Source organism: Arcicella aurantiaca (assembly GCF_003148625.1).
In the GTDB taxonomy this organism is placed as follows: domain Bacteria; phylum Bacteroidota; class Bacteroidia; order Cytophagales; family Spirosomataceae; genus Arcicella; species Arcicella aurantiaca.
The window spans coordinates 230,687-288,357 of record NZ_QGGO01000001.1 but is presented as its reverse complement, the minus strand read 5'-3'; the positions used below and the strand labels follow the sequence as shown (position 1 = coordinate 288,357).

Here is a 57,671-nt window from a genome sequence, read left to right as displayed (position 1 = left end):
GTATATGTAGGCATCCCCGCAAAAGGAGCAAGTACCTCAAGCATTGGCGTTGTAACCAATGATGCTGGTGAATTTATCTTAAAATATCCTATTTTATTACAAGCAACTGGAAGCTTAATGATTACCAAAATTAATTTCAAAGACATTAGAAAAAATTTAGCAGAATATAAAGACAAAAAAGACTCGTTAATTATTGAATTACAAGCTGTTAGTAAAAAATCATTTGAGACTGCTGATGGTAGAAAAACGATTGATTATGCCATTGCTCGATTAGAAAAAAACTATAATAACAATCCTTATTTTATGTATGGTTTTTATCAAGAAAATCTCTTTTGGGATTCTACTCATGTCAAAATAGCTGAGGGAGTTTTAAAAACTGAAAAATATCCATTTCCAGAAAAAGGCAATTTAGGGGAAGTTTCAAAACTACTGAAAGGCAGAAGCTATGAAAAAAATGAACGCAAAGACGAATGGGGAAATTTAGAATTTAGTAACGGGGCAGATTTGGTCACTCGAACTATTGAAACTAAAATTCCCGATTTTTTAGAAAAACAAAACTTGAAAAATTATAAGTTTCAGGTAGAATCAGAACTTGAAGAATACGACGGGATGCCCGTTTTTAATATTGCCTTCTCTCCTATCGACAAAAAAGTAAAAGGTGGAAAAATTGGCAAAATCCAGATTGATACGCTCACAATGGGGATTTTAGGTTATCAATACGAATTTACGGCTGAAGGTTTGAAAGATATTATGGGTGGTTCTTCTTTCGGAGGTAATAGAGATGCTAAAGTTAAATCGTTTAAAATTGCTCAATCTTATCATGCAGCTTTAAACAACTATTATTTACATCATTCTACCTTTAAAATAGAGGCTGAAATTACTCAAAACAAAGTTAAATTTCCTGCTTCTTTGCACTTGTCTTTCACTGCTACTGAAGCCAATACAAGGATGGGTATAACGATAAAAGATACTGAGATTTTGGAAGATACTAATTTTCCGAGCGGTGGAAAAAAGTATGAAGAAAGCTTTTGGGGAAACTTCAATTACGTAAAACCAACTGAAGAATTCAAGAAGATAATTCGTTAGTAGAAACATAAAATTCAATACATTCATCTAATTTTAAGATGAAAAAATCAGTCACAAATTAAACCAATCGTCAATAACAAATGATTACTAAAGCCCAATTAGAAGATGTTACTGCATTAAACAAATTAGTAAATTCGGCATACAGAGGAGAATCCTCAAAAAAAGGATGGACATCTGAAGCTGATTTATTAGGAGGAATAAGAACAAATGAAGAGGGTATCAATGAGCTAATAAATAAGCCCGATACCACCATTTTAAAATACACTGAAAATAATGAGGTTTTGGGCTGTATGATGCTTGAAAAGCAAGGGAATTCTCTTTATTTAGGAATGTTGACGGTATCTCCTGATTTACAAGGCAAAGGTATCGGAAAGGAATTTTTGGCTGCGGCAGAGGTGTTTGCTACTGAAAATCAAATAGAGAAAATTGTTATGACTGTCATTTCAATTCGTGCAGAATTGATTGCTTGGTATGAAAGACATGGCTATGTAAAAACTGGAGAAACTAAACCTTTTCCAATGAATGACCCTAATTTTGGAATTCCTAAACAACCTTTAGAGTTTATTGTTTTGGATAAAATAGTTTAAGGGAAGAGTTAAAGGTTAAAGTTTAAAGGTGACTCAACTCACGCCATAACTTTTAACTCTTAATTTTTAACTTTTAACTCCTAATACCCCACCGCAGTATCATCTGCACGGACATCTGCTCCGCCTTCATACGTACCGTCTGGCAAAACTAAAATACAGTCCATTCTACCAATTGTATTTTTCTGAGAATCAATCTTATACCCTTTTTCACGCATTCTTTTTAAGGTTTGTTCAGTAAATCCTCCTTCTTCAAAAGTCGTGCGGTCGGGCAACCATTGGTGGTGAAAACGCAAAGCATCAACGGCTTGTTGCATTGTCATTCCGTGTTCGGCAACATTTAGAAAAACCTGAAAAACTGATGTAATAATGGTTGAACCACCCGGAGTACCTAAAACCATTTTCAATTTACCATTTTCTTCAACAATTGTTGGCGTCATCGACGACAACATTCTTTTATTAGGAACAATAGCATTTGCTTCATTTCCAATCAATCCGTAGGAGTTTGGCACACCGGGTTTTATTGAAAAATCATCCATTTCGTCGTTCATTAAAAAACCTGCACCATCAACCACAACTTTACTTCCATAAGAATTATTTAGAGTTGTGGTAATAGAAACGGCATTGCCTTCTTTATCCACAAAAGATGAGTGCGTAGTTTCTACGCTTTCATAACCTGCAATTGTACCTGCTTTCACTTTCTTGCTATCAGTTGCTTGGTCAAATTGAAAATCTTCCCAACGTTTTTTCAAGTAATTTGTTTCAAGTAATTCTTTTTGAGGCACTTTCACAAAATCGGGGTCGCCCAACCATGTGGCACGGTCAGCAAAAACACGGCGTTCAGCTTCAATCATTACTTGCGTGGTAGAATCTGTATGCCAGCCCCAACGTTGTAAAGGATAAGGTTCAACATATTTCAAAAGTTGAGCTAAGGCAATACCTCCGCTTGATGGTGGTGGCATTGAGATTATTTTCATATTCTTATAATTCTCAACAATCGGTTCACGCCAAGTAGCTTTATAATTATCTAAATCTTTTTGAGTGATAATTCCTCCGCCACGTTTCATTTCAGCTAATAGTAATTGAGCTGTTTCACCCTCATAAAAGCCCTTTCTTCCTTGTTCTTGAATTCGTCTGAGTGCTTTTGCTAAATCCTTCTGAATCAACAACTCACCTTCCTTCCAGTCGGTTGTGTCGGGTTTCATGAAATATTTTTTGGTTGGATTATATTTGAGAAACTCAACTTTTGTTCTGTTCAATCCTCTGGCTTCACGCATGGTTAATTTTACCCCATTTTCAGCCAAATCAATAGCGGGTTGTAAAATTTGTTGCCAAGTTAATTTTCCAAAACGTTTATGAGCTTGTTCTAAGCCATCAACTGACCCCGGTGTACCGCTTGCTGTGTGTCCGTACCAACTTGGCTGTCCAGCTTTTACATTCTTATTTTCATCTAAATACATATCACGACTTGCCTTTTCTGGTGCTTTTTCACGATAGTCTAATGTATATGATTTTCCTTTTTTATCACGATAAACCAAAAAGCCTCCGCCTCCGATATTTCCTGCGGCTGGATGTACAACTGCCAAAGCAAATTGTGTTGCTACGGCTGCATCAATGGCATTTCCACCCATTTTCAAAATATCCACTCCAACTTGCGAAGCAGCAGGATGTGTTGCGGCAATCATGCCGTTTTTACCATAAACAGAGGCTTTTTTTGCCACAAAAGGCGACGCATTAGCGTCTTCATTGGAAAACTGATAAAAACCAAGATTCTCAGAAGGTTTTTGAGAAGAATTTGTTTGACTTGTAGGTTGTACTGTTTTGCAAGAAACGATAATAAAACAAGTTCCAACGACGGAAAGTAAAGCATTTTTTGATATTTGTATTTTCATTTGATGAAGTTTTTCTTTTGAAGATACGAAAATTATTAGTTCTGTACAAAATTAGCATCCAGACTCATTAAGTTAAGAAGAACAAATTCATTGATAATATAAATATTGTCATCATGACGTAGGGGCGTATCGCCTAAGCCCAAAAGGTCGAGATGTGGGCGTATGTGATACGCCTCTATATTTACGGAAATATATACTTATTACACTGTTTAATAAGTTTTCTAAATAATTTTTATCCTAAAATCTTTGATTGTGGGAACTTCCCAAAAGTTTTTTACCCGCAATGGATATTGTTTCGGGAAGTTGAAATAACTTATTAAACAGTGTACTTAATGTCGAAAGTTAAATTTGAGTCGAAAAACCTCACCCGTGCGACATTAAGTACATACTTCCGTTTATTTATTCCAAATACTTAGCCCCAATAAAACACCAACACTATTTTTTTTTGAAAAACGTTAAAACTAAAGAATTTAATCCTTTCAAATTTCCTACTTATGAAATGCAAAGGATTAATTATATTCGTAAAAATTATCAGTATGTCGCCCCTAAAAATCAGTTTTAGCGTTTTTATTACATATTTATTGTTTCTTACCTTTCAGACAAAGGCACAAATCGGTGGAACAAACAGTTTTACCTTCTTAAATATTCCCTCAAACCCAATTACCTCAGGTTTAGGAGGCATCAATATTTCAAAAGCTAATAATGACCCAAATGGATTTTTACAGAATCCAGCTCTTTTAGATTCTTCTCAAAATAATCTTTTGTCTATTAATTACTTACCATATTTCTCAGGCATAAAATACTCTTCCGTTACTTATGTTTCAAAAATAAAGAAGCAAACTTTTGGTTTAGGTATTCAATATGTAGGCTATGGAGACTTTCAGCAGACAGACGCCGCAGGAAATATTTTAGGGAAATTTTCTGCAAATGATTTCGCCATCACGCTTTCACACGCTCATAGGCAAGGCAACATCACTTTTGGAGGAAATTTAAAATACGTTGGTTCTGTCATTGAAAGTTATTCAGCCTCCGCACTTTTATTAGATTTTGGAGGAGTTTTCAAACACCCGAAACAAGATTTAACGTATGCTATCACTGTAAAAAATTTCGGAATTCGTCTTAAAAACTTCACCCCTTTCGATAACCCCGACTTACCTTTGGATGTGCAAATGGGTGTTTCTTTCAAGCCACAATATATGCCAGTTCGTTTTTCAATTACGGCTCATCATTTGTATAAATATGATATTACCTATTTAGATAAATCAATTGTGAAAAAAGATTTAAGTGGCAATGTTATTGAAACAAAAGTAAATCCAATTGATAACCTTGCAAGGCATTTCATCTTCGGTGCTGAACTTTTATTTAGCAAGAACTTTAACGTTCTCGTAGGCTATAATCATCTACGTAGCAAAGAACTTAGCCAACAAAATATTAGTGGATTTTCTGGTTTTTCGATAGGTTTTTTATTCAAAACTAAGAAGATTAATTTTTCATACTCATACGCAGGCTATAACTCAGCAGGAAATCTCAATAGTTTTGGTTTAGTTTGTGATTTAGGAAAATTTATACAGTAATTTTGCTTTCATTATTTGTCAATAAGTAGCGGTTGGGATTTAGGTGTTAGCGTTTAGTGTTGGAACTTGCTATTAATCAAGCTGTTACAACACAATCAAACACCACCCGATTTTATACATCTGACAACATTTATACAATTTAAAATGCTAACAGCTATTCGCAAAAGCTGTAAAAAACATGACCATAAACTTAGATTCTTTAACCCCTAAGCAGATTGTTGCTGAACTCGACAAATACATCATCGGACAAAATGATGCTAAGAAAAATGTAGCTATTGCCCTTCGTAACCGTTGGAGACGTATGAATGCTCCAATAGTAATGCAAAAGGAAATTACGCCCAACAATATTCTCATGATAGGTTCAACGGGAGTCGGTAAAACTGAAATTGCTCGTCGTTTAGCCAAATTAGCTGACGCTCCATTCACCAAGGTGGAAGCTTCTAAATTTACAGAAGTTGGTTACGTTGGGCGTGACGTAGAATCAATGGTGCGTGATTTGGTAGAATCGTCTGTCCATTTGGTTCAATCTACCAAGAAAGAAGCCGTGAAAGAAAGAGCATTAGAAATAGTCGAAGAAATTATTGTTGAAGCTCTTGTGCCTGCAATGGGTAAAACTGGCAAGAAAAAGAAAGGTGATAAAAATGAAAATCAATCCGAAGTAATAGAATCTGACGAAGAGTTGAATCATAAAACTCGTGAATTGTTCAGAGAAAAATTACGCAGAGGAGAGCTTGAAAATCGTAAAATTGATATTGAGGTTCGTTCGTCAAATTCTCCAAACATTGGGGTTATGGGCGGTCCAATTGATGAAATGTCAATGATGAATATTCAAGAAATGATTGGCGGAATGTTGCCAAAGCGTGAGAAAAAACGAAAAATTACCATCGCCGATGCTCGCAAAATTCTTTTGGAAGAAGAATCTGCCAAATTGATTGATATGGACGAAGTAAAGGAGGAAGCTATCAGAAAAGCCGAAAACTTAGGAATTATCTTTATCGACGAAATTGACAAAATTGCTAATTCACGTAGTGGAAATGGCGGAGGTGCAGACGTAAGTCGTGAAGGTGTTCAGCGTGATTTATTGCCAATTGTAGAAGGTTCAAGTGTTAATACAAAATATGGCGTTATCAATACAGACCACGTTTTGTTTATCGCTGCGGGTGCTTTTCACGTATCAAAACCAAGTGATTTAATTCCAGAATTACAAGGACGTTTTCCAATTCGTGTGGAACTTCAAAGTTTAAAAGAAGAAGATTTTTATAGAATTTTGAAAGAGCCAAAAAGTGCTTTAACAAGACAATACGAAGCTTTATTGAGTGCCGAAGGTGTTGAACTTTCTTTTACTGATGAAGCTTTAGCAGAAATTGCACGTATAGCTTTTGCCGTGAATGCCGAAGTTGAAAATATTGGAGCAAGACGTTTACAAACCGTAATGTCTCATTTATTGAACGACATTATGTTTGATATTCCAGATGTAATTATGCCAAATGAAAAGGTGATAATTTCGAAAGAATTGGTAACAGAGAGACTCGGAGGAATGGTGAAGAATAGAGATTTAAGCCAATATATTCTTTAAACAGTAAACAGTTATCAGTAAACAGCTACTCTTACATAAACTGTTTACTGATAACTGTTCACTGATAAAACTACTTACCTCTTTCGTTATAGATTTTTTGCAATTTTACACCTACAAATCCAGATGCTGTAAACAATGCAATATAAAAAGCCCAAGCAAGGTATGTTCCGAAAACTGTATCAGTCATGATTTTATGTTTTTGATTGTGAAATTTTCTAAATAATAATATGACAAAGATAAATCATAGAAAAATAAAGTTTAAAAAAATGAAGGTTAAAAATTCATTATCCTTCAAATTCTTTCAATAAAATCTACAAAACACCCTTTGTTGAAGGTAAAATATCTAAATCTTTAATTTCTCTCTTCGTTGCCATTTTAATAGCTTTGGCAAATGCCTTGAAAATTGCCTCTATTTTATGGTGTTCATTATCAGCATCGGCTTTGATGTTCAAATTACATTTTGCCGTATCTGTAAATGATTTAAAGAAGTGAAAGAACATTTCGGTTGGCATTTCTCCAATTTTTTCACGAGAGAATTTAGCATCCCAAACCATCCAATTTCTTCCAGAAAAATCAATCGCTGCATGAACCAGAGCTTCGTCCATTGGCAATAAATAAAATCCGTAACGAGTAATTCCTTTTTTATCTCCTAATGCCTTCAAATACGCTTCACCCAAAGCTAAAGCAGTATCTTCAATGGTGTGATGTTCGTCGATGTGTAAATCTCCGTCAACTTTTACTGTCAAATCAGCCCCTGAATGTTTCGCTAATTGGTCGAGCATGTGGTCAAAGAAACCTAAACCTGTTTCGATATTAGATTTTCCTTTTCCGTCAAGATTTAAGTCAATCCAAATTTTTGTTTCCTTCGTAATTCTTTCAACAGAAGCCTTACGCTCAGGTAAACGCAAGAATTGATAGATTTCGTCCCAATCTTTTGACGATAAAGCAGTTGCCGTTTCTTGCTCAGCATTATCAAAAGATTTATCTCCTAAATAAATAGCTTTTGCTCCAAGATTAATCGCCAATTGCACATCAGTAAGTCTGTCTCCTAAAACAAAAGAATTTTTCAAATCATATTCTGATTCATCAAAATATTTATCCAACATTCCCGTTCTTGGTTTACGTGTCGGAGCATTTTCATGTTCAAAAGTACGGTCAATGTGTATTGCCGAAAAATGGATATTTTCTCCTTCGAGAATTTCCATCATTTTATTTTGTGGCAACCAAAACGTATCTTCTGGAAAAGAGTCTGTTCCCAATCCATCCTGATTCGTTACCATAACTAATTCGTAGTCAGATTCTTCCGCAATTTTTCTAAGATTTGAAATAGCTTTAGGAAGAAAAGCTAATTTCTCAAGCGAGTCAACTTGAAAGTCGATAGGAGGTTCAACGATAATAGTACCATCACGGTCAATAAATAATATTTTTTTCATAAAATAATCTTAGCTGCTTTTTGGCAGAAATGGACTACAAAATTAGTGCTTGCAACGTAGATAATTACGTTTTTATTAAAATTTTAAAGGATTGCTTTAATATAGAGGTATAAAATTGAATGGATTTTATAGAATTGATTGTAATTTTGAATAATGATTAAGAATTTAAAAAATTGAGTATGAACTTATTTGGAGAGTTAAAAGAACTATTATTAGGGGATGTTGCCAACAAAGCCTCAAATCTACTTGGAGAGAAAGAAGATAAAGTAAAAACTGCAATTGAAGGTTTGATTCCAACTTTTGTTGGGGGATTAATGAAAAGAGCCTCAAATGAAGCAGGTGCAACTACGCTCATGAATGTAGTAAAGAAAGGAAATCATGACGGAAGTATCATTGAGCAAATCGGAAATTTAGTAAATAATAAAGATAATTTTGCTCAAGTTGTAGAAAAAGGAAATGGCTTAGTGAGTATGCTTTTGCCTGATAAAAAGAGTTCTATCGCTACCATGATTTCACAATTTGCGGGCGTAAGAAATTCATCAGCTACCTCACTTTTATCAATTGTTGCTCCTATCGTTGTGGGCAAATTGGGTAAAATGGTTGCCACTCAAAATTTAGATAAAGCAGGGCTTGCCAATACTTTGTTAGACCAAAGAAGTATTCTTTTGGATGAAACACCAGAGAATCTACAAACTAAAATGATTGACGTATTAGGCTTAAGTACTTTCTTGAGTGAAGAAATTAAACCTGTACAATTTGCTCCAGGAGGAATTAAATCTAATGGTATTCCAACACCACCTGTAAACAAACCAACAGAACACAGAGAAGTAACATATTCTAACAAAGATTATGACAGTGAAGAAGGAAGTGGAATGTCAATACCTAAATGGTTACTGCCAACTATTTTAATTGCAGCAGTATTAGGAGGTATTGGTTATTTTGCAGCAAATTACGATTGGAGTAGTTTAAGTTCGTCAAAGGTAGAACCAGATTCTGCACAATTAGAGCAAGTTACAAATGCCAAAATTGATACCACCAATTTAACGAAAGACTCCGCAGCAGTTAAAGTTGATTCAAGTGCTGCCGCAGTTACTGTTCCTACTACAACTGCCGTTGGTATTAGCTTACCAAATGGACAAAAAGTGGATTTAACGGAAGGTTCTTTCAACTTTAAGTTTGCTAAATATTTAACAGATAGCAGTGCAAAAGCAAATCAATCGTTTACTTTTGACAACCTTAATTTTGAATCTAACACCAATACTTTGGTTGCAGGTTCAGAAAAAACGGTTCAAGATTTAGCCAAAATTATGTCTGCCTATCCACGTGTACAAGTTAAACTGATTGGCTACACGGACAATACTGGAGATTCTTTGCAAAACCGTAAATTATCGTTCAAACGTGCATTTGCCGTTAAAAATTTATTGGTAGCAAACGGAGTTCAAGATTTAAGAATTGATTTTGCGGGAAAAGGTGCTTTAAATCCAATTGCATCAAATGCAACTGAAGAAGGAAAAGCTAAAAACCGTAGAATTGAAATGAAAGTTGTTAAGAAATAGGCTGTTATTTCTTAACAACTTTCATTTCAACTTCCCGAAAGTTTTAGAACTTTCGGGAAGTTCCACCAAATCTGTTAATTTTTCTTCTCTTTTTCTCTGACAATTTCTACTTTAAAAGGAGGATTATCAGAAGCATCAAAAATCATATTCACTACACTTTTCAGTTTCCCAAAAAATCCCTTCGGTTTATTAGTAGTATCAGACGATTTATCTTCATTACGTACAAAACGTATTTTCAATTTGCCTTTCGGATTATCAACCATCCATTCGTAATTATCCATTTGTATTTGCCGCATTGGGTCAATGCTTTTCATTCCAATAGCTTTAGACTGAGTTATGACAAACAACAGCATTATCAAAAGCAATAGTGTTTTTTTTCTCATAGAACTTTGTTGATTTAAAGATTTATTTAGCGTTACTAAGATAAAAAAAATCCGTAAGATTGAATCAAAAAAATGAAACAACCTTACGGGAAAGCAAAGATTATAGTTCAGAATTATTAAAAAGTAATTTATGAAAACCAAAACTGAACAAATCTATAAAATCAGGTCAGTAAAAAATCAGAGGCTTTGACGGATTACCCAATTATTAGGCTTTAACTCGTACTCTGTTAAAGTATTTGTATAATTTCTGCATTGTTTTTTCAACGTCTTTATCCGTTTCAAGCATATCACTGATGGTTTGAACTGCATGGATTACGGTACTGTGGTCACGTCCGCCAAAATGATAACCAATTGATTTTAATGGCAAATTTGTAAATTCTTTCATTAAATACATGGCAACTTGTCTTGGGAAAACGGTTTCTTTTTTACGACTTTTACTTTTCAAGTCGCTCATATTTACTTCAAAATGTTGAGTAACGGCATCCAAAATTGTATCAACTGTTACTTCTTTTTCATTATCAACAACGATATTTTTCAGCGTAGCACGAGCCAAATCCATATCAATTTCCTTTCTATTCAAAGAAGCATGAGCCATTAAAGAAACAATTACTCCTTCCATTTCACGGACGTTGGTATCAATGCTATGAGCTAAATATTCTATTACTTTATCTTCAATATAAATTCCATCGGCTTGCAATTTCTTTTGAATAATAGCGATACGAGTCTCAAAATCAGGTTGTTGTACATCGGCTGTTAATCCCCACTTAAATCTTGAAAGTAATCTATCTTGCATTCCTGCCAATTCTCTTGGAGGTCTGTCAGACGACATAATGATTTGCTTTCCAGATTGATGCAAATGATTAAAAATATGGAAAAAAGATTCCTGTGTTTTTTCTTTACCTGCCAAAAACTGAACATCGTCAATAATCAACACATCAACTTGCATATAAAAATTGGTAAATGCTTGAAGTGTATTGTTTTTAATGGCATTAATAAATTGATTACAGAATTTTTCGGAAGTTACATACAACACAAACTTGTTAGCGTGTGTGTTTTTAATATAATTTCCAATCGCCTGAATCAAGTGAGTTTTACCCAATCCAACGCTACCATAAATCATCAAAGGGTTAAATGAAGTAACTCCCGGACGTTGAGCAACGGCTAAACCCGCCGAACGTCCCAAACGGTTACAATCTCCTTCTACGAAATTGTCAAAAGTATAATGCGGATTTAGGTATGAATCTAAATCTAATGAATCTAAATCTTTTAATTGAAATGGACTTTCATAAACCGTTGGTTCAGGTCTTTTTTGGGCTTGAACAGGAACAGTAGGTTTTTGATTCGGAACATTATAAGCAATGGGTGGATTTTTTTTATCGCCTTTATCCACAATTATCGAATATTCCAACATTCCATTTCTACCCATTGCATAGTCAATCGCCTTACGTAATACATGAATATAGTTTTCCTCAAGCCACTCATAGAAGAATTGGCTTGGCACTTGAATAGATAAAGTTTGATTCGTTACTTTTAAAGGAACGATGGGTTCGAACCAAGTTTTAAAACTTTGTTCGTTTATCTCTTTATGTATAACTTCAAGACATTTAATCCAGATTTGTCTTGCATCTGGTTGGTAAGTAGGGTACATGGTATTTTCTAAAAATAGCGGCACTGGACAAGCGAGAGATTCAAATATCTGATTTTCAATTAATTGGCGACTAAAGAGAAAAAATACAAATATTTACTTTCCAGCAGAGGACAAAAATAGCACTTTTTTTGGTCGTGATGAACCTATTTTTTTCATTTTTTTCTAAAACTGGAAAGTTGAAATACAACTTTTACAATACTTCTTAGAATAATACAACAGTAAGGACGTAAATAGTAACTTTAGGGGATTCTTTGTTTAAAATAATCTAAAATGGTAATTTTAATTAACTTTGAAAAATTAAAAAACAATTTTATAAAATTTTATGAAAAATCAACTCTTCCAAAATTTTGTAAACCATGCTCAAGAGCAATGGAAACAACAAGTTATTAAAGACTTGAAAGGTAAAGATTTTGATAAAACAATAACATGGCAAATTGATATAAAAAACAAAGTTTCGAGCTATGCAGATAGTCAAAATATCAATAAATTGCCTTTAAAAATTGTACAACAATCTCAATTTCAAGGTTTTACAAAAATTTGGAATAATCGGGAAATAATTAAGTTCAAGTCTGGAAAAGAAACTAATCAACTGATTATCAACTCTTTATATGCGGGAGCAAATTCTTTTCTGATTGATTTTAGTGGCGTGTCGATTTCGGAGATTGAAATTAAGAAATTGTTAAGTAATATCAAACTATCTGATACACCATTTTTTTTTAAAGTTGAAAATAACTACTTAAAATTAGTAAATGAGTTACAAATCATCGCTCCTTATTTATGGAAAGGTGGAATCATAAACGATATACTTGAAAGATATTTCACACAGGGTATTCTGACAAGCGAAGATTGGAAAAACCAAGCAAATATTCTTGGAAAAATACAAAATCATCCGTACTTCAAAGGTATTACAATTAGTAGTCATTCCTTCCATAATGCAGGGGCAAATATTGCACAGGAAATAGCCTATACACTTGGCTCTGCTATTGAGGTTATTGACAAACTTTCGGAGCAAAATATTGACTTACAAGAAATTGTACAAAAAATAGAATTCTCTATTTCAGTTGGAACAAACTATTTTGGAGAAATTGCTAAAATCAGAGCCTTGAAATTCCTTTGGAAGAAAATTTTAACCGAAGGCTACGGACTAACCGATGAAAAATATTTGGGCATTTCTATTCACTGTATCACTTCATCTTTTTATAATTCTTCTATCACACCCAATACCAATATGTTACGAGCAACCACCGAAGCGATGTCGGCAATTATTGGTGGTTGTGATGCTTTGAGCGTGCGTGCGTATGATGACACTTATCAAGAATCTGACGATTTTAGCCGTAGAATTGCTCGCAATATTTCTACAATTTTGAAAGAAGAAAGCTATCTCGATAAAGTCATTGACCCCTCGGCAGGAAGTTATTTTATTGAAAGTTTGACATTTCAATTAGCCGAAGAAGCCTTCAATATTTTAACAGAAATTGAAAATGAAGGTGGTATAATTGAAGCGTTCCAGAAAAACATTATTCAAAACAGTATCAAGGAAAATTTTGAATATTTACAAAACTCGTTGACCGAAAATCAGTCGGTGATGGTGGGCGTAAATAAATTTAGATTCGACGAAAAACCTTTTGAACAAAACGAATCTAAAACAGTAAAAAATACCAATTTGAGTTTTGAACTTTTGCCAACTCACAGACTTTCTGAAATCTTTGAAAAATAATCATTTCCTCTCAAAATTATGAAACCGAATTTATCAAATATAGATTTTAAGAAACAAAATGAAACTTCAAAAGAGTTTCCAGCCATCAAACCTTGGCGTTCGGCAGAAGGAATTCCTGTGAAAAATTATTTTACAGAAGAAGACTTAGCCGATGCTGAACATTTAAAATTTGCGGCAGGACTTCCTCCCTATCTTCGTGGGCCATATTCAACCATGTATGTGCAAAGTCCTTGGACAGTGCGTCAATATGCAGGTTTTTCTACTGCCGAAGAGTCAAACGCTTTTTATCGTAAAAACTTAGCGGGAGGACAAAAGGGTCTTTCTGTTGCTTTTGATTTGGCAACGCACCGAGGATATGATTCAGACCACCCAAGAGTGACAGGTGATGTTGGAAAAGCAGGGGTTGCCATAGATTCGGTAGAAGATATGAAGATTTTGTTCGACCAAATTCCATTGGACGAAATGTCGGTATCTATGACCATGAACGGAGCCGTTTTACCCATCATGGCATTTTATATTGTAGCAGCAGAAGAACAAGGCGTTTCTCCCGAAAAACTATCAGGGACAATACAGAATGATATTTTGAAGGAATTTATGGTACGAAATACCTACATTTATCCACCTTTGCCTTCAATGCGAATCATTGCGGATATTTTTGCGTACACCGCTCAAAATATGCCTAAATTCAATTCCATTTCTATTTCGGGCTACCACATGCAGGAAGCAGGAGCAACGGCAGATATTGAGTTGGCTTATACTTTAGCAGATGGACTGGAATACCTCCGCACAGGCGTAAATGCAGGTTTGGATATTGATAATTTTGCTCCAAGACTTTCATTTTTCTGGGCAATTGGCATGAATCATTTTATGGAAATTGCCAAAATGAGAGCAGGTAGAATGTTATGGGCAAAAATTGTAAAAGAATTTAATCCGAAGAACGATAAGTCTCTGATGCTCAGAACACACTGCCAAACTTCTGGTTGGTCATTGACAGAGCAAGACCCATTTAATAACGTTGCCAGAACAACCATTGAAGCCATGGCAGCGGCGTTGGGACACACACAAAGTTTACACACAAACTCATTGGATGAAGCCATTGCCTTACCAACTGATTTCTCCGCTCGAATCGCTCGAAATACACAATTATATTTGCAACACGAAACAGGAATTACCAAGGCAATTGACCCGTGGGGTGGTTCGTACTATGTCGAATATTTGACGATGGAACTCGCCAAAAAAGCTTGGGCATTGATTGAAGAAGTAGAACAATTGGGCGGAATGGCAAAGGCAATCGAAACGGGGCTTCCCAAAATGAGAATTGAAGAAGCCGCAGCCCGAAAACAAGCCAGAATTGACTCAGGAAAAGACGTAATTGTTGGCGTAAATAAATTCAAATTAGCCGTTGAAACTGAAATTGAAGTTAGAGACGTTGATAATCAAGCCGTTAGAATTTCTCAAATTGAAAGATTAGATAAAATTAAAGCAGAAAGAAATTCGGAAGCAGTTACTGAAATATTAGCAAAAATTACAAAATCTGCCGAAACTGGTGAAGGAAATTTATTAGCTTTAGCAGTTGAAGCGGCTCGTTTAAGAGCAAGTTTAGGCGAGATTTCATTCGCCTTAGAAAAAGTGTATGGCAGACATAAAGCAATAATCCGTTCAATATCAGGCGTTTATTCAGCAGAAGTGACAGACGACGAAAATTTTAGAATTGCCAGAGAAATGGCAGACGAGTTTGCGAAACAGGAAGGTCGCAGACCAAGAATTATGGTGGCAAAAATGGGACAAGACGGACACGACCGTGGAGCGAAAGTTATCGCTACCAGCTTTGCAGATTTGGGTTTTGACGTGGACATTACGCCACTATTCCAAACGCCTGAAGAGGTGGCAAAACAAGCCGTTGAAAACGACGTTCACGTAGTGGGTGCATCAAGTTTGGCGGCGGGACATAAAACCCTTGTTCCTCAATTAATTGAAGAACTCAAAAAACAAGGACGTGAAGATATTATGGTCATTGCAGGAGGTGTTATTCCTGCCCAAGATTATCAGTATTTGTACGACGCAGGTGTTTCTGGCGTTTTTGGTCCGGGAACGGTAATTTCGATTGCCGCTCAGAAGATTTTAAAGGATTTGATGGAAGGATAAATCGAGAGATATTATGATTTTAAGCATATAATTTCGTTTTATTAATTAAATTTGCAAAAATTACAACAGACTGATTATGAGAAAATTATTATTAAGTGCGATGCTAATTGGAGCGTCATTCATCGCAAAATCACAAAGTTTTCACGGTGAACAAATCACTGAAAAAGGGGCAATTTCTGCTACTGAATTAGAATCTAAATTGGCGAGTAAAGAAGAAATGCCTGCTAAAGTTACAGGCGTGGTTGAATCGGTATGTAAAGCCGCAGGTTGTTGGATGAAAGTAAAAACCACAGACGGTAAAACCATGCGTGTAACTTTCAAAGACTATGGTTTCTTTGTTCCAAAAGATATTGCAGGAAAAACCGTTGTTTTTGAAGGTATTGCCAAAGTTAAAACTACTTCGGTGGCAATGTTGAAACACTACGCCGAAGATGGAGGAAAAAGTAAAGAAGAAATTGCCAAAATCACTGAACCAGAAAAAGCTATTGGTTTTGTAGCTACGGGTGTAATTGTGAAGTAATTATGTCAGAGCTAAGATTTATAAGACCAATAAATAATTTTAGGATTTAAAATTTGAAAATGCTCAGAGTTAAGTTTATCAAACCTTAGCTCCAAACATTTTAAATCTTAAAACTTTAGAATCTTATAAATCTTAGTGCCGACAATTCAAAATCGAAGTACAAAATCTTGCTTTGGCTGATTTTTTCTAAAAAAGACTAATCCTACAAAAAACAAATCTATCGAAATCATTACTTCTGGATGATTTCTGATATACTGCCAAGCCTCGTGCATTTCATCTGACCAATGAATGTCGTCAAATACAAAAACACTTTCTTCTGTCGCTTTTTGCAAACACATTTCAAAGTAATTTACCGTTGGTTGGTAGCGATGATTTGCATCAAAAAAAGCAAAATCTAATTGCTGAATTTGGCTTAATGTTTTCGGTAAAGTTTCATCAATATTGCCAATAACAATTTCTATATTTTGACAATTTGATGCTTCAAAATTCTTTTGAGCTATAGACGCTGTGGCTGGACAACCTTCAAATGTCAAAACTTTAGCTTCCGAATAAGCCTTTGATTCATAAATAGTTGTAATTCCGAGTGATGTTCCTAAATCAAAAACAGTTGTGGGTTTAAACCATTGAATTAGTCTAAAAAGCAGACGTCCAAATTTTGGTTTTTTCTCTGCACTTTTAGCAATTTGTCTAATTTCTCGTTGATTGGTTTTATAAACCCTTGAACCAGCTCCAAAATCTGTAATTTCAATAACCGTTTTATTTCTAAAAAGCTTTTTCCTTAAATTTTCAATTTCGGTAAAAATCGGATTCTTGGTTTTGGCAATAATAACCTTTGTGTAAAGTTCAAAAACAAATGGAGAATGAAGTGAGTGTTCGTTTTTTGAAGAAAGAAGAAATTTGACGAAGTATTTTAGCATTAAGTGTTGTTATGCGTTTAGTATTTGTTTGGTGATTAGTTATTGGTGATTGGAAAACGGGAAAAGGGCTAATTACCAATTTAATATTTTACTGGAATTGTCTAATATTTTCAAGAATTATATAATTGAGTCAACCAATAACTAATTTCCAGTAACCAATTCCCATAACCCCAATCTAATTCATTCTAAAGGGAGCAATTAGATTAAAATCTGGGATAATTACGTTGAAATATTTTCCATCAAAAACTCTTTCCATCTGATATGTTCCTGCCATTTTTCCAATAGAAGTATTTAGGTTACAACCAGAAGTGTATTCATAGCTTTGTCCCGGTTCTAATGTTGGTTGTTGCCCAACAACGCCCTCTCCTTCTACCTCACGAATTTGTCCGTTGGCATCATAAATATACCAATGACGACGTAATAATTTCACGGTAAAATCACTTTCATTCTGAATTCTTACATGATAAGAAAACACAAAATGAGCTTGAAAAGGGTTTGAATATTCAGGTTGAAACTCCGTCTGAACACTTATTTTTACGCCATTAGTGATGGATGAAACCATATATAAAAATTGGTATTTTAACCTTAATAATTTATTTAACGAAATTTACATGATTACTAATACAAAATCAATTTATCACAAAAAAAATTGGTTTTTAATCGGTAAGGAATACTTAAAATCTGCTTTTACTTAGAAAGAATTTAATTTTAAAATCTGCTAACAAATAAATATAAAATATAAATATATAAATAATTATTTGAACTATAAAAATAAAATTCTTTAAAATATCCAACTAAAATCTCTTTCCGTTGAACTTTGTCACGAAATCAAAACCTCAATCATTCCAACAAAAATTAATACAATGACTGTAAACGAGATAGAAAAATTATTCCCAACCGAAGAGCAAATTCCAGCGGAATATAACCTAACAGAACCCATTGAACAACGTGAATATTTAGTCAATGGTGAAATGAGACCGTGGGCAAGAAAAACCCAAGATGTTTGGTCGCCGATTTATGTGCAAACCGAAAATGGTTTAGAACAAAAACGCATTGGTTCGTATCCAATTACTGAGCCTTCAGATGCGATGGAAGTATTAGAATCAGCGGTGAAAGCCTACGATTTTGGTCGTGGAGAATGGCCTTCAATGTCTGTTTCAAAAAGAATTGAAGCAGTAGAGAAATTCACACAGAAAATGATTACCAAACGTGACGAAGTGGTAAAACTTTTGATGTGGGAAATTGGTAAATCATTGGGCGATTCTCAGAAAGAATTTGACCGTACTGTTCAATATATTTATGACACTATCGGAGCGTTGAAAGACATCGACCGTACTTCATCAAGATTTATGATTGAGGAAGGAATTATCGGACAAGTTCGTCGTTCGCCACTTGGGGTTGTGTTGTGTATGGGACCTTTCAATTATCCATTGAATGAAACATTTACTACTTTGATTCCTGCTTTGATTATGGGTAACGTGGTGTGTTTCAAACCACCGAAACACGGTACATTATTGCATTATCCATTGTTGGAAGCCTTCCGTACTTCATTTCCTGCGGGTGTAATCAACACCGTTTATGGTCGTGGAAATTCAGTAATTCCACAAATGATGGAATCGGGTAAAATTGACGTTTTAACATTAATTGGTTCGTCAAAAGTAGCTGACCAATTGAAAAAACTTCACCCGAAAGTAAACCGTTTACGTGCTATTTTGGGTCTTGACGCTAAAAATGCGGCAATCGTTACTCAAAGTGCAGATTTAGAATTAGCCGTTAAAGAATGTATGTTAGGTTCGTTATCTTTCAACGGACAAAGATGTACTGCTTTGAAAATCATGTGGGTGCATAAATCTTTAGTTGACCAATTCAATGCAAGAATGGCGGAAGAAATTGGCAAATTAAAGTTAGGTTTAATGTGGGATAAAGGCGTAAATATTACTCCACTTCCAGAACCAAACAAACCTGCTTATTTGAAAGAATTGATTGACGACGCAAAAACACACGGAGCAAGTGTTATCAATGAAAATGGTGGCGAAACGGTAAAATCTTTTGTTTATCCAGCCTTGCTTTATCCAGTGACGAAAGAAATGAAAATTTGGCACGAAGAGCAATTTGGACCAGTTGTTCCAGTTGTTCCGTTCTCAAATATTCAGCAGCCAATTGATTATTTACTTGAATCGTCGCACGGACAACAAGTGTCTATTTTTGGTAAAGATATTTCTCAAATCACTAAATTGATGGACGTTGCCGTGAACCAAGTGTCAAGAGTAAATATTAATTCACAATGTCAACGTGGACCAGATTCATTCCCATTCACGGGTCGTAAAGATTCGGCAGAAGGAACACTTTCGGTTACGGCGGCATTACGTTCATTCTCAATCAGAACGGTAGTAGCTACGAAAGACACGGCTGAAAACAAAGCGATTATTAATCAAATTGTTGAAAACCACGAATCAAACTTCCTTTCAACGAAGTTTATTTTCTAATATTTTCAGATTTACATCAGTAGAGACGTTGCCTGCAACGTCTCTTTTTTTGTTGTAGTTGTTTGTGGAGACAATACTCCATTTCAGACGTTGCAGGCAACGTCTCTACCGAAGGTGAAACGCCTGTCGGTAGGTCAAAAACAATCCTTCTGAATGTTCAAAGGCATGATTGTTCAAATCAAAATAGGGTTCAAATCTGAAGGTTAGCCAAAGATTTTCCATCATTTCCCAATCTTTCATTACTCTAAAAATCAACAAATTACGATTCTTTTCTATCACATTTCCATAATTATAAGTTCGTCCAACCGATTGGTACAAATCGCCTCCTGCATCAGACAAATAACCCGAAGAATTCCAATAACTGACCATTAAATTTATCAGTTTGGTTTCGGCAGTAAGATTTAAGTAAATACCCGAACCATCAGGAAAATAAGGATGATAATTTGCCGTTTGGCGATAACCAACCCAATAGTTTTGCGTTTTGAGTTTTTGTAGAAAACCTCTAAAACGCCATTCCGCATCAATTCCGATGGCGGTATTGATATTGGTAATTACCTGAGCGGTGTCTTTTGTATTTTGTCCTCCTCGGTGCTGAAACGTCATTTGCCAAGGAATCGAAAAACTAAAATTTGGTCGATTTATCAGTTTTTTATTCCACGAAAAACCCGCAAAGATTTCTTCTTGAAAATTAGAACCTTTATAAATCATTTTTTGCCAGTCAATCCAAGCATCAAAAAAGACTTTTTGCTTACGTCGAGTATATTGCAAACCGTTCTCTTGTCGGTTGAGAATTACTCGCTCAAAATTCAACATAGGTTCAATCAAACGGTGATTTAATTGTCCTTCTAAATTTCCAAATAAAAATTGTGAAGAATCTTTTTGAATTTTCACCGTAAAAATGGGTTGAACAGCCGTGAAAGCTGAATTTCCAAAATCTTTCCAAGCGTAAACGCCCGCCTCAATACGCACATGAGGGGCAGGTTGATACGTGAATTTGGGCGAAAATTGATTGCCAAAAAGCGTGTATCCATCTGCAACTTTTAGGAAGTATTCGTTGTTCTTTAAGAAGCTAAAACTTTCAAATTGGAAAGTAAATTGCCCCGATTTTGTGGAATCAAGATGTTGGAAAGTCTCCAACTTGGTGTTGTTCAATTGTGCCTTTACTCCGAAAGACATCAAGACAAACAACACAAAAGGTATTTGTATATTTCGATTTAACATTTCACGGCAAAATACTTTTATTTGCTGAAATTATAGTAAATTCACCCTTAGAAAATTTAGAAAACTGTAAAAAAAACATGGCAAAACAACAAGCAGAAGCAGCTAATCCTGCTAATGAAAAATTAAAAGCATTACAAACTACGCTTGAAAAATTAGACAAGGCTTATGGTAAAGGAACAGTGATGCGTTTGTCGGACGCTAAGGTTATGGATGTTCCTGTTATTTCAACAGGTTCATTGGGGCTTGACTTAGCTTTAGGCGTTGGAGGTGTACCTCGTGGTCGTGTTGTTGAAATTTATGGGCCAGAATCTTCTGGTAAAACTACACTTACCATGCACTGTATTGCCGAAGCTCAAAAATCAGGTGGCTTGGCGGCATTTATTGATGCTGAACACGCTTTTGATAAAGGCTATGCCGAAAAATTAGGTATTGATACAAGTCAATTATTAATTGCTCAGCCTGATAATGGAGAACAAGCTTTGGAGATTGCAGAACAGTTGATTTCTTCTGGTGCAATTGATATTTGTGTGATTGACTCAGTGGCGGCTCTTGTTCCAAAAGCTGAATTGGAAGGGGATATGGGAGATTCTAAAATGGGTTTACAGGCTCGTTTGATGTCTCAAGCTTTACGTAAATTAACAGGGGTTATCAACAAAACGGGTTGTTGTTGTATTTTCATTAACCAATTACGTGATAAAATTGGAGTAATGTTTGGTTCGCCAGAAACAACTACGGGTGGTAATGCCTTGAAATTCTATTCGTCAGTTCGTTTGGATATTCGTCGTATTGGTCAAATTAAAGATGCGGATAACGTAATCGGTAACCGTACACGTGTGAAGGTGGTTAAGAACAAAGTAGCCCCTCCTTTCAAAGTAGTTGAATTTGACATTATGTATGGCGAAGGTATTTCTAAAGCAGGTGAAGTTTTAGATTTAGCCGTTGACATGGAAATCGTGAAAAAATCAGGTTCATGGTTTAGCTTTGAAACCAATCGTCTGGGTCAAGGTCGTGATGCCGTAAAAGATATGTTGAAAGACAATCACGAATTACTTGAGATTTTAGAAGGAAGAATCAAAGACAAAATCAAAAACGATGAAAACGCTCTTTTAGATACCACTGAGCCAAACATCGAAGATGATGGAACTCCAGAATAGATTTATTTATTATTCCCCCAAAGGAGAAAATCGAAAGGTTTTCTCCTTTTTTTTGTATTTTTAGATTCATAATTATCAAACGTGTAAGTATTCGTTAGAATTAGGCAGTTTTACGACAGTACAAACACCTAATGACAGAACTCCGACTTAACTCTTAATTATTCTCTATTAACTATTCAATCACAATATGTCTGTCCACAAAAAGCGTCGTAAAGTAGAAATTTGCCACAATTGCCACACCATTCTTAAAATAGAAGACAATTTTTGTCCAAACTGTGGGCAAGAAAATCACGATTTAAAAGTTCCCCTCGGACATTTAGCGTTTGAAGTATTTGAAGGTTTTACACACTTCGATACTAAGTTTTACAATACCATGGTTTCGATTTTTCTATATCCCGGAAAAATCACAAAAGATTTTCTCGAAGGTCGTCGTGGGCGTTATGTACCTCCTATTCGTCTGTATTTTTTAGTTTCATTTATATTTTTCTTGGGTTTAGGCTACATGGTAGATTTAGTATTAAAAGGCAGTAGCGACTTTTTAACGGACAATATCACTGTAAAAGACCAAGCAGGAAATGTTAAAAATAAAGCTAAACAGAACCTTGAAGAAGAGGTGGAAGATGCCAAAGATAAATTAGAAGAAATCAAAACTTCAAAAGATACAAACGGCTTAGCAAATGCTCAAGATAACGTCAAAGCAGCCGAATTAGCACTAAAAATGTATGGAAAACTTGACAAAAAAACCAAAAAAGCACAAAGCAAATTCAATAAATGGGTAGATTTTACCTCTGTTTCATTAGGTGAAATCTTGGATGAAATGAATCTTGATTCGGAAGATACTTTACGAAAACTTATCTCAAATTTACCCGAAGACAAACAAAGAGAAAGATTGATAGAGATTCAAAAACAAATTATTGCAGATACTACCAATACCGAAGAAATTGCCGAAGTAAGTAAAGATTTAAGAGATTATTTTACGGAGACAATTGGCAAGAAAAAGCTATTGGAATATTCGTTAAATCTTCATGCTTTAAAAAATAATGCTTCTTTAAAAATTCATTATGATACCGACACAATACTTACCATAAAAGGAAGTGATGGAAGTCTGGAAAACACTACCTATTTGAAAAAAGTTTTGAAAATGTCTGACGAACAATTAGACAGTTTAAACAGAAAAAAAGGCAACGAAACGATGGCTTTTTTACGCCCTTTTCAAAGAGGAATTTTACGAAATTTAACCTATTATCAATTAGCTTTTAGCGAAGATGCCGAAAAGGCTTTTTCAGAAATTGCTCATTTGGGCATTGGAGCATTTTCATTGATGATGTTTATTTTAATGCCTATTGTGGCATTTTTACTGAAAATAATTTATAGCAAAAGAACGCATAGTATTATTTCGTATCCTTTCAGATTATGGAAATATTTATGGGATTGGACTATGTATTTAATCCGTTTTAGAAAAATTAGAAAGTACCGACACGTTCCACATTTAATGGCGGGACACACCCGTTATTACTACGAACATTTGATTTTCTCAATTCATATTCACAGTGTGTTTTTCTTGATGCTTATCATATTTGTAGGTGGAGGAGTTTTATTAGGCTACTGGAAAATTGCCTTAATAATGACCATGTTAGGTTTCTTTCTTTATTTTATCATTTCTCTCAAAACGGTTTATCGTCAAGGAATTGTGAAAACCTTATTCAAATCGGTCATTTTGTTCTATTTGTATCTCATATCTTTCATTATGATTTTGAGTATTACAAGTGCCTTTAAGTTTGCAACGTCATAAGTAGCACAGGTTTTAACCTGTCCGATTAAATTTTGACAGGTTAAAACCTGTGCTACTTTGAACGAATCGCAATTACTGGGTCTAAACGTGCCGCAATCCATGCGGGAACAATTCCAGAAATTACCCCAATAACGGTTGCCGTTATAATTCCTTTTATCATATTTGAATAACTCAATACTAATTTTAGTGAACCAAAATCTATGAAAGACAGTAGCCAGACTAATAAAATACCAACCAAACCACCAATCAAACTCAAGAAAACGGCTTCAAATAAAAATTGAAAAAGAATAAAATAATTCTTCGCTCCCAACGACTTCTGAATACCGATAATATTGGTTCTTTCCTTTACCGAAACAAACATAATATTGGCAATTCCGAAACCGCCAACTAATAATGAGAAAAGAGCAATAATACCTCCTCCAACGTTTAAACTTGAGAAAATTGAATCAAAAAACTTCACGGCTCCATCCAATCTATTAATCGAAAAATTATCGTCTTGCGTTGGCTTCAAACCTCTTCTACTTCTCATCAAACCCGTAATTTCACCCTCCAAAGTTTCTTGTCCATTATCCCAATCGTATGCTTTTATGGCAATATCTGGCTCAGGTTCATCTTTTTGGAAAAGACTTGCGTAAGTCGTGTACGGAATATACGCACGGTCATCGGGCGAACCTCCAAGGCTAATTAAATCTTCCCCTTTCTTTCGCATCGTGGCAATTACCTTAAACTTAATTCCATTGATTTTTATCGTTTCACCAACGGCATCCGCAATATTTGGGAAAAGAGCTTCTTTAATATCAGCCCCAAGAATTACAGCAAAAGCAGAATTGTCCGTTTCATTTGTCAAGAAATAACGACCATTTTCTACGGGTACATCTGAAATTTTATTGTAATCATAACTCACTCCCAACAATCGAGATTCAATACTATTATTTCCATTTTTCAAAGTCGTTTGGCGACCATCTAAAATAGAAATTGCTTGTGCATTTTCGAGATTATCACTCAAATAACGATATTCATTATATTTCATCGTTGGGCGATTGATATATTTCCACCAAGGATAATTATTTCCCATCACCCAAGGCCATTTTCCTACATAAACCACGCCTTTCCCGAAAGAATCAATTTGTTCACGAATACCCGAATTCATAGAATCGACAAAAGTATAAACTGCCACAATTGAAAAAATACCGATAGTAACACCCAAAAGTGAAAGTGTAGTCCGTAGAAGATTACTACGAAGGGCTTGCCAAGCAAATCTGATACTTTCTAAAAGTTGTCGAAGAAATTTCATAATTATACGATTTTTGAAGTTTAAATTTAGAAATATCATATTCCAAATACAACAAGGAAATGACCAATGGACGCTATCAAAGGGCTGAAAGGTAGAATATCGGTAAGATTGGAAATAAAGTTTTTCGCTATTTGCTGTTTTAGTATTCAATGTGATAATTTTACACGTAGAAACAAGTAATGAGCTATTAAGTAGTCGGTAAAATTTGGTTGCCATCTAAAACCAAAACTTAAAACTCATTACTTATCTCTCATCACTAAATGGTAAATATGGCTGCTAAAATTACTATCACAGACTTCAATATCTTGCAAGAGTCTTTTGCAGGAGAGCTTTTTTTTGACAATTCAACCACGCACAACGCTCAGAAAATTCTTTATTCAACTGATGCCTCTGTTTATCAAGAAAAACCTTTGGCAGTTGCCATTCCCAAAGACATTGCCGATTTAAAAGCATTGATAAAATTTGCGAATCAGTACCGAGTTACGCTTATTCCACGCTCGGCAGGCACGTCGTTGGCAGGGCAAGTAGTGGGCAAAGGAATTGTGGTTGATATTTCAAAACATTTTACGGAAGTCATTGAAATAAACCAAGAAGAACGTTGGGTAAGAGTACAACCTGGGGTAATTCGGGACGATTTGAATGTCATTTTGAAACCTTATGGTTTGATGTTTGGTCCAGAAACATCTACCTCAAACCGAGCCATGATTGGTGGTATGATTGGCAATAATTCATGCGGTTTACACTCAATTGTTTGGGGCGATACTCGCAGTAATTTATTGTCGGCAAATGTACTTTTGAGTGATGGTTCTGAAGCTGTTTTTTCAGAAGTTTCCAAAGAAGATTTTTTCAAAAAAGCTACGCAGAAGAACTTAGAAAGCCATATTTACGGACAAGTTTTCAAAATTTTGAATAATCCAACTATTCAAGAAACCATTGAGAAACGTTATCCTAAAAAAACGCTTCAACGTAGAAATACAGGGTATGCTCTTGATATGTTGAGCGATAATCAATTGTTTCACCCAACGTCAGAAAAACCTTTCAATTTCTGTAAACTTTTGGCAGGTTCAGAAGGCACTTTGGCATTTGTAACGGAAGCAAAATTGAATCTCATTCCACTTCCTCCGCAAGAGGTTGCCTTAGTTTGTATTCATAGCCATACCATTCAAGATTCTCTGCAAGCCAATTTAATCGCTCTGAAACACAGCCCAATCGCTTCTGAATTGGTTGATAAATACATTTTAGATTTCACAAAAGGACACCCTGTTTATCATCAAAATCGCTTTTTTATTGAAGGAGACCCTGCGGCTATTTTGATGGTTGAGTTCATGGCAGAAACCGACACCGAACTCAATACGAAAACGAATGCTTTAATTTCCGACTTTCAAAAAGCGGGAATTGGTTATGCCTACCCAGTGGTAAAAGGCGAAGAAACCAAACCTGCTTGGGACGTCAGAAAAGCAGGTTTAGGACTAATTCGGAATTTGAAAGGAGACATTCAGCCCGTTAATTTAATTGAAGATTGTGCCGTTGCTCCCGAAGATTTACCTGCATATATCGCTGATTTGCAAGAACTTTTGGCAAGTCATAATATCAACGCTTCGTATTATGCTCATGCGGGTGCGGGAGAATTGCACGTTGAGCCAATGATAAATCTGAAAACGGTTGAGGGCAAAGAATTATTCAGAACGATACTGAAAGAGACAACAGAATTAGTCAAGAAATATAATGGTTCATTAAGTGGCGAACACGGCGACGGACGTTTGAGAGGTGAATTTATTGAAAGTGTTTTGGGTAAAGATATTTATGAATTATTGAAAGAAGTAAAAATAATATTCGACCAGAAAAACATTTTCAATGCTCGTAAAATTGTCAATACGCCACCCATGAACGAGTTTTTACGCTACGAAGCAGGTAAGAAAAATCCAGAAATAACAACCTATTTTGATTTTTCAAACCAAGAAGGAATCCTTCGTTTAGCGGAAAAATGCTCAGGCTCAGGCGATTGTCGTAAAACCGAAGTGACGGGCGGAACGATGTGTCCGAGTTATATGGCTACTCGCATGGAAAAAGATACAACCCGTGCCAGAGCCAATATTTTACGTGGATTTTTAACCAATTCTGAAAAAGAAAACCGTTTCAACCACGAAGAAATTAAGGAGGTAATGGATTTATGTTTGTCGTGCAAAGGCTGTAAATCTGAATGCCCCTCGAAAGTTGACGTTGGTAAAATGAAAGCAGAGTTTTTACAACATTATTACGATGAACACGGCGTGCCTTTCAGAACCAAAATGATTGGTAATTTCACAAAATCGCAAGAATTAGCTTCTAAATTCCCAAGAATATATAATTTCTTGATTACCAATAATTTCACGTCAAAAATTACTAAAAATTTCTTAGGCTTTGCCCTTGAAAGGTCTATTCCAACCGTTGGAAAAATCACCCTAAGAAAATGGCAAGAAGAGAGAATTGATATTCAGAAAAAAAGAGAAAAAAATAGCGTCCATTTCACTTCTGTAAATCTTGGAAAACGTAGAAAACAAGGTAAAGTATATCTTTTCTGTGATGAGTTTACAAATTATAATGACGTTGAAATTGGGCAAAAAGCCATTTTATTATTGACAGCTTTGGGCTACGAAGTTCACATTCCAAAACATATTGAAAGTGGACGTACTTATCTTTCAAAAGGATTGGTAAAAGATGCTCAAAAAATTGCAGCTCAAAATGTGCAAATGCTCACGGAAGCCATTCAAGACAATTCTCCAATTTTGGGAATTGAACCTTCGGCAATCTTAACGCTTCGTGACGAATATCTTGATTTAGTGCCTCAACATTTGAAAGCTGATGCAGAACGTGTAGCCGAAAATGCGTATTTGATTGATGAGTTCTTGGCTCAAGAAGTTGATAAAAAGAAAATTACCAAAGATTTGTTCAAAGCGGATAAAAAGCTCATAAAACTGCATGGACATTGTCATCAAAAGGCGTTGTCGTCGTTGGTAGCAACTAAGAAAATTCTGTCATTGCCTGCTAATTATGAAGTCCAATTAATTCCGTCGGGTTGTTGTGGTATGGCAGGTTCTTTTGGTTACGAAGCAGAACATTACGAAGTCTCCATGAAAGTTGGTGAATTAGTGCTTTTTCCAACTATCAGAAAACAGGCCGATGATGTAATTATTGCTGCCCCAGGTACAAGTTGCCGTCATCAAATAAAAGATGGAACGGGTAGAACCGCCCAACACCCCGTAGAAATTTTGTGGGAAGCCTTGTTGGGGAATTAGTTGGTTGGCTTTAGGCGATGGGCTGTAAGCAGTAGGCTAAAAGCAATAAACTAACTGTAAAGACATTTCAAAACATATTGCCTAAAGCCTACCGCATAACGCATAGAAAAAATGAATAAAAAATACGCAATTATTGTTGCAGGAGGTTCGGGAAGTCGCATGAAAAGTGATATTCCTAAACAGTTTATTGAAGTAGGAGGCTTGCCAATTTTGATGCACAGCCTCAAAAGATTTAAAGAAGCCGAACCCGAAATTGAGCTAATTTTAGTTTTACCCGAATCACAATTTGAGTATTGGAATCAACTTTGTGAGAAATACCCGACCGTTCCACACAAATTGGTAAAAGGCGGAAATACACGCTTTCAGTCGGGATTAAATGGCTTAAAAACCATTGAAAACGAAGGACTTGTTGCCATTCATGATGGCGTGCGTCCATTTGTTTCTGCTGAAATAATTCAAGAGAGTTTTAAAATTGCCAACGAAAAAGGTACTGCCGTGGTGAGCGTTCCTTCCAAAGATTCGGTGCGAGTAAACGGACAAGCCATTGACCGTTCAACGGTTAGATTGATTCAGACACCGCAAACTTTTCAGATTTCATTAATTAAAAAAGCCTTTGAAACCGAAGAATTAAGCACCTTCACCGACGATGCCAGTGTGGCTGAACACGCAGGTTTTACGATAAATCTCATTGAAGGAAGCTACGAAAATATAAAAATCACGACACCCGAAGATTTGCAATGGGCGGAGATTATTTTGGGGAAAGGGTAAAACTTGCCGTTGTCTGTGTCTCCACAGACGACTACAAATTAACCCTCTGGTTCAAGCGTCCTCGCTTGAACCATGAAATTCAAATAACCTTTTGCAGTTCAATTACTTACGCACGAAAGTGGTTCAAGCGAGGACGCTTGAACCAGAACGGCGACGCTTGAACCATGAAATCTAATTAACCTTGTGCAGTTCAATTGCTTACGTACGAGAGTGGTTCAAGCGAGGACGCTTGAACCAGAACGGGAAATACACTTTAACTAAATACAACTCACACATTATGAAAAAATTACTTTTTCTCACACTATGTATTCTACCATTTACAGCTTTTACACAAACTAAAATTGGTTATAAATTTGGTTTTGCAAGTACAGGTATCAATTATACAGCCCCAAATAATCTCCTTACCTACAAAAATGGGTTTGGTTTTCATGCAGGTTTTTTTCTTGATATTATGGCAGGTGATGATTTCTTTTTACAGCCTACGGTACAATTTGTAAAACATACCGCCATTGCTGAAACAAAAACATCAAGTATTAGTGCAACCGATTATTATATTGATACTCCTTTCAATATGGTTTTTAAATTTTATGGTTTTCAACTTGGAGGTGGACCAAAATGGAGTTTCGCAACTTCTAATGGAGAAACAAGGTTTGGCTTAAACGCATTAGCAGGATATAGTTTGTCAGAAAGAACAAGCCTACAAATAAATTATTCTTTTGACTTGAATAAGGAATACTTTAACAAAAAATCATTAGGAATATCACTATTAGGTACTTTTGGGAAATAAACCCTCACCCTCTGGTTCAAGCGTCCTCGCTTGAACCATGAAATTTAACTAACCTTTTACAGTTCAATTGCTTACGCACGAAAGTGGTTCAAGCGAGGACGCTTGAACCAGAGGGAGGAATTCTAACAAAGTTAAAACACAAATACAATGAGAAAAACAACCAAAACTACACTCAGCTATTTCAGCTCTAAATTACTTGACATCATATTATATATAATGCTAATCGTTCTACTTACAAAGGTTATATATGTTCACAGTTTGGCAATAAAAATGAGTTTCTGTATTTCATCAATTGACACAATACATACTTATCTCAATTTATATAATTCCAAAAATTTTCCAGAAATCCTTGGAATTATTTTAGTGTGCATTACAGCTCAAATCTATATTTCTCAATTGGAAATCGCAAACGCCACATTAGAAAATAATATTTTTAATGATAAATTTAATGAATGGTCAGCTCAAATAGAATCTGCGATATTAGAGAAAGTCAATCTTAATGAAAAATTATGCAAACAATTTAGCCTAAAAAGAAGACACCTCTTTGCAAAATTATTTTTAAAGGAAATGAAGATTAAGAATAAGAATGATTTGTATGATATTCTTTCTATTTACCAAAATGATGTTTATTACTTTGAAACTTTTGAAAAAAAATTTGAAAATGGTAAAAACTACCAAACTGAAAATACTCCTCGATATTCTTATGATACTTTTCAATTTCTATTCCTTCTGACTATTGAAAAAGAATATGATGATTTAAGAAAAGATTTAAAAGAATGGTATGAAGGAAAATTACCTCTAAAAAAAGGTGAAATACTATACGAATTGGTAGGGTTTTAAATAATGAAAACTCCACACTGACTACAAGTTAAGCGAAGCGTTCCTACTACTTTAAGTTGTATCTTTTCCGTTTACAAACCCTCAGCACCAAAACACAATCCATGAAAAAAAGACTTTCTCTTTCAGAATACACAGACGGTATTATTTCGGGTAATCGAATGATACTTAGCCGTGCTATTACGCTGATTGAGAGCAATTTACCTTCTGATAAAAAACTGGCTCAGGAAGTTATAGAAGCCGTTTTACCTCATACGGGTAAGTCCGTCAGATTAGGCATTACGGGCGTTCCCGGTGTGGGCAAAAGTACCTTTATTGAGGCTTTTGGTAAGTATTTGACCAATCAACAGAAAAAAATTGCGGTACTTGCCATCGACCCAAGTTCTCAACTTACCAAAGGCAGTATTTTGGGCGACAAAACCCGCATGGAAGAGCTTTCACGTGAGCCTTTGGCGTACATTCGCCCCTCTCCTACGGGTAATTCTTTGGGCGGCGTTTCGCACAAAACTCGTGAAACAATGCTACTCTGCGAAGCCGCAGGTTTTGAGGTCATTATTATTGAAACCGTTGGTGTTGGTCAGTCCGAAACCTACGTGCATGGCATGGTCGATTTTTTCCTTTTGTTGATGTTGGCAGGTGCGGGCGACGAATTGCAAGGCATTAAAAAAGGCATTATGGAAATGGCGGATTTAATTGCCATCACCAAAGCCGATTCGGGCAATGAAAATCAGGCAAAATTGGCAAAAATTGAGTACCAAAACGCTCTACATTTATTTCCACCCGACGGCACAGGTTGGTTTCCAGAAGTGGTAACTTGTTCGGCAACAACTTTGCAAGGAATCGCTGAAATATGGGAATTAGTCGAAAAGCATCGGGATTTGTTAAGTAAGAGTGGTAAATTTGCAGAAAATCGGCAAAACCAAAATTTAGATTGGATGAACGATTTCATTAAACAAACCTTAGAGGAAAATTTTTACAGCAATAAAAACGTTTCCTTAAAAACCAGAGACATTCAAAAAGCCGTTAGCGAAGGCACAAAACACCCAATTCATGCCGCTTACGAACTTTTGGAGGTCTTTTACAAACAATAATAATGAACAATATCTGGCATAAGTTATCAGTCTCTATTCTTAAAAATCGAATTTTCTTTTTAGCTCTGGTTGCTTTCTTGGCAATTTTCATGGGCTACATGGCTACAAAAACCCAAGTTTCGAGCGAATTACCCAAAATTCTTCCTAAATCTGACAGTCGTTTTCAATTATACGAAGCCTTCAAAAAGCGTTTTGGCGAAGATGGCTCAGTTATGGTTTTGGGCGTCGAAACCGATAAAATGTTTCAACTTGCATTTTTCCAACAATGGCAAGATTTAGCAAAAGACATCAAAGCCGTAGAAGGTATCAAAAATGTTGTTTACGCAGGAAATATACCGAGAGTTGTCAAAAATGATACTGCAAAACGCTTTGATACTAAGTCACTTATCACGCAAAGAGCCGTTACGCAAGCAGAAGTGGATAGCGTAAAAACGGGTTTGGAAAAACTGCCATTTTACAAAGGTTTTATCATCAATGAAGCAGGAAATGTGCATTTGATGATGATAACTTTCGACCAAAAAGCAATTAATGATAAAGCAAGGGTTAGAGCGGTAAAGAAAATTAAAGAAATTGCGGCTCAATTTGAAGAGAAGCAAAAAACAGAACTTCACCTTTCGGGAATGCCATTTGTACGTACCGAAATGACCGCACAAATCACAACCGAATTAGGCATTTTTGTTAGCCTTGCCCTTGTGGTGACGATGCTAATTTTATTGCTATTCTTCCGCAGTTTCAAAGTCATGTTTTTTGCTTTGATTGTGGTTTTGATTGGTATTGTTTCGTCGCTCGGTTTTATCGTTTTATTTGGTTATAAAATCACGATTATTTCAGGAATGATTCCATCGTTGGTCGTGGTGATTGGCGTACCAAATACCATTTTCGTCTTCAATAAATACTACGAAGAATACGCTTTGCACGGCGATAAAATGCTTGCTTTGCAAACGACTATTGAAAAAATCGGGCAAACGCTTTTCTTAGCAAATCTCACAACTTCCATTGGTTTCGGTGTTTTTGCCTTCACAGGAAGTACATTTTTATCTGAATTCGGTATTGTAGCTGCTATCAATGTGATGCTTACTTACATGGTTTCATTGATATTTATTCCTTTGGTATTTAGCTACTTAGCTCCTCCTTCCAACAAACAAACTTCACGTTTAGAGTCTGGACGAGTTGCTAAAATTTTGTTAAAAATTGATGGCTACGTAAACCATAAACGTTCGGTAATTTACAGTATTATTTTAGGGATAATTGCTCTTTCCATCTTCGGAATGACACAAATAAAATCAATTGGTTATATCGTTGACGACCTTGCAGACGACAATCCAATTTTGACTGATTTAAAATTTGTGGAAAAGAATTTCAAAGGAATTATGCCTTTTGAAGTAGCCATTGATACTTATGAAGCAGGTCGAGTTTTGGGTTCCCCAGAATTATTGACCAAAATTAAAAGAATGGAAAAAGAGTTTGCTAAATATCCAGAATTTACCAAACCTGTTTCTTTAGTCACGGCAGCCAAATTTATTTATCAAGCCTATCGTGGAGGCGACCCAAAATATTTTGTGTTACCCGGAATTGATGAATTAGCTAAATTGAAAGAATATAATTCGAGTGTGCAAGGAAAGCAAGGTTTTGCCAAAGGTTTCATTGACTCAACCAAGCGTTATACACGTGTAAGTTATCAAATTGCAGACTGCGGAACAGTTCGTACCAATCAGATTATCAACGAATTGCAACCAAAAATTGATTCAATTTTCAATTATAATGCTGAAACAAATGAGTTTTATAAACGTGGAGACAAACGTGGATATGATGCAGAAATTACAGGGAATAGCGTAATTTATGCATGGCAAAATGATTATTTACAAGGAAATTTGATTGAAAGTACATTCCAAGCCATCGTCTTGATTTGCTTAATTATGGCTTTGCTTTTCCGTTCTTGGAAAATGGTTATCATCTCAACTTTACCGAGTTTAATTCCACTTTTAATTACGGCAGGATTGATGGGCTTCTTCGATATTCATCTGAAATATTCAACGATTTTGATTTTCTCAATTGCTTTCGGTATTTCTTCCGACGGTACGATTTACTTCTTAACTCGTTACAAAGACGAATTAATTAACAAGAAACGAAACGTAAAAGACGCCATCAGAGAAACCATTTTGAATACAGGCGTTTCAATGTTTTATACCGCAATTATCTTATTTACAGGCTTTTTCATCTTTACGGCATCAACTTTCAAAGGCACACAATCATTAGGAATTTTAGTTTCCATCACGCTTTTAATGGCGATGATTTGTAATTTGGTTTTATTACCTGCTTTCTTAATGACTTTAAATAAGCGTGAAAGTGAAAAATTGATGAAGTAGCCTTTCAAACTATGATTTTTAGGATTTTAGGATTTTAGGAAAAACAATATTCTGAACTATGATTTTTTAGATTGAAGAATTTTAGGAATAAATCATAAAATCTCTCAATCCTAAAAATCGTAGTTCAGACTTTTTTTACACCTTCTTCTTACTCCAAAAACTCGCTAATAAAGAGCCATTTACGTTCATAATTGGTCCAAATAAGGCAGGGGCAATACCAACAGTTGCTAATTTTCCCATCGCTTTTGCCAAACCCGACGCTAATCCTGAGTTTTGTAAGCCAACTTCAATGGCAACCGTTCTGCAATCTTGCTCTGGCAATTTAAACAACCTTGCTCCCCAATAACCCAAAATAAATCCTCCAATATTGTGCAATAAGGTCGCAAGCACTAACGTAACGCCAACACTCTGCAATGATTTTTGCCCAACTGCGGTAATGATTACAATAATGATTGCAATTCCCGCCATTGAGATGATTGGTAATACTTTTTGTAGCCATTCGGCTCTTCCTGCTAAAATTTTATTCAATAGAAAACCAACTCCCACAGGAATAATTATCATTTTGGAAATATCGTAAGTCATGTTCCAAAAATCAATTTCAATAAATTGTCCACCCAAAAGTTTCATCAATAACGGCGTAAGAATTGGAGCTAAAAGTGTGGCAAAAGACGTAATTGTAATAGATAAAGCCACATTTGCCTTAGCAATATAAGACATTACGTTAGATGCCAAACCGCTCGGAGAACAACCAACCAAAATAACGCCTGCCGCAATTTCAGGAGGAAAATCAAAGGCTTTTGCAATACTAAATCCTAAAAAAGGCATAATCGTAAATTGACAAATTAATCCTACAATAACCGCTTTGGGCATCTTCACAACGCCTAAAAAATCGTCGTAACTCATGGTTGTTCCCATGCCAAACATAATAATTTGGAGCAGAGGAATGATTAGTTCTTTGAGTTGAAAATTCCCAATCGAAATGAAATATTGCGGAAAAAAGTAAGCTACAGTAGCCGCTACAATAATGGAAAACGTATAAAGATAATTTTTCATGTGGTTTATTTATGCTAAACGAAAAGCAATTTGCGAGAAAGCGAATGACTGAATTTGAAAAATCAGCAGTTTACACGCTTCTCTTTTGCAAACCTTAATCGGTTAAAAATATACTTAAAAATCAAAATCGTAATCAGAAAAAAAGTAAATGTTTATCAACAATCTTATCTCATTTCACTGACTATTAACAACAATAATAGATTGATTTTTTTGATTTATTTCGTTATTTAGAGGAATAATTTATGTAACAACCATTTTTAATAAGCAAAACAATTTCATGCAAAAGTTTAAAGTATTCTCAACCTTAATACTTTCATTTTGGAGTATTAATCTTTTGGCTCAACAAGTCGTCAATTTGTCGTCTCCTGATGGAAATATCACTCTAAAAGTTCAAAATCAAGCTAACAACGCTATTTCTTATAGCTTAAATTATAAAAAAAAGGCAATTACTGAGCCTTCAACTTTAGGTTTTCAATTGAACAAACCTAAAATTGATTTGAAAAACTTTAGTATTATTTCTGTGGATTCAAGCAAAGTTGATGAAACTTGGAAGCCTGTTTGGGGAGAAGTTAGCAGTATTAGAAACAACTACAAACAGTTGGTTTTGACCTTGAAAGAAAATCAATCGGCAGTAATTTTAAAAGTCATTTTCAAAGTTTTTAATGAAGGATTGGGCTTTCGTTATGAATTTCCGACACAAGATAATTTCAAGCATTTTATCGTTGGCGATGAACTTACTCAATTTAATTTAGCAGGAAATCACAAAACTTTCTGGATTCCGGGAGATTATGATACCAACGAATATTTATACAATACCACGAAATTAAGCGAAATCGATGCTCTTAAAGCATCGGATAAAGAGACAGATATTGCCTTGAAATCGGTAATTGGCGTAAATACGGTTCAATGTCCTTTGATGATGAAAACCGACGACGGCATTTATATCAATATCCACGAAGCCGCTTTAATAAATTATCCAGCCATGAATTTGACTTTGGATAAAAACACCTTCACTTTCACTTCGCATTTAGTTCCTGATGCCGTTGGCAATAAAGCCTATTTGCAAACACCTTTTCAAACGCCGTGGAGAACCATCAATGTGAGTGATAAAGCAACGGATATTTTAGCTTCAAAAATGATTTTGAATCTCAATGAGCCTTCAAAAATCACGGATGTGTCTTGGATAAAACCACAAAAATTTATCGGTATGTGGTGGGAAATGCACACAGGAAAAGCAAATTGGGACAAAGCTTCGGGCAAGCACGGAGCAAATACCGCCAATGTAAAAACGTATATTGATTTTGCCGCTTTGCACGGTTTTGAAGGTGTTTTGGTTGAAGGTTGGAACGAAGGTTGGGAAGATTGGTTTGGCAATTGGAAAGAAGATGTTTTCGATTTTGTAACGCCTTACAGTGATTATGATGTGAATTATTTGTCGGATTACGCCAAACAAAAAGGCGTGCGACTCATTATGCACCATGAAACTTCTGGTTCGGCTACTAATTATGAACGTCATTTCGACAAAGCTTTTCAATTTATGAAAGACCATAACATGAATACTGTAAAAACTGGTTATGTAGGTCGAATTATTCCGAGAGGTGAACACCATGATAGTCAGTGGATGGTAAATCATTACCAAAGAGTGGCTGAAAAAACGGCTGAAAATCACATCATGTTAGAAGCTCACGAGCCTGTTCATCCAACGGGTTTGCATAGAACCTTCCCAAATTGGTTAGCCAACGAAGCAGCACGTGGTAATGAATTTAATAATGCTCCCAACTTGGCACTCGTTCCCGAACACGAAACCATACTTCCATTTACTCGCCTGATGGGTGGACCAATGGATTATACTCCGGGATTTTTCCATTTTCAGTTAAATCAATTTGACCCAAGTCGTAAAACTCGTGTACGTACTACGCTTGCTAAACAGTTGGCTTTGTATGTGACTATTTACAGTCCTTTGCAAATGGCAGGCGACTTTCCAGATAATTTCAATCAGCATTTAGATGCTTTTCAGTTTATTAAAGACGTTCCTGTTGATTGGGACGATACCAAAATTTTAGAAGCAGAACCAGCAGATTATATAACGATTGCCAGAAAACAAAAAGGAAAAGACAATTGGTTTATCGGAGCGATTACCGATGAAAATATCAGAAACACTACTATTTCACTTGATTTCTTGGATAATGGAGCTAAATATCAAGCAACAATTTATAAAGATAGCGACACCGCAGATTGGCAAAACAATCCAGAAAGCTATAAAATTGAAAAAGTAATTGTCACTAAACAGTCAAAATTAGACTTGAAATTAGCCAAAGGTGGCGGTTGTGCTATTAGCTTAATGAAATTGTAAGATAATTTATACTTCTCGAAAGTTCCTTCTACTTTCGAGAAGTTCTTTCAAAGAATTAAACTTATTAAACAGTTTAATATCGTCATATTCACAAAAATTTATCAAATCCCAAAAGCATCGACTTTTGGGATTTTTTTTATTTTTTTCAAATTTTGAACCATTTTAAATTTACAATGTTATAACATTAAATGTATATACATTAATTATTTTAAAAGATACTAAAATGGCAACTTCAACATGGGCAATTGATGCCTCACACTCAGAAATTCAATTCAAAGTAAAACACTTAGTAATTACTACGGTAACAGGAGTTTTCAAGGAATTTAGTGGTTCAGTAGAAGCTGGCGACAGTTTTGAAAACGCTGCAATTTCATTTGAAGCTAATGTAAATTCTATCGATACAAACAGCGAACAACGTGACGGACACTTGAAAAGTGCTGATTTCTTCGATGCAGAACAATTCCCAACACTTTCATTTACCTCAACAGAATTCAAGAAAAAATCAGATGATGAATTTTCTTTAACTGGAAATTTAACTATTAAAGGAACAACTTTACCAGTTACTTTAGCCGTAGAATATGGCGGAACAGCTACTGACCCTTGGGGAAATGTAAAAGCAGGTTTTGAATTAACTGGAAAAATCAACCGCAAAGATTTCGGTTTATCATGGAATGCAATCACGGAAGCAGGTAGTGCTTTGGTAAGTGAAGAAGTAAAATTGATTGCAAATATCCAATTGGTAAAACAAGCGTAAATAGGGGTTGGGATTTAGGAGATAGGGGTTAGTATTTGCATAAACTTGATTATTTCACCTATCTATAAATACCTGATAGTCAATCTTCTAAAAGCAATAAACCCTAACACCTAAATCCTGTTCCCTATTTAAGACAGAATTCCACTTCGTCTATAAATTAATAGAAGAGAGCCATAAAGTAGTGCTTAGCATTATCAAGTGGTTCTCTTTTTTGCTATATTTATTGAAAAAACTTCGCTATGATTCCAATTCAAGAACTCCTCCTCTTCATTTTGGCAGCTTTGATACTTGTCATTACACCGGGACCAAACATGATTTATTTGATTTCACGTTCCATTACGCAAGGACGAAAAGCGGGTTTAATATCATTGGCAGGTATCATTACAGGATTTCTTTTCCACGTAACAATGGTTTCAGTAGGACTTACGGCAGTTCTTTTAACGATTCCTTTTGCTTATACTACACTAAAAATGCTTGGAGTGGTTTATTTACTTTACTTGGCATTTCAAGCGGTGAATCCCAAAAATCAAGGTTTTTTTGAAGCACGTAAAGATTTGAAAGAGGATAATCCCAAAAAGCTATTTAGTATGGGATTTCTAACGAGTGTTCTAAATCCTAAAATTGCGGTTTTCTATCTTTCGTTTTTCCCACAATTTATCAAACCAGAATTTGGGTCGGTTTTTATTCAAAGCTTACAATTAGGAATTACGCAAATGATGGTAAGTTTTACCGTAAATTTTATGATTGTGATTTCAGCAGCAAAAATATCCGTTTGGTTCGGTGCAAATCCATTTTGGGTGAAAATTCAAAAATGGTTTATGGCAAGTGTTTTAACTGGCTTGGCAGTAAGAATGGCTTTGGATAAGGCTAAGTAAGTTTAAGAGTTTATGAGTCCATGAGTTAAGAGTTTATGAGTAAAATAAAACAAATTAACCTCCAATTCTCAGCCTTTTCATTCATAATTCCATAGACCATTTGCTAATAGACATTTAACTCATAATCTCATAAACCCTTAACTCATAGACTCATAGACTCATGAACTCTTAAACTCATTTCGCTTTATACCCTTGTGCAACTAACCAAGTTAAAACTTTATCTCTTACATCTCCTTGAATTAATATTTCTCCGTCTTTAGCAGAACCTCCGCACCCACAAAGATTTTTTAGTTTTTTGCCTAAAGACTCTAAATCGTCGTCATTTCCAACAAAGCCTGTGATTAAAGTTACTTGTTTTCCTGCACGAGCTTTTTTATCCAACTGAATTTTCAACTTCTGTTTTTCAGGAGGTAAAGTTTCTGCAACTTCATCATTCTCAAATGAAAAATCAAAATCTGGATTTGTAGAATATACAACCCCAACAGGTATTTTTTTATTTTTAGACATTGCCAACAACTTTTAATGACTGTTTTTTAATACTGATACTTAATTCGTTAGTAGAAAGCTGATGTGGCTCTCCATCGTAATGAATTAAAAAATCTTTTTTTGCTTTCAGTGAAAAATTTTCACTTGTTTGCGTTTCAATATAGCGAGAATTAGGAAGCGTTCCTCTAAATAACCTAACACCGATTATTGGGGCAGCACCAAACGGAAACGGCTTTAATAAAACCATTTCAATCAATCCATCATCAATTTTAGATTTTGGAGAAATCATCGCATTATTACCATATTGGGTAGCATTGGCAAAGGTTATCGCAAAAACCGTTTTATCTTCATTATCAATCTGGAAAGTCTCAGACTTATAAGTTCTGAAAGATTTCAACGCCATACGTGCGTAGGTCTTCAATCCTCTTGAATTTTGTTTGGCAAATTCATGAGCAACCTCCGCATCAAAACCAACGCCAGCAGTACAGAAAAACGGAATATCATTCAAAAAACAAACGTCCATCAACACCGCAGGCTGACTCATTACAAATTGAATAGCCTTTTCTATTTTTAGAGGGATTTTTAGATGTCGAGCTAAGCCATTTCCTGACCCAATCGGAATAATCCCCAAAGACGTATTAGAGCCAATTAAGCCCTTTCCAACTTCATTGACTGTTCCATCACCGCCAATAGCCACAACCGTAGCGATGCCTTCTCTGACTGCCTGTTGAGCTATTTTGGTAGCATGACCACTATATTCTGTAAAAAACAATTGACTTTCAGGTAATTTTGAAACAATCTGCTTAATTTTATTTTTCTGTGCGAGTGTGGTCGTACCCGACATAGGATTCATCACAAACCAAACCATTAGCTAAAGAATATAAAAAGGATTATCAATACCACTATGAATGACAAATACATTAAGCCGTCCACTAAATAATAATCTTTGTACTTTTCAAATAAATCATTCAACTTCATCTCTTTCAAATTTTAATATATAAACAAATTTACAGAAAAATAAAGCATGAAAAAACTCATACTCTTTTTATTACTTTCGATAGTTTGTAAGGTAAATGCTCAAACGGAAAAGGATAAATCTCAAATATTGTCAATTTTAGACCAACAAACTAAGGCTTGGAACAATGGAGACGTAAGCAACTTCATGAAAGGTTATTGGGAGTCAGACTCTCTAATGTACATCGGAAAAAGCGGTGTAACGTATGGATATAATAAGACTCTTGAAAATTACAAGAAAAACTATCCTAATAAAGCCGCAATGGGTACATTGGCATTTGATATTATTAAAGTCAATTTCATTGCCTCAAATGCGTGTTTTGTAGTTGGTAAATGGCACTTAACCCGCCCAGAAAAAGGCGATATTGGCGGGCATTACACTTTACTTTGGAAAAAAATAAATGGCGAATGGGTTATCGTAGCAGACCATTCGTCTTAAAATACTAAGCGAGGAGCGAGTTGCGAAAAGCGATTAAGTAATTCATAATTTAAAATTCACAATTAAAAAACACATGATTCCATTAAATACCGTTTACAGACACAAATTTTCATTTACTCAAGACGATGTAATTCTTTTCGCACAAGTTTCGGGAGATAATAATCCATTACATCTTGATGCGGATTTTGCCGCAACTACCCCTTTCAAAAAGCCAATTATTCACGGAGCATTAGCATCAAGTGTTTTCTCAAAAATTATGGGAACTGAATTTCCCGGTTTTGGAAGTGTTTATATGAAACAGGTTTCAGAATACAAACGCCCGATGTTTGTAGATACAGAATATGAAGCCGTTTTCACGGTGATGGCTATCAATGAAGCTAAACACACGGCAGAAATTTCCACAGAAATTTTTGATGTAGCTACTGGTAAAAAAACAACCGAAGGCATGGCTGTTATTATGAATAAGGAAGAGTTTTAATGTTTATGAGGATTTGAGGATTTGAGGATTTGAGGATTTGATTTTTTGAGGATATGAGTAATTGAGGATATGAGGATTTGATTTTTTGAGGATATGAGGATTTGAGAGGATATGAGATATGAGTAGTTGAGTTTATGAGTAAAGGGGTTATGGGTAAGGAAGAGAGTTATCTCTCAAATCCTCAAAAAATCAAATCCTCATCTACTCAAATCCTCAAAAAATCAAATCCTCATCTACTCAAATCCTAAAAAAATCAAATCCTCATATCTTCATCTACTCAAATCCCAAAAATTCAAATCCCCATATCTTCATCTACTCAAATCCTCAAAAAATCAAATCCTCATCTACTCAAATCCTCAAAAAATCAAATCCTCATATCCTCATCTACTCAAATCCTCAAATCCTCATATCTTCATCTACTCAAATCCTCATCTACTCAAATCCTCAAAAATTCAAATCCTCATCTACTCAAATCCTCATCTACTCAAATCCTCAAAAAATCAAAAAACAACAAAAAAGGCTCAGATTTATATCCGAGCCTTTTTTGTTAAATAACAACAGTAAATACTAAGCTTCTGTGCTATTTTTAATGTCTTGCACTTGAGTACGAATTTCTTGTGCCAAAGTTTTCAATTGTTGCATACCACCTCTTACACGAGTACCAGCAGCTTGATTTCCTTTGTCATAAAATTTTTCAAAATCTCCTTCTAAGGACAAAATTAAGTCCCTTACTTCTGCAAATCTGTTCATAATCGAAACTTGGATTTAGGTTGAATAAATGGTTGAAAAAAGCCTTAAATAACGTTAAAACGTATTTTTATGGTCGAAATATAGCTAATTTCTTACACCTTCCAAATTCAAATAATGAAAAATGAACAAAAAAATGAAATATTTTACGAAAATTATACCAATTCAGCTTGTTTTGCGATAAATTCTTCAGCAATTTGACGATAAACACCATCTTGAAGTTTTTGCTGAACCACTTGAAAACAATCCATTGTATAAGTCACATCTTCTAAGGTATGAGAAGCAGTTGGAATGATTCTCAACATGATTTGTCCTTTAGGCACAACTGGATAAGTCACGATAGAACAGAACACGCCCATATTCTCTCTTAAATCTTGAACAAGACCTACAACGTGCGTTAATTCATAGTCTCCGTGTAAGAAAACAGGGGTTACTGGCGAAGTTGTTTCTCCAATATCAAAACCTCTTTCTTTTAGTCCTTTTTGTAAAGCACGAACATTTTCCCATAATTTCTCACGTAATTCTGGGTGCTTTTTGATTAACTCCAAACGCTTCATTCCACCAACTACAAATGGCATTGGTAATGCTTTTGCATAGATTTGTGAACGCATATTATATTTCAAGAACATAATAATGTCTTTATCAGCCGCCACAAAAGCACCGATTGACGCCATTGATTTTGCGAAAGTAGAGAAATACAAATCAATTCCGTCAATACAATTCATTGCTTCATGAACACCACGTCCATTAGCTCCCATTGTACCAAATCCGTGAGCATCATCAACCAAGATACGGAAATTGAAGTCTTCCTTCATTTTCACAACTTCGTCTAATGAACCTACTTTTCCTGACATTCCGAAAACACCTTCCGTAATTACTAAAATACCTCCACCTGTTTCTGCCACTTTTTTAGAAGCACGTTCCAAGTTTTTACGCAACGAAGCCATGTCGTTATGGTTAAACTTATAGTAAGTTCCCATTTTAGCTTTGTGCAAACGGATACCGTCAATCAAACAAGCGTGAGATTCAGCATCGTAAACAATCACGTCATTTCTATCACAAATACATTCAATAACAGACATTACGCCTTGGTAACCGAAGTTTAAAAGGAAAGAATCTTCTTTTCCAGCGAATTCTGCTAATTGAGCTTCAAATTCTTCGTGTAAAGCAGAGTTACCCGACATCATTCTCGCACCCATTGGAGCAGCCAAGCCATAATCAGCCGCCGCTTGAGCATCAGCTTCACGTACTTCTGGATGGTTTGCTAAACCCAAATAGTTGTTCAATGACCAGTTCAACATTTCTTTTCCCTTGAAAGTCATTCTTGGACCTATTTCCCCTGTTAACATTGGGAAGGTAAAATAATGATGAGAATAATGAGCATGGGCTCCGATAGGTCCAAGACCTTTGCCTACTTTATCGAAAATATCCACTTTATTGTATGATTAAATGATGTTAAATTTATGAATTTAGATTTTCTTAAAATAGAGAAAATCTGAGTTTAAACAAGCCTTGATTTCTTAGTTATTTTATATAATTCTCTAAAAAATTCAATGATTAACTTAAAATAATCACAAAGTTAAATTATTATTTCTTATATACAAAATGTCGAAGCATCTTGTATTAAATCAAGTTAATAAAATATTGATTTTGATTTTTATGGTAATATTCTAAGAAGTTTAAAATATCGTTTTAAAATCTAACTTAGGTTTCTTATATTGTTTTAAAATAGCCTTGAGTATTTGTGTTATCAGTCTGTGTAATCCACAAAAAATACAAACCAATATGTCAAATACAAATCCTATTACAACTCACGACGAAGTTGCGATTATTGATTTTTTGGTGGATAATAACGCCATGATTAAAGATTTCAACAGAAGCCAATTTGTTTGGTTTTTCATTGAAGAAGACTTTCATATTGTCTTGTTTTTAGCAGAAAGTACCAAAAAGCATTTTGAAAAATATGTTGTTGAACGATTTGCAGAAAATATGAATGATATGATTGCTCTTTGGAACAGATTTGACCAACAAATTCAACAAGGAAATGAAATTCGTATCCTAAAATTGGCTAAAAATAAAGTCCATGATTTAATTGCCATGTCTGAGACTTTTAGGGCATTGTTTAATCGAAATGATTTTGAAGAGGAATGAAATTTAAAAGTCGTAAGTACAAAGTATTAAGTCCTAAGAATTAAGTACAAAGTATTAAGTCCTAAGAATTGGCTAATGCACGATGTACATTGCAGCTTGAATACTAAAGACATAATACTTAAGACTACTTGATAGAAACAAAACAAATATTTATAAAATTTTATGTCAAATATTAACAAGATTTTAATTGCCAATCGTGGTGAAATTGCCTTACGTGTGATGCGTACCGCCCGTGAAATGGGAATCCAAACCGTAGCCATTTTTTCAGAAGCTGATAGAAACTCTCCACACGTGCGTTTTGCTGATGAAGCAGTTTGCGTTGGTCCTCCTCCTTCTAACCAATCTTATTTATTAGGTGATAAAATCATTCAAATTTGTAAAGACCTCAATGTTGATGCCATTCACCCAGGATATGGATTCTTGTCGGAAAATGCGGCATTTTGTCAAAAAGTAGCCGATGCGGGAATTATTTTTATTGGCCCTTCTCCCGAAAGTATGGATTTGATGGGCGACAAATTAACCTCAAAACATACCGTTGCCAAATACAATATTCCAATGGTTCCCGGTACGCCAGATGCCGTGACGGATAGAGTGATTGCCAAACAAAAATCTAAAGAAATCGGCTACCCTGTACTCATCAAAGCCTCAGCAGGTGGCGGAGGAAAGGGTATGCGTGTGGTTGAAAATGAGGAGGAATTTGATGAACAAATGGACAGAGCCGTCTCGGAAGCTATTACTTCTTTTGGCAATGGTGCTGTTTTTATTGAGAAATACATTACTGCTCCAAAACACATTGAAATTCAAGTCCTTGGCGATAAACATGGTAATGTTATTCACCTTTTTGAGCGTGAATGTTCGGTACAACGTCGTCACCAAAAAGTGGTGGAAGAAGCTCCTTCTGCGGTACTTACGCCCGAAATCCGTGAGGCAATGGGACAATGTGCTGTGATGGTTGCTAAAGCTTGTAATTATTATGGTGCGGGTACGGTTGAATTTATTGTAGATGAAAACTTAAATTTCTATTTCTTAGAAATGAACACTCGTCTGCAAGTAGAACATCCTGTTACTGAACAAATTACGGGCGTGGATTTGGTAAAAGAAATGATTTGGATAGCCGAAGGCAAACCGCTTTCTATCAAACAAGAAGACTTGAAAATCAATGGTCATTCGATAGAAATTAGAGTTTGTGCAGAAGACCCTCGAAATAATTTCTTGCCTGATGTCGGTACTTTACACACTTATGTACGTCCACAAGGAAATGGCGTGCGGGTTGATGATGGTTTTGAGCAAGGGATGGCTATTCCGATTTTCTATGACCCAATGATTGCCAAATTGATAACTTACGGAAAAGACCGAAATGAGGCAATTGACAAAATGATTCGTGCTATTGATGAGTTCAAAATTTCGGGAATTGAGACAACTCTGCAATTCTGTAAATTTGTGTTAAAACACGAAGCCTTCCTTTCTGGCAAATTTGATACTCGTTTTATTGGTTTGTATTATACGCCAGAAAAATTAGACGAACCCTTTGATGCCGACGAAGAGATTATTGCAGGAGTTTTGGCGAGTCATTTATTAAATCATAAAAAAATGGTAAATTCGTCCGCATCAAGCGTTGAAGTTCCGATTCAACAAAGTCAATGGAAAACGAAACGTTTGGAGTATAGATAGTCAATTTGTTTAATTATTGGCTATTTATCAAAAATATATAACGTATAATTTCAGCTAATAATTTATAAAACAAAACGAAAACAATGGCATTTAACGACCAACTAAATTCAGCAAAACAATCAACTATGACTTTTTTCAGAAGACTATTTATTGGCATTGTCGTATTGGCAGTTTTAGGACTTTTATTAGGTTTCTTGGCAACAAAAGTTCCTTATTCGGAAGGAGAAAGAGCAGGAGTTGTTTCTAAATTTTCAAGAAAAGGGTATATTTTCAAAACTGATGAAGGCGAATTAAATGTTGGAGCTCAAGGACAAGTGGGTAATATGGCTAATAACCTTTGGGCATTTACAGTAGATTCTGACGACCCAGCTATTAGCAAGAAATTAGAAGATGCCATGTTGACAGGTAGAAGATTACGTTTACACTATGAGCAACGTTATTTAAAATTCTTTTGGATGGGAGATACGGAGTATTTTGTTACTCGTGTAGATGAAGCACCTTAATTATTGAGTGATTTAGTACAATGTTTAATAAAGGTTTAAGATAAATTTTATCCTAAAAATATTTGACAGGAAACTTCCCGAAAGTTCTAAAACTTTCGGGAAGTTGAAATAACTTATTAAACAGTGTATTAAGTGTTTAATAATTCACTAATTCACAATTATTACAACGAAAGCGTAGCTAAAACACTATTCATATTTCTAACTGCATCGGCAGATTTAGCGAATAATGCTTGCTCCTCTTCGTTTAATTTGTAGTCGATGATTTTTTCCCAACCAGTTCTACCTAAAACTACTGGAACACCCATACAAATATCAGATTGTCCGTATTCTCCTTCTAAAAGAACTGAACAAGGAATTACTCTTTTCTCATCACGGATGATTGACTCAACCACAGCCATAGTAGCAGCACCTGGAGCATACCAAGCAGAAGTTCCTAATAAACCTGTCAAAGTAGCACCACCAACCATTGTATCAGCAGCCACTTTTTTCAAAGTATCAGCATCAGCATAGTTTGTTACTGGCGTACCGTTCCAAGTAGCTAAACGAGTTAAAGGAATCATTGTAGTATCACCATGTCCACCGATTACTGTTGCGTGTAAATCGTTTGGAGAAACATTCATCGCCAAAGATAAATAACACTTAAAACGAGCAGAGTCTAAAGCACCACCCATACCGATAATACGGTTTTTAGGTAAACCTGAAGCTTTAAGAGCTAAATAAGTCATTGTATCCATTGGATTAGAAACAATTACGAAAATAGCATCTGGAGAATATTTCAAAATATTATCTACTACACTCTTCACGATACCAGCATTTACACCGATAAGTTCTTCACGAGTCATACCTGGTTTACGTGGAAGACCAGAAGTAATTACTACAACGTCAGAGTTTGCAGTTTGAGAATAGTCATTAGTTACACCTTTGAAAGAAGTATCCCAACCTAAAATAGCAGCAGTTTGGAACATATCCAATGCTTTACCTTCTGCAAAACCTTCTTTAATATCAAGGATTACTACTTCGTCAGCTAATTCTTTTCTTACAATATTATCGGCAGTAGTAGCTCCAACAGCTCCTGCACCCACAACAGTTATTTTTGACATGATTGAATTTGAATTTATTTTTTGTGAAATACGTTTATTTTTTGATACAAAAGTAAGTCATTTGTAAATTCAACCTCTATAAATTGACAACTTTCTAAAAAATTGAATATCAAAAAAGGATATATTTTTATTTTTTAGCATTGTATCAAGAATAATTTTAAATAAGCAGAGTTGAGTGAATACAATTTTCTTTACTTTTTGAAGTTTTTAAATAAAATATTTACAGACTATAAGCTGTGTTACTTTTATTAAAATAAATAATATTTACAGACTGAAGTCTGTGTTACGTTAAACGTTTTCTTGTCTAATCAATGAATACTAAAGAAGATTTAATTACCAGAATTTTAAAGTCCATTTTTTTCAAATCTGCCACTCGTAAAGCTGGTAAATACGCAGGCAGTGGAATGGCAATTTTAGAATTATTAAGAGAAGTTTTGGGCAAAGCAAAAGATGTTGCGGACAATCAAAATAAAGGCGTTGGACAAGTGCTTGCGGAGAAAGTAATGACACTCAGCAGAATGGTAAAAGCGTATGTTTCGGGCGAATATAAAGTCATTCCGTGGGCTACAATTGTAAAAATAATTGCTGTCCTGATTTATTTTGTATCACCTATTGACCTTATCCCCGATTTCTTACCAATCATTGGTTTAACCGACGATTTAGCCTTAGTAATGTGGCTTTTTTCATCTTTAACCGAAGATTTCATCAATTTTGAAGCTTGGGAAAAAGGGAAATTATAAGATTTTCAACAAATTTTAATCTTTTTTTTCAACACATAACTCATAACTCACAACTCATAACTCATAAAATCGTATATTTACGCAAATTTTAACAAATACAGACATGGAACTCACATCAATATTTTTATTATTAGGAAATCTCGGAACGGGAGAGTTAGTTTTGATTGGTATGGTTGTCCTTTTAATGTTTGGAGGTAAAAAACTTCCAGAATTAATGAAAGGCTTGGGCAAAGGAATGAAAGAATTTAAAGATGCTCAGAAAGATGTTCAAGAGCAAATCTCTAAAAGTTTAGAAGACGATACAACAAAATAGTATTTGAAAGTCCTTATAAAAGCATAGTCCCGATGAATCATTCGTCATGACTATGCTTTTGTTTTTTAAAGTCATTTTAGCATTATGCCCTACGCTTTACGCTCTATGCTAATATTTAGCCTATTGCCTATCGCTTATAGCTTATTGCCTGTATTAATAAATTATGCAATATACCACATTAAAATCCATCCAGTCAGACCTTTATTCAGGTAAAATTACTTGCCGCCAATTGGTAGAATTTTACCTAAAAAATATCGAAGAAAAAAATCAAAAATTAAATGCTTTTCTTTCGGTTTTCGATAAAGAATCCTTAGCAAAAGCCGACGAAATTGATGCTAAAATAAAAGCAGGAACTGCCAAAAAATTAGCAGGTATGGTTTTGGGAATTAAAGATTTACTTTGTTACAAAGACCACATTTCGCAAGCAGGAAGTAAGATTTTGAATGGATTTGAATCTCAATTTAACGCTACGGCAGTTCAACGAGTTTTAGACGAAGATGCCATCATTATCGGAAGACAAAATTGTGATGAATTCGGGATGGGTTCAACCAACGAAAATTCTGCTTTTGGAGCTTGTTTGAATGAAATCGGCGAAAATAGAGTAGCGGGTGGTTCATCTGGAGGTTCAGCCGTTGCTGTTCAAGCAGATATGTGTTTGGCTTCATTGGGTACAGACACAGGTGGTTCTGTACGTATGCCCGCAGGATTTTGCGGTTTAGTTGGCTTAAAACCAACGTATTCAAGAGTTTCTCGTTGGGGTTTAATTGCTTATGCTTCTTCTTTCGATTGTATCGGACCAATCACAAAATCGGTAGAAGATGCGGCAATTTTATTAGAAATAATTGCAGGAAAAGACGAACAAGATAGTACCGTTTCAAATCTACCTGTGGAGGCATATTCTGACTTAAAAGCAGAAAAAACAACATATAAAATTGGTTATTTGAAAGATGCCGTTGAAAGCGACGGACTTCAACCAGAAGTTAAAGCAGCTACTTGGGCTAAATTAGAATACCTAAAATCACAAGGACACGAAGTTGAAGCGGTTGATTTTCCATTAATTAAATCATTCTTACCAACTTACTATATCCTCACAACTGCCGAAGCAAGTTCAAACCTTTCAAGATTTGATGGCGTAAAATACGGACATCGTAGTGTAGCTGCAACCGATTTAATGTCTCTTTACAAAAAATCAAGATTTGAAGGTTTTGGGAAAGAAACTCGCAAACGTATCATGTTAGGCACATTTGTATTAAGTGCCAGCTATTATGATGCTTATTATACAAAAGCCCAGAAAGTTAGACGATTAATCAAAGAATTTACGGATAATTTATTAGAAAATTACGACTTTTTAGTTTGCCCTACAACGCCAACAACTGCCTATAAATTAGGTGAAAAAACGGCTGACCCAATCCAAATGTACTTGGGCGATTTATTTACAGTACAAGCAAATGTAGTTGGTTTACCTGCTATTTCTATTCCAAATGGCGTTGATAATGATGGTTTACCAATCGGTTTTCAAATCATGGGCGGAGCATTCCAAGAAGCGGCTCTATTATCATTTGCCCAAAGCATTTATGAATAATTATTGATATTTCTTGATGACAAATCCTCTTGATAATAATTATCTTTAAGAAATCGTTTAAATAATCAATCCTAATTTTGGAATTCGTTTAAAATCTAACCTTTGAAGACTATGCAACAAAGGTTAGATTTTTCGGTTATTTTTTATAATTTTGTATAACAAACATTGCCAATAACCACTTACAGCCCAGATACTTAATTCCTTACTTTATGATATTCGCCACAATTCGCTCGTACATCATTGGTTCATTGCTACTGGCAAGTGCAACAATGAATGCCCAAGTAACTGGCAGTACAGAACAGCCCGTTCAAACCGATACCACCACCGTAAGCACTGCACAACCCGTTGTGCCAGAGCAAACTTGGTTAATCGACCCTGCTATTGTTCAGCCTCGCTTACAGGCTTTACAAAAGGAAATCCCATTGACGTATAATGCTACGACACATCAATTTGTGGAGTATTTTGCCTATCGAAAACCATCATTTACCAAAACAATGTTGGAGCGTAAAGGCGTATATTTCCCGATTTATGAGAAATATCTAAAAAAATACGGCTTACCTGACGAATTAAAATATCTTTCTTTAATTGAATCAGGATTGAATCCTAAAGTTATTTCACGTGCAGGTGCGGGTGGACTTTGGCAATTTATGCCCAAAACGGCAAGAGTTGACTTTGGTTTAAGAATCGACGAATACATTGACGAACGTTTTGACCCCGAAAAGGCAACTGAAGCGGCTTGTCGTTATATGCGTCAATTATATAATATTTTTGGAGATTGGCATTTGGTATTAGCAGCGTATAATACAGGACCGGGCAATGTTAGAAGAGCCATTCGTCGTTGTAATGGTGGACAAACTTTCTGGGCAATTTATAACTGTCTTCCTCGTGAAACTCGTGGCTATGTTCCACAATACATTGGGATGGTTTATATGATTAACCACGCAGATTCACATGATATTTTTCCTGAGAATATCGAAACAGCCGTTGCTCATGACACGATTCATGTAAATTCCTATTTAGACCTTGATAAATTAGCGAGTTTGAGTTCAATTAATTTAGAAGAAATTCAGAAATTAAATCCTCATGTATTGACACATATTTTACCCGGTCATACTCGTAATTTTGCACTTCGTTTACCAAAAACAGACATTGCATTCTTTAAAGCGAACCGTCAAGCCATCCTTGATTCGGCAACAAAATTCCCACCTGTATTTGTTGAAACTATTCAGCCAAATCCAGAGGTTTTAGCAAGTAACGACGAAAAATCAATTATCATTACAACACCAGTTCTTGGAGCAACGACAACTGAACCTAAAATGGTTGTGGAACAAGAAATTGTAGAAGATGACATTGAAGATGTAGTTATTAACAAAAAACCGAAGAAGAAATATTATACTGTTCGTAAAAAAGATAATTTAACTGAAATTGCTGAGAAATTTGACGTTGAAGTTTATGATATTAAAGTTTGGAATCATTTACAAAAAACAACGATTCAACCAGGTCAAAAATTAGTGATTTATAAAGAATCAGCCGTTACAAGTCAAGTAAAATATGCTCGTAATAATCACCGTGAAAAAGAATCCGTAAAAAGAGGAAAAACTCGTTTTCATAATGTTCAAGATGGTGATACCCTTTGGAATATCTCACAACGTTACGGAGGAATTTCAATTGATAAATTAAAGAAATTGAACGGAATCAAAGGAAATGTAGTAAAAGCTGGAATGAAAATCAGAGTTTCATAATGTCCTTTAGAAAACATAAAAAGTCTGCATAACTAACCGTTATGCAGACTTTTTCATTTAATGGCTTTGAAAAGCTTTTGGGTTTTGTATTTTTGTTAAAAATCGTAAAATCATGGGTGAAAATCATTTAACATACTTCAAAATTGAAAATTTCAAAAGATTTGATTCTTTTGAAATGGAAAATCTTGGGCAATATAATTTGTTGGTTGGGGATAATAATGTGGGGAAGACGAGTGTTTTGGAAGGTCTTTTGTTTCGTTCAGAAGGAGATACTTGTTTGGCTAATTTATTCCAGACACTACTTTATAGAAAGTTGTTTTTTGTAGATAAGAAGAAAGTCTTAGCTAATCTTAATGATGAGAATTTATGGAAATTTATTTTAAAAAATATTGATAAAACATTACAAGTAAATAATGGCTATGGCGATGAACAAGAGATAATAAATTGGGAGATAGTTGAACATCAAACATTAACAGAGTCTGATTGGAATGCAATAAATAAAAAAGGATACAGAAACGATGGTGTATCTATATTTAAAAAGGGGGTGAGAATTTCATCAGAGTATGCTGAAAAGGATAAAAAATATTATCCATTTTCTTATAATTTTTATCCATTTTCACGCACAACAAATGAAGAAATTGAGATGAATTGGGGCTATATGCCATTTATTCCAACAAATCTTGGTTATGATTTCGATTTATTAGATTTTTACTATAAAAAAATAAACGCAGACAAAGATTTAAGGAAGGAGTTTGACTCAAATCTAAAAACATTCATTCCTAAATTAGAGGAAACACGTACACAAAAAATGCTCAACGATATTGATTTTATTTGTGTTTCTCTCGAAGATGACAATGGACTATATCCAATAACAAGATTTGGAGATGGAGTCGTCAAACTTGTTCGAGTATTGTTGGAAATTTTGATGGCAAAAGGCAAACGTTTAATGATTGACGAAATAGAAACAGGTATTCATTTTTCAAGATTAAAAGAGTTTTGGAAAACAGTTATAACCCTTTGTAAAAAATATGATGTCCAATTATTTGCCACTACGCATAGTTTGGAATGTCAAAAATATTTTGTGTATGCTTTGGCTGAATTAGGAGAAGATTTTCAAAATGATGCTCGCAATATTAGTTTAGTTGAAGACACTAATGGAGATGTAAAATCGGTTACTTTTGATTTCAACCAGTTTGAGTTTGCAATGGAAATTGGCTATAACACAAGAGGAGGTATTTAATGAAAAAAGTACAGATTTTTGTAGAAGGTGTTGCAGACCAAAAGTTCTTTCAAGACCTATTAAATGATTGGTATGGCATTGAACTATCATTAGGTGGTTTTCAAAAAGCCAATGGAGATATTTTTAATGTTGAGGGTAAGGGGATTTTCGACGATAAAAACAAGATGCGTTTGATAGACCCAATGCTCAAATTAAATGATACTACGGGAGTTAAAAATCTATTCATTTTTGATGCAGACACATTTGAAATAGAATCACAAAATTTCGAGAAATATAAATCGCAATTCCCAATAGACCATTTCTTATTACCTGACAATCAATCGAATGGAGATTTAGAGACACTATTAGAACAAATTATAAATCAAGACAACAAAGTAATCTTTGATTGTTGGGATGGTTACGAAAGCTGTTTAAAATCATCTAAACGGAAAAATGGGAGTTTTACAACTCCTGCACGGAAAACCAAAATTTATGCCTACTTAGAAGCACTTTTAGGTGACAGTAAAAATCAAAAGAAGAAAATAAAAGAGACAGAACGTGATTACAGAGACAAATCTCACTGGGATTTGAACTCCCCTGCTTTAACAAAATTAAAACAATTTTTAGACCAATATTTTCAAAATAAATCATGAACGAAAACAGTAAAAAATTCCTCTACGAATACCTAAACAATGCTTCGCCTACGGGTTTTGAGGCTTCGGGACAACAAATTTGGTTAGATTACATTAAGCCATATATCGACGAAACTATTATTGACGTTTACGGAACTGCCGTTGGGGTTGTTAAAGGAAGTAGCGATTATAAAGTGGTCATTGAAGCTCACGCCGATGAAATTTCTTGGTTTGTGAATTATATTGATGACAACGGATATATTTTCGTGCGTCGTAATGGTGGTTCTGATGCCGTTATTGCTCCTTCGATGCGTTGTAATTTACATACACGTAAGGGTGTTGTAGAAGGTGTTTTTGGTTATCCAGCCATTCACGTTAGAGATATTTCTAAAGATAAAGCCCCCACTGTAAATGATATTTTTATTGATTTGGGAGCTGCCAATAAAAAAGAAGTGGAAGAAATGGGCGTACACGTGGGTACAGTCGTGACTTTCACAGATGGCTTAATGGAATTGAACAATCGTTATTTTACGGGTCGTGCTTTAGATAATAGAGTAGGCGGTTACATGATTGCTGAGGTGGCAAGAATGTTAAAAGAAAATAACATTGAATTACCATTTACGCTTTATGTTGTTAATGCCGTTCAAGAAGAAATTGGCTTACGTGGTGCAGAAATGATTGTAAGACGTTTGAAACCAGATTTAGCAATCATCACCGACGTTACGCACGATACACAGTCGCCGATGTACAATAAAAAAGAGCAAGGTGATTTGAAATGTGGTAATGGACCAGTGATTTGTTATGGCCCAGCGGTTCAAAATAATGTACGTGACTTTATCATTGATGTGGCAGCAGAAAAAGGAATTGCCATTCAACGTCAAGCGGTTTCACGCTCAACGGGTACAGATACCGATTCTTTTGCGTATGCCACTGAAGGCGTAGCTTCAGCATTGATTTCATTACCTTTGAAATATATGCACACCACCGTTGAAACGGTTTCTAAAGACGATGTTCAAAAAGTAATTGATTTAATTTACCATACTTTATTGGCTCTGAAAGGCAATGAAGATTGGAGATATATTAAGTAAGTTTTTTTGAATTAGGAACTTCCCGAAAGTTCTAAAACTTTCGGGAAGTTAGACAGAACTCTTATTTTTACAATTTCCCTCAACACGATTTTAGCAATCTAAAAAATTACGTTAATGTTTTCGTAATGACAACATTCTAAACAAAATGTCAAAAGTCCTCTCGGTTTCCTCTTTCAACTTAATCCTTTATGTTGCTCAGCAAAAAGGAGCAGATTATGATTTGCTTTGCAAAAAAACAGGGATTTCTCCACAAGATTTACAAAATCCAGACAATCGTTTGCCAATTGCTCAGGCTCAAAAATTATGGAAAGAAGCTATTGAAATGACGGGAGACGAGTTTTTGCCACTACACATTGGCGAAATGATTAATACGATTTCAGTCGGGATTTTGGCGTATGTAATGATGCACAGTCCGATTTTAGGGAAGGCTTTGGAGAAACTTTGTCAGTACCAAGATATTGTTTGTGATGCCAGCAAAACGTCATTGATTATAGAAAATGGACTTGCTCATCTTACAATTTCGGAACCGAGTGATGATATTTTTGCTCCTCATTATGCTTATGAATCTACAATATCCATTTATCATTCGGCAATAAATGGGATGCTCGGAGAAAATGTACAGTTAAAGTCAGTTCACTTTGATTATCCTGCTTACACCGATAATTTATCGGAATATCATCGAATTTTCAAAGGGGCTGAAATTATTTTCAATAGCCATTTTACAGGCTTAGTGTTTTCAGAAGACTACTTAAAACGCCCTATTTTAAACGCTAATCCTAACTTATTTTCATTGTTTGAAATTCATGCCAATGAGATTTTAAATAGCCTAAAGCCTTCAGAATCACTGAAAGAGAAAATCAAAAAGGAGATTTTGCACGATTTAAAAGGCGAAGAACCTACTTTATCAAATATTGCTAAAAAATTGGGTATTGGAGTACGTTCAATCCAACTCAAACTCAAAGAAGAAGGAGTCACTTTTCAGCAACTCCTTGATGAAATTCGTAAAAATTTGGCTACTAAACACCTCAAAGAAGCTCAATTGAGTACCACTGACATTGCCTATTTATTGGGTTATTCTGAACCAAGTGTATTTTTCCGTTCTTTCAAAAAATGGACTGGACAAACGCCAACTATCTATCGTAAAAACTATCAAATGGTTGCCTAAATTTTATCCTTGCCAATTTTTCCTAAATGGGTATTAGCAAAACTATCTTCATATTTTAGCCCATATCCCATCGTTCTGTCGAAAGCAGCGTGAGAGAAAAGAATTGTCCCAACCAGCATCACAACTTGATTATTTTGAGTAAAACCGAATACCAAAATCGTGATGGCTAATGCTTTATGATGAAACAAATTGTACAACCACGCTCCTATTTTGGGACTCACCAAATAACCCAACATCCCAATATCAGGCGATAATAGTAAAAGTGGAAAATACCACCAAGCAAAATCTAAACGACTGAAAATAAATATTCCCAAAGCAAATTCAGCTAATTCTTCCAATTTTAAGATATTTTTCATCAGATTATTTACGTTTTTTAAACCAATTTAAAGTTTCTAAAATAGCTTCGTCAAGAGGCGTTTCTCTAAAGTCAGGGAAAATACTTCTTACTTTCGAATCATCTAAAATTACCGTTCCATCAAATAAATAAAGCATTTCTTTTACCTCCTTCAACATTGGCATAAACAAACCTAAAATACTAAACATCCATTTCGGGAAAATTGAAATCTTCTCTGGAGCATTCGCTAATCTCGAAATCCTATTCAAAAAAGATTTCATATTTGGTTGCACTTGCCCTCCATAATTATGCTTTTCATAAGGCTGAGCAAGTCCTCTTTGCATCAATCTGACCATCATTTCGGCAGCATCTTTCGTAAAAACCAATTGATGAGGAATATCCGTACGAACCATGTATGGCAAAGCTTTTCCTTTCAAAGCATTTTCAAAAACAGGTCTTATTCCTTCATTCAACACATTTGGCCCCCAAAAATCAGGTAAACAAACATTCAAAACCTTACATTTTCCTACTTTTGCGGCATCTCGGAGCATTTGTTCAATTTCAACTCGCAAAGCACCTTTTTTTGAACAAGGATTTTCAATGGAATCTTCCTTAATAATTGGTAACGTTCCATAATTATAAACATTGGCAGGAAAAATTATCATGGCATTATTAACAGAAGCCGCCTCAATGACTTTCTCAGTTGCCAAATCCATGTTACCAAACCATTTATTATATGGATAATTGATTCCGTGAAAAATAACCTTTTTATCTTTTGCTACCTCTTTTAACAATGCCAAATCCTGAACATCGCCTTTGATAATTTCAACGCTTGTACTTCCTGCGAATAAATTTTGAGCCTTCTCAAGGTCACGAACTAAAATTGTAACTGGAATATTTTTAGAAATTAGGTTTTCGGTGAAGGCATAGCCGATGCTACCAGTTGAGCCAAGAATTAAGATTTCAGATTTCATTTTCTTTATGTTTTAATGATGACACAAAGTTGAGATAAACTTGAAAATCTATTCTTGACCAAAAACGCATATTTAATGACAATTCACGAAAGTGTTTTCAAAATACAATAATATTTTTGAGTAAGAACGTAGAAATAAAGCCAATTTTGTCAGAAA

The 57,671-nt window shown here is 35.1% G+C and carries 49 protein-coding genes (1 of these 49 cut by a window edge); 33 read left to right on the top strand and 16 right to left on the bottom strand.

Annotation, left to right across the window (positions count from 1 at the left end):
* Positions 1 to 1,086, top strand: the 3' portion of a protein-coding gene (locus tag LV89_RS01200) for a peptidase associated/transthyretin-like domain-containing protein (protein ID WP_146199044.1). The gene continues 117 nt to the left of window position 1, outside the view; 1,086 of the gene's 1,203 nt are visible here — the last part of the coding sequence; the start codon falls outside the window, past its left edge; it ends in the stop codon at positions 1,084 to 1,086.
* 80 nt (positions 1,087 to 1,166) lie between these two features.
* Positions 1,167 to 1,673 carry a GNAT family N-acetyltransferase gene (locus LV89_RS01195; protein WP_109741025.1) on the top strand — a complete coding sequence of 169 codons (507 nt, stop codon included), beginning with the start codon at positions 1,167 to 1,169 and terminating at the stop codon, positions 1,671 to 1,673.
* Positions 1,674 to 1,753: 80 nt separating this feature from the next.
* On the opposite strand, the gene ggt is transcribed toward LV89_RS01195, so the two are convergent.
* Positions 1,754 to 3,562 (bottom strand): gamma-glutamyltransferase, encoded by a 1,809-nt coding sequence (gene ggt, locus LV89_RS01190; RefSeq protein ID WP_109741024.1) that lies wholly within the window; start codon positions 3,560 to 3,562, stop codon positions 1,754 to 1,756.
* A 494-nt stretch (positions 3,563 to 4,056) separates the two neighbouring features.
* Here ggt and porQ point away from each other — a divergent pair, with 494 nt between their 5' ends.
* Together porQ and hslU are read left to right on the top strand one after the other, a co-directional pair.
* Positions 4,057 to 5,136 (top strand): type IX secretion system protein PorQ, encoded by a 1,080-nt coding sequence (gene porQ, locus LV89_RS01185; RefSeq protein WP_146199043.1) that lies wholly within the window; start codon positions 4,057 to 4,059, stop codon positions 5,134 to 5,136.
* Positions 5,137 to 5,314: 178 nt separating this feature from the next.
* The gene (gene hslU / locus LV89_RS01180; protein ID WP_109741022.1) at positions 5,315 to 6,712 is read left to right on the top strand and encodes an ATP-dependent protease ATPase subunit HslU; all 1,398 of its coding nucleotides are present in this window, start codon (positions 5,315 to 5,317) and stop codon (positions 6,710 to 6,712) included.
* 311 nt (positions 6,713 to 7,023) lie between these two features.
* On the opposite strand, the gene hisB is transcribed toward hslU, so the two are convergent.
* Positions 7,024 to 8,145 carry a bifunctional histidinol-phosphatase/imidazoleglycerol-phosphate dehydratase HisB gene (gene hisB, locus LV89_RS01175; RefSeq protein WP_109741021.1) on the bottom strand — a complete coding sequence of 374 codons (1,122 nt, stop codon included), beginning with the start codon at positions 8,143 to 8,145 and terminating at the stop codon, positions 7,024 to 7,026.
* 179 nt (positions 8,146 to 8,324) lie between these two features.
* On the opposite strand from hisB, the gene LV89_RS01170 reads away from it, so the two are divergent.
* Positions 8,325 to 9,701 (top strand): OmpA family protein, encoded by a 1,377-nt coding sequence (locus LV89_RS01170; RefSeq protein ID WP_109741020.1) that lies wholly within the window; start codon positions 8,325 to 8,327, stop codon positions 9,699 to 9,701.
* A 74-nt stretch (positions 9,702 to 9,775) separates the two neighbouring features.
* Here LV89_RS01170 and LV89_RS01165 read toward each other — a convergent pair whose 3' ends face one another.
* Positions 9,776 to 9,997: a hypothetical protein gene (locus tag LV89_RS01165; RefSeq protein WP_211321125.1), complete on the bottom strand. Its 222-nt coding sequence runs from the start codon at positions 9,995 to 9,997 to the stop codon at positions 9,776 to 9,778.
* A gap of 292 nt (positions 9,998 to 10,289) precedes the next feature.
* The gene (dnaA, locus tag LV89_RS01160) at positions 10,290 to 11,732 is read right to left on the bottom strand and encodes a chromosomal replication initiator protein DnaA (RefSeq protein WP_109741018.1); all 1,443 of its coding nucleotides are present in this window, start codon (positions 11,730 to 11,732) and stop codon (positions 10,290 to 10,292) included.
* A gap of 322 nt (positions 11,733 to 12,054) precedes the next feature.
* On the opposite strand from dnaA, the gene LV89_RS01155 reads away from it, so the two are divergent.
* The 3 genes from LV89_RS01155 to LV89_RS01145 all read left to right on the top strand — a co-directional run bounded on the left by LV89_RS01155 (position 12,055) and on the right by LV89_RS01145 (position 16,114).
* Positions 12,055 to 13,449, top strand: coding sequence for a methylmalonyl-CoA mutase family protein (locus tag LV89_RS01155; protein ID WP_109741017.1), 1,395 nt, complete (start codon positions 12,055 to 12,057; stop codon positions 13,447 to 13,449).
* Positions 13,450 to 13,467: 18 nt separating this feature from the next.
* A complete protein-coding gene (gene scpA, locus LV89_RS01150) occupies positions 13,468 to 15,594 on the top strand; it encodes a methylmalonyl-CoA mutase (RefSeq protein WP_109741016.1) in 2,127 nt (708 codons plus the stop codon).
* 76 nt (positions 15,595 to 15,670) lie between these two features.
* Complete coding sequence (locus LV89_RS01145; protein ID WP_109741015.1) at positions 15,671 to 16,114, top strand: DUF4920 domain-containing protein; 444 nt, start codon at positions 15,671 to 15,673, stop codon at positions 16,112 to 16,114.
* A 146-nt stretch (positions 16,115 to 16,260) separates the two neighbouring features.
* Here the strand turns inward: LV89_RS01145 and LV89_RS01140 are convergent, their stop codons facing one another.
* The gene (locus tag LV89_RS01140) at positions 16,261 to 17,031 is read right to left on the bottom strand and encodes an O-methyltransferase (protein WP_109741014.1); all 771 of its coding nucleotides are present in this window, start codon (positions 17,029 to 17,031) and stop codon (positions 16,261 to 16,263) included.
* 175 nt (positions 17,032 to 17,206) lie between these two features.
* A complete protein-coding gene (apaG, locus tag LV89_RS01135) occupies positions 17,207 to 17,593 on the bottom strand; it encodes a Co2+/Mg2+ efflux facilitator ApaG/CorD (protein WP_109741013.1) in 387 nt (128 codons plus the stop codon).
* Positions 17,594 to 17,894: 301 nt separating this feature from the next.
* Between apaG and LV89_RS01130 the strand changes: the two genes are divergently transcribed.
* On the top strand, positions 17,895 to 19,517 hold the full coding sequence (locus LV89_RS01130) for an NADP-dependent glyceraldehyde-3-phosphate dehydrogenase (RefSeq protein WP_109741012.1): 1,623 nt from the start codon (positions 17,895 to 17,897) through the stop codon (positions 19,515 to 19,517).
* Between the two features lie 105 nt (positions 19,518 to 19,622).
* Here LV89_RS01130 and LV89_RS01125 read toward each other — a convergent pair whose 3' ends face one another.
* Positions 19,623 to 20,738, bottom strand: a complete 1,116-nt coding sequence (locus tag LV89_RS01125) for a lipid A deacylase (RefSeq protein WP_146199042.1) — start codon at positions 20,736 to 20,738, stop codon at positions 19,623 to 19,625.
* Between the two features lie 77 nt (positions 20,739 to 20,815).
* On the opposite strand from LV89_RS01125, the gene recA reads away from it, so the two are divergent.
* Positions 20,816 to 21,892: a recombinase RecA gene (gene recA / locus LV89_RS01120; protein WP_109741115.1), complete on the top strand. Its 1,077-nt coding sequence runs from the start codon at positions 20,816 to 20,818 to the stop codon at positions 21,890 to 21,892.
* Between the two features lie 187 nt (positions 21,893 to 22,079).
* On the top strand, positions 22,080 to 23,684 hold the full coding sequence (locus LV89_RS01115; RefSeq protein WP_109741010.1) for a DUF3667 domain-containing protein: 1,605 nt from the start codon (positions 22,080 to 22,082) through the stop codon (positions 23,682 to 23,684).
* Positions 23,685 to 23,736: 52 nt separating this feature from the next.
* On the opposite strand, the gene LV89_RS01110 is transcribed toward LV89_RS01115, so the two are convergent.
* Positions 23,737 to 24,978 (bottom strand): ABC transporter permease, encoded by a 1,242-nt coding sequence (locus LV89_RS01110; protein ID WP_109741009.1) that lies wholly within the window; start codon positions 24,976 to 24,978, stop codon positions 23,737 to 23,739.
* Between the two features lie 269 nt (positions 24,979 to 25,247).
* Here LV89_RS01110 and LV89_RS01105 point away from each other — a divergent pair, with 269 nt between their 5' ends.
* The 6 genes from LV89_RS01105 to LV89_RS01080 all read left to right on the top strand — a co-directional run bounded on the left by LV89_RS01105 (position 25,248) and on the right by LV89_RS01080 (position 34,102).
* A complete protein-coding gene (locus LV89_RS01105; protein WP_109741114.1) occupies positions 25,248 to 28,253 on the top strand; it encodes an FAD-binding and (Fe-S)-binding domain-containing protein in 3,006 nt (1,001 codons plus the stop codon).
* A 111-nt stretch (positions 28,254 to 28,364) separates the two neighbouring features.
* Positions 28,365 to 29,021, top strand: a complete 657-nt coding sequence (locus LV89_RS01100) for a 2-C-methyl-D-erythritol 4-phosphate cytidylyltransferase (protein ID WP_109741008.1) — start codon at positions 28,365 to 28,367, stop codon at positions 29,019 to 29,021.
* Positions 29,022 to 29,298: 277 nt separating this feature from the next.
* Positions 29,299 to 29,808, top strand: a complete 510-nt coding sequence (locus LV89_RS01095) for a hypothetical protein (RefSeq protein ID WP_109741007.1) — start codon at positions 29,299 to 29,301, stop codon at positions 29,806 to 29,808.
* A 147-nt stretch (positions 29,809 to 29,955) separates the two neighbouring features.
* On the top strand, positions 29,956 to 30,648 hold the full coding sequence (locus LV89_RS01090) for a hypothetical protein (protein WP_146199041.1): 693 nt from the start codon (positions 29,956 to 29,958) through the stop codon (positions 30,646 to 30,648).
* A gap of 101 nt (positions 30,649 to 30,749) precedes the next feature.
* Positions 30,750 to 31,736 carry a methylmalonyl Co-A mutase-associated GTPase MeaB gene (meaB, locus tag LV89_RS01085; protein ID WP_109741005.1) on the top strand — a complete coding sequence of 329 codons (987 nt, stop codon included), beginning with the start codon at positions 30,750 to 30,752 and terminating at the stop codon, positions 31,734 to 31,736.
* Between the two features lie 2 nt (positions 31,737 to 31,738).
* A complete protein-coding gene (locus LV89_RS01080; RefSeq protein WP_109741004.1) occupies positions 31,739 to 34,102 on the top strand; it encodes an efflux RND transporter permease subunit in 2,364 nt (787 codons plus the stop codon).
* 135 nt (positions 34,103 to 34,237) lie between these two features.
* Here LV89_RS01080 and LV89_RS01075 read toward each other — a convergent pair whose 3' ends face one another.
* A complete protein-coding gene (locus LV89_RS01075) occupies positions 34,238 to 35,155 on the bottom strand; it encodes a bile acid:sodium symporter family protein (RefSeq protein ID WP_109741003.1) in 918 nt (305 codons plus the stop codon).
* Positions 35,156 to 35,432: 277 nt separating this feature from the next.
* Here LV89_RS01075 and LV89_RS01070 point away from each other — a divergent pair, with 277 nt between their 5' ends.
* The 3 genes from LV89_RS01070 to LV89_RS01060 all read left to right on the top strand — a co-directional run bounded on the left by LV89_RS01070 (position 35,433) and on the right by LV89_RS01060 (position 39,137).
* Positions 35,433 to 37,508, top strand: coding sequence for a glycoside hydrolase family 97 protein (locus LV89_RS01070; protein WP_109741002.1), 2,076 nt, complete (start codon positions 35,433 to 35,435; stop codon positions 37,506 to 37,508).
* 223 nt (positions 37,509 to 37,731) lie between these two features.
* Complete coding sequence (locus LV89_RS01065; protein ID WP_109741001.1) at positions 37,732 to 38,262, top strand: YceI family protein; 531 nt, start codon at positions 37,732 to 37,734, stop codon at positions 38,260 to 38,262.
* A gap of 239 nt (positions 38,263 to 38,501) precedes the next feature.
* Positions 38,502 to 39,137: a LysE family translocator gene (locus LV89_RS01060; protein WP_109741000.1), complete on the top strand. Its 636-nt coding sequence runs from the start codon at positions 38,502 to 38,504 to the stop codon at positions 39,135 to 39,137.
* 174 nt (positions 39,138 to 39,311) lie between these two features.
* Here the strand turns inward: LV89_RS01060 and LV89_RS01055 are convergent, their stop codons facing one another.
* Both LV89_RS01055 and LV89_RS01050 read right to left on the bottom strand, forming a co-directional pair.
* Positions 39,312 to 39,644 carry a translation initiation factor gene (locus LV89_RS01055; protein ID WP_109740999.1) on the bottom strand — a complete coding sequence of 111 codons (333 nt, stop codon included), beginning with the start codon at positions 39,642 to 39,644 and terminating at the stop codon, positions 39,312 to 39,314.
* Positions 39,637 to 40,476, bottom strand: coding sequence for a diacylglycerol/lipid kinase family protein (locus LV89_RS01050; protein ID WP_262509844.1), 840 nt, complete (start codon positions 40,474 to 40,476; stop codon positions 39,637 to 39,639). The genes LV89_RS01055 and LV89_RS01050 overlap by 8 nt, the downstream gene beginning before the upstream one ends.
* A 171-nt stretch (positions 40,477 to 40,647) precedes the next feature.
* Here LV89_RS01050 and LV89_RS01045 point away from each other — a divergent pair, with 171 nt between their 5' ends.
* A complete protein-coding gene (locus tag LV89_RS01045) occupies positions 40,648 to 41,076 on the top strand; it encodes a YybH family protein (RefSeq protein WP_109740997.1) in 429 nt (142 codons plus the stop codon).
* A 73-nt stretch (positions 41,077 to 41,149) separates the two neighbouring features.
* Positions 41,150 to 41,554 (top strand): MaoC family dehydratase, encoded by a 405-nt coding sequence (locus LV89_RS01040; protein WP_109740996.1) that lies wholly within the window; start codon positions 41,150 to 41,152, stop codon positions 41,552 to 41,554.
* A gap of 567 nt (positions 41,555 to 42,121) precedes the next feature.
* On the opposite strand, the gene LV89_RS01035 is transcribed toward LV89_RS01040, so the two are convergent.
* Both LV89_RS01035 and LV89_RS01030 read right to left on the bottom strand, forming a co-directional pair.
* Positions 42,122 to 42,304, bottom strand: coding sequence for a BF3379 family histone-like protein (locus LV89_RS01035; protein ID WP_109740995.1), 183 nt, complete (start codon positions 42,302 to 42,304; stop codon positions 42,122 to 42,124).
* 152 nt (positions 42,305 to 42,456) lie between these two features.
* A complete protein-coding gene (locus LV89_RS01030; RefSeq protein ID WP_109740994.1) occupies positions 42,457 to 43,734 on the bottom strand; it encodes an aminotransferase class I/II-fold pyridoxal phosphate-dependent enzyme in 1,278 nt (425 codons plus the stop codon).
* 352 nt (positions 43,735 to 44,086) lie between these two features.
* Here LV89_RS01030 and LV89_RS01025 point away from each other — a divergent pair, with 352 nt between their 5' ends.
* The 3 genes from LV89_RS01025 (at position 44,087) to LV89_RS01015 (ending at position 46,626) form a co-directional block, all read left to right on the top strand.
* On the top strand, positions 44,087 to 44,452 hold the full coding sequence (locus tag LV89_RS01025) for a hypothetical protein (RefSeq protein ID WP_109740993.1): 366 nt from the start codon (positions 44,087 to 44,089) through the stop codon (positions 44,450 to 44,452).
* Between the two features lie 162 nt (positions 44,453 to 44,614).
* The gene (locus tag LV89_RS01020; protein ID WP_109740992.1) at positions 44,615 to 46,123 is read left to right on the top strand and encodes an acetyl-CoA carboxylase biotin carboxylase subunit; all 1,509 of its coding nucleotides are present in this window, start codon (positions 44,615 to 44,617) and stop codon (positions 46,121 to 46,123) included.
* Positions 46,124 to 46,206: 83 nt separating this feature from the next.
* Positions 46,207 to 46,626 carry a hypothetical protein gene (locus LV89_RS01015; RefSeq protein WP_109740991.1) on the top strand — a complete coding sequence of 140 codons (420 nt, stop codon included), beginning with the start codon at positions 46,207 to 46,209 and terminating at the stop codon, positions 46,624 to 46,626.
* A 161-nt stretch (positions 46,627 to 46,787) separates the two neighbouring features.
* Here LV89_RS01015 and mdh read toward each other — a convergent pair whose 3' ends face one another.
* The gene (gene mdh, locus LV89_RS01010) at positions 46,788 to 47,726 is read right to left on the bottom strand and encodes a malate dehydrogenase (RefSeq protein ID WP_109740990.1); all 939 of its coding nucleotides are present in this window, start codon (positions 47,724 to 47,726) and stop codon (positions 46,788 to 46,790) included.
* 311 nt (positions 47,727 to 48,037) lie between these two features.
* Between mdh and LV89_RS01005 the strand changes: the two genes are divergently transcribed.
* The 8 genes from LV89_RS01005 to LV89_RS00970 all read left to right on the top strand — a co-directional run bounded on the left by LV89_RS01005 (position 48,038) and on the right by LV89_RS00970 (position 56,207).
* A complete protein-coding gene (locus LV89_RS01005; RefSeq protein WP_109740989.1) occupies positions 48,038 to 48,466 on the top strand; it encodes a YkvA family protein in 429 nt (142 codons plus the stop codon).
* A gap of 103 nt (positions 48,467 to 48,569) precedes the next feature.
* Positions 48,570 to 48,779, top strand: a complete 210-nt coding sequence (locus LV89_RS01000; protein ID WP_109740988.1) for a Sec-independent protein translocase subunit TatA/TatB — start codon at positions 48,570 to 48,572, stop codon at positions 48,777 to 48,779.
* A 160-nt stretch (positions 48,780 to 48,939) separates the two neighbouring features.
* Entirely contained in the window at positions 48,940 to 50,361 is a 1,422-nt protein-coding gene (gene gatA, locus LV89_RS00995) for an Asp-tRNA(Asn)/Glu-tRNA(Gln) amidotransferase subunit GatA (protein WP_109740987.1), read from the top strand.
* Positions 50,362 to 50,570: 209 nt separating this feature from the next.
* On the top strand, positions 50,571 to 52,103 hold the full coding sequence (locus tag LV89_RS00990) for a lytic transglycosylase domain-containing protein (protein WP_109740986.1): 1,533 nt from the start codon (positions 50,571 to 50,573) through the stop codon (positions 52,101 to 52,103).
* Positions 52,104 to 52,215: 112 nt separating this feature from the next.
* Complete coding sequence (locus LV89_RS00985) at positions 52,216 to 53,343, top strand: AAA family ATPase (RefSeq protein ID WP_109740985.1); 1,128 nt, start codon at positions 52,216 to 52,218, stop codon at positions 53,341 to 53,343.
* Positions 53,343 to 53,975, top strand: a complete 633-nt coding sequence (locus LV89_RS00980) for a DUF3226 domain-containing protein (protein WP_109740984.1) — start codon at positions 53,343 to 53,345, stop codon at positions 53,973 to 53,975. Before LV89_RS00985 ends, LV89_RS00980 begins: the two co-directional genes overlap by 1 nt.
* Complete coding sequence (locus tag LV89_RS00975; protein WP_109740983.1) at positions 53,972 to 55,042, top strand: M20/M25/M40 family metallo-hydrolase; 1,071 nt, start codon at positions 53,972 to 53,974, stop codon at positions 55,040 to 55,042. The genes LV89_RS00980 and LV89_RS00975 overlap by 4 nt, the downstream gene beginning before the upstream one ends.
* A 145-nt stretch (positions 55,043 to 55,187) precedes the next feature.
* Positions 55,188 to 56,207 carry an AraC family transcriptional regulator gene (locus LV89_RS00970; protein ID WP_109740982.1) on the top strand — a complete coding sequence of 340 codons (1,020 nt, stop codon included), beginning with the start codon at positions 55,188 to 55,190 and terminating at the stop codon, positions 56,205 to 56,207.
* Here the strand turns inward: LV89_RS00970 and LV89_RS00965 are convergent.
* Entirely contained in the window at positions 56,204 to 56,563 is a 360-nt protein-coding gene (locus LV89_RS00965; protein ID WP_109740981.1) for a DUF4260 domain-containing protein, read from the bottom strand. The two genes, LV89_RS00970 and LV89_RS00965, sit on opposite strands and share 4 nt — an antisense overlap.
* A gap of 4 nt (positions 56,564 to 56,567) precedes the next feature.
* On the bottom strand, positions 56,568 to 57,515 hold the full coding sequence (locus LV89_RS00960) for an NmrA family NAD(P)-binding protein (protein ID WP_109740980.1): 948 nt from the start codon (positions 57,513 to 57,515) through the stop codon (positions 56,568 to 56,570).
* Positions 57,516 to 57,671: the final 156 nt, after the last annotated feature.

Coding starts and splice junctions, on each gene's coding strand:
- LV89_RS01155 (WP_109741017.1), top strand. CDS start 12,055: ATGAAAAATCAACTCTTCCAAAATTTTGTAAACCATGCTCAAGAGCAA.
- LV89_RS01070 (WP_109741002.1), top strand. CDS start 35,433: ATGCAAAAGTTTAAAGTATTCTCAACCTTAATACTTTCATTTTGGAGT.
- scpA (WP_109741016.1), top strand. CDS start 13,468: ATGAAACCGAATTTATCAAATATAGATTTTAAGAAACAAAATGAAACT.
- LV89_RS01080 (WP_109741004.1), top strand. CDS start 31,739: ATGAACAATATCTGGCATAAGTTATCAGTCTCTATTCTTAAAAATCGA.
- LV89_RS01105 (WP_109741114.1), top strand. CDS start 25,248: ATGGCTGCTAAAATTACTATCACAGACTTCAATATCTTGCAAGAGTCT.
- LV89_RS01060 (WP_109741000.1), top strand. CDS start 38,502: ATGATTCCAATTCAAGAACTCCTCCTCTTCATTTTGGCAGCTTTGATA.
- LV89_RS01170 (WP_109741020.1), top strand. CDS start 8,325: ATGAACTTATTTGGAGAGTTAAAAGAACTATTATTAGGGGATGTTGCC.
- hisB (WP_109741021.1), bottom strand. CDS start 8,145: ATGAAAAAAATATTATTTATTGACCGTGATGGTACTATTATCGTTGAA.
- mdh (WP_109740990.1), bottom strand. CDS start 47,726: ATGTCAAAAATAACTGTTGTGGGTGCAGGAGCTGTTGGAGCTACTACT.
- LV89_RS01055 (WP_109740999.1), bottom strand. CDS start 39,644: ATGTCTAAAAATAAAAAAATACCTGTTGGGGTTGTATATTCTACAAAT.
- LV89_RS01145 (WP_109741015.1), top strand. CDS start 15,671: ATGAGAAAATTATTATTAAGTGCGATGCTAATTGGAGCGTCATTCATC.
- ggt (WP_109741024.1), bottom strand. CDS start 3,562: ATGAAAATACAAATATCAAAAAATGCTTTACTTTCCGTCGTTGGAACT.
- LV89_RS01090 (WP_146199041.1), top strand. CDS start 29,956: ATGAGAAAAACAACCAAAACTACACTCAGCTATTTCAGCTCTAAATTA.
- LV89_RS00975 (WP_109740983.1), top strand. CDS start 53,972: ATGAACGAAAACAGTAAAAAATTCCTCTACGAATACCTAAACAATGCT.
- LV89_RS01025 (WP_109740993.1), top strand. CDS start 44,087: ATGTCAAATACAAATCCTATTACAACTCACGACGAAGTTGCGATTATT.
- LV89_RS01005 (WP_109740989.1), top strand. CDS start 48,038: ATGAATACTAAAGAAGATTTAATTACCAGAATTTTAAAGTCCATTTTT.
- dnaA (WP_109741018.1), bottom strand. CDS start 11,732: ATGTACCCTACTTACCAACCAGATGCAAGACAAATCTGGATTAAATGT.
- LV89_RS01020 (WP_109740992.1), top strand. CDS start 44,615: ATGTCAAATATTAACAAGATTTTAATTGCCAATCGTGGTGAAATTGCC.
- LV89_RS01130 (WP_109741012.1), top strand. CDS start 17,895: ATGACTGTAAACGAGATAGAAAAATTATTCCCAACCGAAGAGCAAATT.
- porQ (WP_146199043.1), top strand. CDS start 4,057: ATGAAATGCAAAGGATTAATTATATTCGTAAAAATTATCAGTATGTCG.
- LV89_RS01000 (WP_109740988.1), top strand. CDS start 48,570: ATGGAACTCACATCAATATTTTTATTATTAGGAAATCTCGGAACGGGA.
- LV89_RS00980 (WP_109740984.1), top strand. CDS start 53,343: ATGAAAAAAGTACAGATTTTTGTAGAAGGTGTTGCAGACCAAAAGTTC.
- LV89_RS01065 (WP_109741001.1), top strand. CDS start 37,732: ATGGCAACTTCAACATGGGCAATTGATGCCTCACACTCAGAAATTCAA.
- LV89_RS01015 (WP_109740991.1), top strand. CDS start 46,207: ATGGCATTTAACGACCAACTAAATTCAGCAAAACAATCAACTATGACT.
- LV89_RS01100 (WP_109741008.1), top strand. CDS start 28,365: ATGAATAAAAAATACGCAATTATTGTTGCAGGAGGTTCGGGAAGTCGC.
- LV89_RS01040 (WP_109740996.1), top strand. CDS start 41,150: ATGATTCCATTAAATACCGTTTACAGACACAAATTTTCATTTACTCAA.
- LV89_RS01045 (WP_109740997.1), top strand. CDS start 40,648: ATGAAAAAACTCATACTCTTTTTATTACTTTCGATAGTTTGTAAGGTA.
- LV89_RS01110 (WP_109741009.1), bottom strand. CDS start 24,978: ATGAAATTTCTTCGACAACTTTTAGAAAGTATCAGATTTGCTTGGCAA.
- LV89_RS01115 (WP_109741010.1), top strand. CDS start 22,080: ATGTCTGTCCACAAAAAGCGTCGTAAAGTAGAAATTTGCCACAATTGC.
- LV89_RS00965 (WP_109740981.1), bottom strand. CDS start 56,563: ATGAAAAATATCTTAAAATTGGAAGAATTAGCTGAATTTGCTTTGGGA.
- LV89_RS01165 (WP_211321125.1), bottom strand. CDS start 9,997: ATGCGGCAAATACAAATGGATAATTACGAATGGATGGTTGATAATCCG.
- meaB (WP_109741005.1), top strand. CDS start 30,750: ATGAAAAAAAGACTTTCTCTTTCAGAATACACAGACGGTATTATTTCG.
- LV89_RS01035 (WP_109740995.1), bottom strand. CDS start 42,304: ATGAACAGATTTGCAGAAGTAAGGGACTTAATTTTGTCCTTAGAAGGA.
- hslU (WP_109741022.1), top strand. CDS start 5,315: ATGACCATAAACTTAGATTCTTTAACCCCTAAGCAGATTGTTGCTGAA.
- LV89_RS01095 (WP_109741007.1), top strand. CDS start 29,299: ATGAAAAAATTACTTTTTCTCACACTATGTATTCTACCATTTACAGCT.
- LV89_RS01195 (WP_109741025.1), top strand. CDS start 1,167: ATGATTACTAAAGCCCAATTAGAAGATGTTACTGCATTAAACAAATTA.
- LV89_RS00985 (WP_109740985.1), top strand. CDS start 52,216: ATGGGTGAAAATCATTTAACATACTTCAAAATTGAAAATTTCAAAAGA.
- LV89_RS01075 (WP_109741003.1), bottom strand. CDS start 35,155: ATGAAAAATTATCTTTATACGTTTTCCATTATTGTAGCGGCTACTGTA.
- LV89_RS01140 (WP_109741014.1), bottom strand. CDS start 17,031: ATGCTAAAATACTTCGTCAAATTTCTTCTTTCTTCAAAAAACGAACAC.
- recA (WP_109741115.1), top strand. CDS start 20,816: ATGGCAAAACAACAAGCAGAAGCAGCTAATCCTGCTAATGAAAAATTA.
- LV89_RS00990 (WP_109740986.1), top strand. CDS start 50,571: ATGATATTCGCCACAATTCGCTCGTACATCATTGGTTCATTGCTACTG.
- LV89_RS01050 (WP_262509844.1), bottom strand. CDS start 40,476: ATGAATCCTATGTCGGGTACGACCACACTCGCACAGAAAAATAAAATT.
- LV89_RS00970 (WP_109740982.1), top strand. CDS start 55,188: ATGTCAAAAGTCCTCTCGGTTTCCTCTTTCAACTTAATCCTTTATGTT.
- LV89_RS00960 (WP_109740980.1), bottom strand. CDS start 57,515: ATGAAATCTGAAATCTTAATTCTTGGCTCAACTGGTAGCATCGGCTAT.
- apaG (WP_109741013.1), bottom strand. CDS start 17,593: ATGGTTTCATCCATCACTAATGGCGTAAAAATAAGTGTTCAGACGGAG.
- LV89_RS01125 (WP_146199042.1), bottom strand. CDS start 20,738: ATGTTAAATCGAAATATACAAATACCTTTTGTGTTGTTTGTCTTGATG.